Here is a 56,110-nt window from a genome sequence, read left to right on the forward strand (position 1 = left end):
ATCCCGGCTCCGGGCGGTAGCTGGGACATCGCCGACAACGGCGCCTACCAGGTGAGCGTGCTCGCCGGGGCCGTTGGCGACAGTTTCGGGAACAGCACGGCGGCGGCGGTGCTGGGATCGTTTGCGGTCAACCGAACCACCGACGTTTACCTTTCGGACCTGACGCCCACTGCGAGCGTGAACGGTTGGGGTCCTTATGAGCGCGACCGCAGCAACGGGGAAGACGGGGCGACAGACGGGGGCACCCTCACCATCAACGGCACCACCTACGCCAAAGGTCTCGGTGTCCATGCCTCCTCTTCGCTCACCTATGCCCTGGGCGGCACCTACAGCCGGTTCCAGTCCTACATCGGGATCGACGATGAGATTTTAAGCAGCAGGGGATCCGTCGTCTTCATCGTGCTTGCCGATGGCACGGAGATCTTCCGATCCGCCACCTTCACTGGCGCCACCGACGCGGAGTTTGTCGATCTTGATGTGGCAGGACGCCAGACTCTGCAGCTGATCGTCGACACCGCGGACGGCTCCGACGCCTGGGACCACGCCAACTGGGCCGACGCCAAGCTGATCAGCACCCCGACGGTGCCGCCGGTGGATGACGGCACGGGCCCGACAGCCGTACTGACCGCCAGCGGCATCACCGCGGCACCAAGCGGTCTGTACACGTTCACGGTCCGCTACGACGATCCCTCCGGTGTGAGCGTCGCGACGATCGACAACGCGGACATTCAGGTGACGGGTCCGAACGGCTATTCCCAGAGTGCCCTGCGGATGGCCACGACGCCGGCCAGTAACGCGACCTCCGTCATCGCCACCTACAGCATCCCGGCTCCGGGCGGTAGCTGGGACATCGCCGACAACGGCGCCTACCAGGTGAGCGTGCTCGCCGGGGCCGTTGGCGACAGTTTCGGGAACAGCACGGCGGCGGCGGTGCTGGGATCGTTTGCGGCCAACATCACCACGGCACCCCCACCACTTCCGTCTGGCCCAGCGATCTTTGCTCCCCTGGTTGAACTGAATACAGGTGAATCCTCACATGGCGTCAGCTCAGGTGATGTCAATGGTGACGGCATTCTTGATCTGGTTGTGGCCAATTCTGGTTTCGATAGTGTATCGGTGCTGTTGGGCCTGGGTGATGGTACGTTTGCGAGTACTGTCAACTTTGGGGTGGTCGGAGACCAGCCGAAGTCAGTGGTGCTAGCTGACCTCAATGGCGATGGCTTGCTTGATCTGCTGACGGCTAACCAGGGATCGGGGTCAGCTGCGACTGGAACGGTAAGCATCCTGTACAACAATCCCATCCTTGCTGGTACATTCTTGCCGGCCGTCGTCGTCGAAGGGGTGTCTGGCAGCCATGAGATCGCATCTGCCGATGTCGACCTCGACGGCGATCCGGATATTGCTGTATCAGGATGGGGCGGCAGCATCATTCGGGTGCTTCTGAACAACGGCAGCGGAGTATTCAGCACCAGCAACTCTTCCATCTACAACGTTGCAAGCAATCCACATTCGCTGCAGTTCGGTGACTTCAACAACGACGGCCGCCCTGATCTGGCAGTTGCCAACACGAACAGCAACAGTGTCACCGTCCTGTTGAATGGTGTTGGAAGCGCCATCGGAACTTATACCACAGGTGCCACCTACTTTGTGGGGTCAGGTCCGCACTCGATCCGGGTGGGTGATCTGAACGGCGACGGTCAGCTCGACTTGGCCACCGCCAACGAGAACGCCAACACCATCAGCCTGTTGCTTGGCCGAGGCGATGGCACATTCACGTCGACAGCATCACTAGCCACCGGCTTGGTGCCAAAGGGTATCGCGATCGCCGATGTGAACGGCGACGGTTTGATCGATTTGCTGACGGCCAATTCGGCCGGAAACTATCCCAACAACAGCAATAATCCCGGTGGCAACACGATCAGCATTCTCTATGGTGAGGGCCAGGGCCTTTTCAGCGCGCCAGTGAGTCTGACTACTGGCAATACCCCCTTCGCCATCAATGTTGCTGACTTCAACGAGGATGGGCTTCTGGATCTGGCGACGGCCAACTGGTTCGGCAACGGCGGTGTCGGCAGCGTGGGAGTTTTGCTGAACACCCCAAGCCAGCCGCCGATCGACGACGGCACTGGCCCGACAGCCACACTCACCGCCAGCGGCATCACCGCTGTTCCGGGTGGTCTGTACACGTTCACGGTCCGTTACGACGATCCCTCGGGTGTCAGCGTCGCGTCGATCGACAACGCGGACATTCAGGTGACAGGCCCGAACAGCTATTCCCAGAGTGCCCTACGCGTTTCCTCCACCAACAGCGCCACCTCAATCACCGTCACCTACAGCATCCCCTCTCCGGGAGGTTCCTGGGACATCGCGGACAATGGCTCCTACCAGGTGAGCCTTCTCCCCGCCGCTGTCACCGACAGGTTCGGGAACGCCACGGCAGCGGAGGCGCTGGGATCCTTCACGGTCAACATCGGCACCACACCGCCGCCCCAGCCAAGCAGCATTTACCTCTCCGACCTGACACCCACGGCGAGCGTCAATGGCTGGGGCCCCTATGAGCGGGATCGCAGCAACGGCGAAAACGGCGCCACCGACGGGGGTACCCTCACCATCAACGGCACCACTTATGCCAAGGGTCTGGGTGTTCACGCCTCCTCCTCGCTCACCTATGCCCTCGGCGGCCTCTACAGCCGCTTCCAGTCCTACATCGGGATCGACGATGAAATTCTGAGCAGCAGGGGATCCGTCGTTTTCCGCGTTCTCGCCGATGGCACGGAAATCTTCCGATCCGCGACGCTCACCGGCGCCTCAGACCCTCAGTTCGTCGATCTCGATGTTGCAGGACGTCAGACGTTGCAGTTGTTCGTCGACAACGCTGACGGCTCCGACGCTTACGACCACGCCAACTGGGCTGATGCCAAATTGATCAGCGGTGACGTGTTCCGTCTCAGCTCCAATGACTTGGTTTATGTCAGCGAGGGCCAGGGAGAGGCAATGCTTGTAGTGGTACGCAGCGGCTCGAACGCATCGGCGGCCACGTTGCAGTTCACCACCAACGAAATCGTGGGTTCAGCCACATCTGGTGTGGATTTTATCCCACCAGTCATGCTGGGTTTCAATACAGGTCAGATCAGCTTCCTTCCTGGTCAGGCAGAGCAGACGATCAGGGTTACCGTGACAAATGACAACCTGCAGGAAGAAAACGAACTGTTCGCGGTTGGTATCCAGAATCCAAGTGCAGGGTCCTTGGGTGCTCCAAGAACGTCGCGGATATTGATTGTAGATGATGACGGAGCATCACGCATCTCCCTGGCAGAGACCAACGTGACTGTCTCGGAAAGCGAAGACTTCGCTACCATCACCCTTCTGCGCAGCGGCGATCGTTCGCAATCAGCCACAGTGCAATTGACGATAATCAGTGGTACCGCCACAGCTGGAAGTGACTTTGGCAGTATTGGCACCATGGTGACCTTCGCTGCTGGGAGCTTCTTGCAGACGCTGAAGATTCCGATCATTGATGATCTGAACGTTGAGTCTGGAGAATCCTTCCAGATTCAGATTGAAAACCCTGTGGGTGCCAGTTTGGAAGGCCACACCACGGCCACAGTTAACATCCTTGACAACGATCGTGAACTTGGCAACTTGCAGCGCCAAAGTTACGTAAGCGGGTTGAACCGGCCAACCTCGTTCGAATGGTTGCCCGATGGCAACACAATGCTTGTGGCCGAGAAGGCTGGGGTCGTCAGGGTGGTGGTTAATGGGGCGGTTCGTGACACACCCCTGATTGATCTCTCGACGATCGTCAACGACACGGGTGACCGCGGCCTGCTGAGCCTGGCAGTGCATCCCAGTTTTGGGCCTGCTTCCCCCTACGTGTATGTGGCCTACACCTACGATCCGCCGCAAACCGCAGGCCTCACGGGGAACGCGGGCCCCGATGGCGATGGAAATCGCCCCGCAAGAGTGGAGAAGTTGACAGTTGATCCAACCACCCTGACGGTCACAGGGCGTGAGGTTCTTCTCGGCAAGAATAGCCTCTGGCAGTATACCAGTAGCCCCGATGTTGATAGTACAGGAACGCCGTTTGTGCTGCCCTCTGGAATTGTGAATGGCACCTCGATCACGGCAGACAACGCTCTAATTGATGTGGGCTACCAAGATAATATTCCTAGCCTCGACGGCATTCAGAATTTGAACATTCGTGATTACCTTGCCGGTGACAGCACATCCCATACTATCGGTGATATGGAATTTGGATCCGATGGGTATCTCTATGTGACCAATGGAGATGGAACGTCATACAACTTCCAGGATCCTCGCACGGTCAGGGTTCAGGATATTGCGAACCTATCCGGTAAGCTGCTTCGTATTGATCCGATCACCGGTCAAGGCGTAGCCAGCAACCCATTCTTCAACGGTGATGCGGACAGCAATCAATCGAAGGTATTCTATTCCGGATTGCGAAATTCGTTCCGTTTCTCCGTCGATCCAGTGACTGGGTACCCTGTGATCGGCGATGTGGGCTGGAATTCCTGGGAGGAGATCAACACAGCCGCACCCGGAGCTAACTTTGGCTGGCCCTATCTTGAAGGACCAGATAGAGCCGGGGGATATAGCACGCTAGATTCAGCTCAATCTTTTTACGCCAATTCCAACGTCAACCCGAATAGCCCCAGTACCCAGCCGGCGGTGTTGCCTATTCTGCAGCTCAGCCATAGTTCCCCAGATAACTTCTCGGCCGTTATGGTGGGTGACTTTTACAATAGCAACACATTAATCTATGGTGATCTCGTTAGCGGCCGTCTCTATGCCGCCTCACTCGATGCCAACCGTCAGGTTATTGGCATCACGCAGTTCGACAGTAGTGCCTCCTATGTCGTTGACGTTAAGTTGGGCCCGGATGGCTACCTATACGGTTCCAGTCTTTACAGCGTCGGCTTCGGACTAGGCGAGATCGTGCGCTGGCAGCCAGCCTGAGATCTCATCTTAACCTTGGGCGTAGCTTTAAGGCTTTTCGGCCTAAAGCATGCGCGATTACTAGGATTGTGAGTTTGAGAGAAACTACCACAACGGCAGGAGTCTATTTCACCGATTCGCCACCAGGCTTATCCCCGGGACTTTCATCACCAAGATAGCTATAGTCCATCTGGAACTTTCTTTGCAAAAGGTCGGCCTTCTCCAGCTCGAGCATGGCGTGCAGAACTGTTCCGTGACACTCCAGCTCTAGGGGGCCTTCTCGGATGCCGGCACCACCTCCCCTTGCAGTCGCCAGGCCTTCAATTATATCTATAGGGTGATCACATGGAGCCTAGCTTCTGGGCAATCTCCGCCACGGTCTGACGGTGGGGGGTGCTCATCCATCTGCTCACATTAGCCTTGACGGCCAGCTGTAAGGACGGATTGATCGGTTCCATCAGGCCCTTTGGGGGTGAGAATGGTCGGGATGGAGAGGCGTGATCTTTCCTGGCAGAGGGGGCATGGGGATCGAAAAGCCAATTTGGTTTCCCAGAAGCGTTATGCGCAACTCGCTGTTCTCGGTGTAGGTGGTGATACCTTAGTCTCGGATTGCTAATCTTCAAGCCGTCTCGACTCGCGCTTTTGCTACTGTAATCAAGTTCAGGTGAAAACCAAGGAAGGAGTATGAGGATTGCCAGCCAGACTAAGATCTATGTCATATCCGGTGTTCATTCCCATGAGCGACGCAGATTCATTAAGGCCCAGATGGATCTCTTTTGCTTAGAATTTGAATTCATTGACGCATGCTTTCCTGAAACATTTTGCGTATCAAATCAAGTATGTTCATCAGCTTTCGCTATCCCAGTGAGTGGTAAGGCTGAGTATGGATGCGCACAGAGTCATCAGATGGCGTATCAGCGCCTAGTCGACAGTGCTCTGGATATGGCCATTGTGCTTGAAGACGATGCAGAACTTTCTTCGGACTTTCCGAATGTAGCGTATGCTTTGCAACAGACTGACTATGATCTATGCATGCTTGGGCAAAGTAAGTTGACACGAGATCAATATAAACATGCTAAGTATTACTATCCAATCTATGACGCGAGAAGGGTTGGGGATCGGTGGATGGGAAGGTCGATTTCCCCTCGTTATGGGAATGTTGGCTATGCCATTTCGAACCGTGGAGCCCAAAAGCTATTGCGTGCAAACTCTGGTTGTAACTTTGTTGCTGATAATTGGGCAAACTTTGAACTCACACATGGCCTAGTTCTCGAAGAGATTCGACCTCTAGTCGTATTTGAAGATTGTCTTAGATTTGGAAGCCACATTGACGATGAGAGAGGTCACTGTCACGTTGAGCAGCTTTCTAAGGAGAATGCAGTATTCCGGTCTAGATTGTATTGGTTAGCAAAAAGCCTGAAGGGACATTTTGACTTGGCTGTCTTTCTGCTGAGGGGAAGAGCGGATCGGACGCGACGCTCTTGGAAGAGATGAACCTTCATCATTATTCTACGTCTCGGATTCATGGAATGGACACCGATGCGAGGCAGTAAAGCATCATTGAATGATGTATCTTCTTGTCGCTGTTGCTTGAATTGTTGCCTGACCGAATGATGTTGAAATGGCCTTTCAGCCTGGTCATTCCATCTGGTTTTGCAGCTATTCTCCTAGCACTCGTATCCTTCTGGATAAAGCACTGCCTACAGACGGTCTTCGGCCTGGATGCCCTGGAGAACCCTATGAGCAGAGATCGAAAGTTCCGCGTGCCCTATTCCATGGGGGCTGCTTGTTTGCCATGCTGGTCGTTGTTGCATGGCCTGAGGTTATTGGAATCAAGATCAGCAAGTTAGCATGATGGCGCTGCATTGTCATCTCTCGCTGGATAGACTGTGGTGGACGTTATAGTACGTAGAGATGTCTATCTAGTACTTCTGAAGACTTCCACTTCTGTAACGATGGCCTGGAAGTAAAGATTAGACTGGCTGACTCTGGTGAACTCTGCTACTCCAGTTGTCGGGAGTTGATGGCGAATTGTGCTGAACTCTTGACCTTCGGCGCCAGTTCACTCTTAAGCAGCTGACTATGGTTTGTTGAAGATATAGCTTCCCTAGGGCTTCGGGCTGATATGAAGATATTTCCGAATCCCTGGTAAGCGGTCCTCAGTTCCGGTCAGAGTCACCATCGTCCGAGTACAGAACCACAAGCTAGCCAAGGTGAGGCAAGTTCCGAAGGCGAGTGCCGGCCATTGTGGAAGTGCACGCTGGGCCAGGAATGTAGAAATGCAAGCCAGTAGGAAGTAGGTCCCTGCCCGCAGGTTTCCCGCAGACCATTGGAAGCCGGTCATGCTTCTGGCTTGGTTGTAGATGATGAGGCCGTGGAAGATGTTCGTTACCAAGAAGGCGATTCCGGCACCTTCGAGTCCAAAATTCTTCAGGCCCCACCAAGTAAAAACGATATTCATAGTAGCCCAGGCGGCCTCTACTGCAAAGTAGATAAATTGATGGTTGCTGGCTATAATGATATAAGCTACTGGATAGAATATAATGCGTATGGCCATTCCAATGCATATCCACTGCAGTAACACGACGGCGCCAACAAACTTCGCGCTGTAAAAGAGATAGATGATCAGCGGTGCAAGGGTGATTGTTGCGAGAATGCCCGGAGCAGCCATGATGAAGCTCATGATTGTCTGCTCATTGACCGTGGCATTGCATGCGCGATGATCATTGATGATGCCAACGAGGCGTGGATAGAAGTCCATACACAACGCATTGAGCACAAACCCGACGTAGAGTCCTCCTAATGTCCAAGCAGCTTGATAGATGCCAGCTGCGTCGAGGCCCAGCGTCCGAATGATGAATGTGCGAACCACAAACGCCGCGCCTGTAGTAAGTAGGCCGCTCGCTAGGAAGGCCAGGCCCAACTGCAGGAGAAGTGCTGACTCACGTGCTGCCTCGCCCGCTTTGATGACAACCTTGACGGTACGTACTTTGCGACTAAGCCACCAGGAGAGCACGATCGAAGCAATTGCGGCCGCCACCATTGAGGGCACGATGCCCCGCACCCCTGCGAAGTAGATGATTGAAACGACGAAAATGGTCCCCAGCAGCCCTGCATAGATGTGTAGCTTCGCCACGTCCTTCGTTCTGCGTGTTGCTTGAAGAAGAGCGCCTTGGGCATGGGAGACAACGGTCAGGAACAGGGCGACAGATAGAAGCGCAATCGAATCGGCATGATCCTTGGTTCCGAAAGTCAGCTTCGACACCGCACCTGAAGAGGCCCAAAGGATGATTGCTCCGACGATCGCGCTCAACAGGGTCGTCCGGCGCAGGACATATGCCGCAACGGCCAGACGTCTCTCTTCTCCTGATCCAGCCGCTTCGGCGATTTGGCGAACACCACTCTGGTTCAGGCCCAGCTGAGAGATGCTGATGGCAAGGTCCAGGATCACGGTGAACCCACCCATCAGACCGATTCCTGCAGGGCCAATCAGTACCGCCAGGGTCTTCGCGCGGAATGCCCCCAGGACTGCGCCGATCAGAGCAGAGGAACCGATCAACGCCGATGCCTTAAAGATGCCCCGAAAGCTTCCGCGCGTATCGGCCACTGGAGACCCCGTCTCTAAGGCGTTGGTTTCCGTGCTAGGCATGGATGGCTGCGTCATGGCCAAGGCAGCAGATGCCTGCCGTGTAAATCGTACATTGCCTAAAGAGAGTTATAAAGAGGATACATTATCTTTTCAGTTCAGTACATTGATTGTTTGCTCTGGTTGGCAGTGTCTGACACAAATAGAAGTGCTTTGCGGGAATGATGCTTGCCGTCTTATGCTCAAAGAATCAGCTAAAGCCTCACGAAAGACCGCAAGTGAGTATTCAGTCATCCCAACCACTTTTCTTCTGGCCCCGTTTGCCGGCTCTTGTGAATTCATCTTCCGGTTGATCTCGTAGCTCTGGCAGACATTGTCACACGTTCTTTGGAGAAAATCCACTCGATAGAATCTTACTGCTTCGGTGGTAAAGTGGTGGAATTCTTCGTTGCACTCGCATAAGCATTGCAATTGTTTGCGCTTTCGCCGATACGACCTCATTGCTCACTATGCCCAATGTGGGGGTTCCTGTGGACTGGATACGGATCAAAGCCTGTGCTGGTAGTTCACGATGCACCAGGCCCAAGCTCACAATAAACAGAAACCCATCAATATTTTCAGTGATTAACAAGGGATCGCTGAGATCCAACGATGGAGATACATCAAAGAGAACGTAATCGTAGCATTCTAAAGCACGTATCGTCTCAATAACCTCGGCGCAACGTTCGGAAACCAACAGGTTTGCGGGGTCGGATGGAGTCGGTCCTGCAGTCAGAAGATGCAACCTATCTCCGGCCATCTGGATGAAGTCCTCGGGGGTACTGGAGACCTCAGAAAGGAGGGTAGACAGTCCATTGACGTTCTCGAATCCAAAGTGTGTGTGCAGTATAGGTTGACGCAGATCAGCATCTACCACTAAGACCCGCTTACCTAAATCACTCAATGTCTGGGCAAAAAGCGCCGTAAGTGTGCTCTTGCCTTCACCTTGTATTGTTGATGTGACGCCGATTAAGCGATGACCCTTATCGGTTTTTAACAGTCTAAGGCTGGCATATAAGTTTCTCAACGACTCTCGAAGGACCTTTGTTTCTTTGGCTTCATCCCTGGTAGCAATATGCATGCCTTTGGATGCCAGTCCTTTGGGCTGAAAGGTTATGCTTCCAAGCAGAGACAGTCTCAATGACTGTTCAACTTCTTTTGGCGTGTGGTAAACATTCTGTATCTTTTCGCGTAAGAATGCGGCCACTCCTCCTAGGCTTAGGCCTAGAAGAATCGACAAAGCTAGATTTCGAGCAATGTTTGGGCTTACCAGTTTGCTCTGAAATAGAGGCGGAGAGATTACCTTCCATGGAATCGTCCGCTGAGCCACCAGTAACCTAATATCTTCTCTTGCTTTGATGAAGGCAGTTAGATTTGCTTTAGCCACTTCAAGACGCTGCTGAATCGCATCATTCTGTTTAATAAGTGTTGGGTTGAGTCTGAATTTCTTTTCGAGCTCCGAGCGCTGCCGTTTTATTTCTGCTTGCTCACCGCTGATCTGTTGTAATGTCGCATCAATCGCATCTAGCTGGCGTCGCTGCAGCAACGCCTTGACTCGACTGATTCTTGCTTTCAGGCTTTGCACAAGTGGAGTAGAGGATTTAAAAGTGGCATCTGCTATCGCCAATTCCTTTTCAAGTTGACTCAAGTCGATTTGCAATTGGTCCAGACCAGTTCCGGCTCGAGTTTGGACGCTTCCGTTCGCGCTCGGCGCAGTGCTGAGACGCTGTTCCACCTCAGGAATTTGCTGACTGCTGACGTTTCCTGCCCGTATTGCGGAACCGAGTGCTTTCAGTTCAGCTTCTTTTCTTAGAAGTTCATCCTGTCTCTCCTTAAGGCTGTCTAACTGTTTGACAATTGCATCACCTTCAGTTGTTGGCTCAAGGAACTTGTTGCGGATGCGAAAGTCTGATAGCTGCCCTTGAATGACGGATAGTTTGTTTTGCAGGGCAGGCGCCTGCTCATTGAGATAGCTAATGCTTTCTGCGAGTTTTTCCCTTCGTTGGTTGGTGGAAAAGCTCAGATAGTCATTCATTAGAGTCTTTAGGATCTTCTCTCCCTCTTTTGGATTGTTCCACTTTAGGGTGATATCTAAGACGCTGGATGCATCACCTGAACGCCTTTCTATGATCAAGCTCTCCGTTAGATCTTCTTCGCTGATTCCTAACTGCTTGGAGACCGGCTGCAACAGAAGCGGGCTTGCCAGTACGTCAATGAGATCCTGCGAGATCTGAATATTAGGCACTCTGGATGACTGCAGAGCAAGCCCCTTTAGGTCTGCCCCTGAATCAGACGACGAACTCTCTTCTACTGAGTTGACCGGATCCCCAACCAGCAAACTGAAACTCCCCTCGAAAACTGGCAGAAATAGCCTTTGGTAGAGGGTAACTGCAGCACCTACTCCTACAGTGGTGATCAAGACTCCGAGCGCCAGTGGAAGCTGACGCTTTAGGATTGATATCAAACTACCGACATCAAATGTGGCAGACTGCGGTTCTGGAGCTTGTGGCTCTACGGCCTTTGGAATCAGAATGAATTCATCGGCAGTGCCCTCGATTCGCACCGGTCGAGCTGCTGATTCTTCTTCATTGTAATTGGATTTGGCCATTAGACTTGTTGACCCACTTCATAGTAGCCACATCCACCGCTGGGGCCTTGAAGGCGCATCATCACATTCTGCTAAATCCTTCCTTGTAGGGGAGCGTAATTGTCATTTCCATTACAAAACTCGGATCTTTAGGTCATCGAGCCAGCTGACTTTAACCCCTATCGGTTGTTTCTGCGCCTTGCGGATCCTTCGCTACTACGAAGACGTTATGACGTGATGCTGCGCTGCTACTCATTGCTGATGGTATTCTTCGACTGTCCCCTGCCACGCTGGGTGTTGAGCTGACAGGCGTGGACGACCGTTTTGTGATCATTGCTGACCCTCATCGCTTGACCTTTCTCTGATCCATTCGTTCACAGGCCTAGGACTACGCTTATTCTGCCAAGTCCTGTTTACGTTCTGATGTAGCGTTGTTATTCTAATCGGCACCATTCCTTTACACTTGTGGCCTTTAGCCGATTTCTTGGTAGCGGCTTGCTCCTACAACATTAGCAAGGAAGGACTTCCCCACGCTGGATGCGATTCACTACGTCAGCCTCCTCATCAGGTTCTTGTTCATTTCAATTCTATAATCGTTGATCCCACCCTGGTGTGCTGATCGTTATCCCGTGCTTTCCGATGCGCTATGTCCAACATCGGTTTCCACCCATCGGCGCCGGCTCAACCCTCTCGGATCGGACCAGACAACTCTGAACAATGAACTGGTCCTTGCTCTTCTCTTTCCGGCCTCTGTTTCATCGTGTATCTCTGCTATCGCCATATGCACCTAGCGTCTTTGCATTAATAGCTACCAATGGCCTATGTGGCGATGCAGCCTCTTGAGTAGGTGCACGGAGTCGTCGATGACCGCTTCACGAAAGTTCATACCCATTCTGGGATCTAGGTTTCCAGGCTTTTTTCGCCCTGGCCTGGTGTCGACTGATGCTTGAACGCAGCGGATCTGCTGCATCTTTGGTCTTTTTCCATAAACCCTAATGAAAACCTAATAAAGCTCAGGTAAATCTCGCACTAGCTTTACCCAGAGTTTAGTGGAGGTGAAAGAACCGTGAGTTCTGTGGACGGATTGGCCAGCGCTTCCTCAAGGAATACCCATCCCAGGCCAACCCTGCTTCAAGCCTTGGCCATCAGAGGTTTGACTCCGACCCATAGGTCCAAGCGCATCCATGCCCCAGGGTCTATGAGCTGTGGGGGCCCCTCCAGTCTGATTACTGAAGAGACATATCATTTTAGGGCCTACGGTTTCTTGCGCGCTTGTTGGAGGCCATTTTCCCTTCCGCAGCGCAGCAAGCTTGCCATGTTAAGACGCATTCCTGTCAACGGGAAAGATATTGTCGGGTTGCAAAAGGTCGTTGATCCACTCTTAGCTGGTTCGTTGTTCTGGCTGTTTAACACGCGGCCTGGCAGTGTTGTCAGTGGGCATCTTCTGTACTCTTCGGTGTTGACTGTCGTCCTGCTTTCACTGCTGATTCTTTCTGACTCCAAGGTCTATGAAGGGTATCGGAACAGTCGGCTATGGACCCTGTTGGGGAGAGCCACGCAAGGATGGCTCAAAATTGTTGCCACCCTCATAGCTATTGGTTTTTTTGCCAGTGTTAGTTCGTCTTTCTCGCGGGTTGGGTTTGTTGCTTGGTCTTTAGTCGGTTGGCTCGTTCTGATCAGTGTTCATGTAGGAAGCCAGAAGTTCCTTCGTTATCTCCGCATTAATGGTGTGAATATTCAGAACATCGTCTTCTTGGGGAGCTGCGAGACCGCTGTCCAATTCTATCGTCAAATCAGGGATCTTCCCTACTTGGGCCTCAGCTTGAAGGCTTGGTTTTCAACCACCATTGACGCCCCTACCACTTCTCTTCCGCCGGGTATGCCACTGCCGGTAGGGGGCGTCTCTTCTCTCCAGACTTGGCTCCAAGACAATAACGCTGATCAAATCCATTTCTGCAGCTCTGACTTCAGCGACCAAGGCATACCAATGAGGAATCTTATTGCTATTCTTGGCAATACCTCCCTACCTGTCTATTACGTTCCCCAGTGGATCCATGCTGGTATGCGATGCAACGTTGAGCAGTTGGGGCGCACCTATATGATTGAACTCTGGGGTCATCAGGACCTAAGATTTGGGCTTTGGCTTAAGCGTGTTTTTGATATTATCGTTTCAATCCTCCTCATATTCTTTCTTTCTCCTCTTCTTCTGATTCTTTCCTTTCTTGTTAGACTTAGTTCGCCAGGGCCTGTCATCTTCTGTCAGGATCGCTATGGTTTTAAAGGTGAACGCTTCAAAATCTATAAATTCCGTACGATGACAGTGATGGAAAGTGGTGACCAGGCAGGTCTTCAGCAGGCCAGACGCAACGATCCAAGGATTACTCCCATTGGGAAGTTTCTGCGTCGCTGGTCGTTGGACGAACTGCCCCAGCTCTTTAATGTCCTGAATGGGTCAATGAGCCTAGTGGGCCCCCGTCCCCATGCGGTTGCTCACAACGAGGAGTAAAGGTCTCTCATTACGGGTTACATGCAGAGACATCAGCTGCGCCCTGGTATCACAGGGCTTGCTCAGGTCAAAGGTTTTCGTGGTGAGACAGCCAATCTCTCCAGCATGAAGAATCGAGTTGAGGCTGACTTGTTTTACCTCAAGGAGTGGTCTTTTCTTCTTGATCTTGAAATTCTTTGCAAGACTCTTTTTAAACTCCGCTCCTCCAACGCCTACTAGTATTGATTGTTTAGCTAATTCTCGGCGACAGCTGCATGGTTCCCGTTTCGCTCGTTTCCATGCACTGTTGTTGTTGGATCCCACGCCCATCTCACGCTCTCGTCGGCTCCGCCAGCAGGCCGGTGAGATCCTCGCTGCCGAACACCTGGCGGTAGGCGGCCGTGCTGGTGCACAGGACCACGGGCACCGCCACCAGCAGCCCCACGAAGCAGGCCAGCAGGCCCACCAGCACGATGGCGAATTCCACCAGGGCCAGCAGCAGCACCGAGCCCCACTGGGGATCGAGCAGGGTGCGGCCCCGGGTGATGGAGTCGATCGGCCCGCGGCCCTCCAGCAGGGCGATCTGGGCCAGGAACTTCTGGTTCACCGCAAGGTAGATCAGCACCGTGAAGGCCGCCAGGAACGGCAGCACGGCCAGGATCTGGTTGAGCTGGGCGGCGGCGACCCCCACCAGGGCCGCCACCATCAGGATCGCGATCATCAGGATCCCCAGCGCCAGGCCGTTGCGGAACAGCCGCCAGCTGGCCGCCCCATCCCAGCGGGTGAAGGTGCCCAGGGCCGGCTTGCCGCCGGAGAGGGCGCTCCAGGCGCCGCGCACCAGGCCCGTGGTGCTCCACAGACTCACCAGCACGCTCAGGATCGAGCCCACCACTAGGCGGACCACGTCCACCGCCGTCACCGCGGCGGCCTCGTCGGGGTCCACCTGGCCCTGGATCAGCGAGCAGACGCTGCTCAGCACCCCCGCCAGCAGGGTGAAGCCGATGAACACCCAGGGGGCCCGGGCGAAGGCCCCCCAGCCTTCCTTCACGGCCTCGATCACCTTCAGGGAGGATCCGCCGCTGGGATCCTGCATCAGAGACACGGCCATGGCTCGGGGGGGAGTTGCCGGGACATTAGGCAGCGCCTGACGGGCGGCCACCCCATCGGTGCGAAGCGTTGCATCCGGTGCGGGTGGGGTGGAACCGGCGATCACTCCGGATCCAGGACCTTCAGCACCGCCTGGGTGCGGTTGCTCACCTGCAGCTTCTGAAAGATGGTGTGCAGGTACACCCTCACCGTCCCGGTGCCCAGGCCGAGACTGTCGGCGATCTGGCGGTTGGTGAGACCGCCGGCCATGGCCGCCAGCACCTCCCGCTCCCGTGGCGTCAGCAGCGCCAGGGAGGCCTCCGGCGGGCCGGCGGCGGCAGCGGTGTCCCGGCTGCGCAGGGCCCGGGTGGCGGAGCGGTCCCACCAGCTGGCCCCCTGTCCGACGCTGGTCAGGGCCGTTTCCAGCTGTCCGAGGGCCTCCGCCTTGTGGAGATAGCCGCTGGCGCCGGCGTCCCACAGCCGCTGCACCCAGCGACCGTCGTCCTGGCTGGTGAGGACCAGCACGGGCAGGGCATGGTCGGCGCTGATGCGCCGGCAGGTCTCCAGCCCCCCCAGCCCGGGCAGGCCGATGTCGAGCACCACCACATCGGCCGGGGCCGCCAAGAGGGCCTCCAGGCCCTGCTCGCCGTCGCTGACCGAGCGGACGGCGGTGACCGCCGGCAGGCGCAGCAGGAAGGCCTCGATCCCCACCCGGAACGCCTCGTCGTCCTCGATCAGCAGCACCCGCATCAGCCTGGCGAAGCCTCCAGCGGCAGTCGCACCTCGATGCTGGCCCCGCCGGCGGGCAGGTTGCTGGCTCGGATGCTGCCGCCATGGGCTTCCGCGATCTGGCGCGACAGGTAGAGCCCCAGTCCGCTGCCCCGCTGCTCCGGATCGCTCTGGTAGAAGCGCTCGAACAGGTGCGGCAGGCTGGCGTCAGGGAAGCCCCGGCCCCGGTCACTGACGGTGACCACCGCCTGGCCCTGTTGCCGCTGCAGGTCGAGCCAGACCCGCTCGCCCCGCAGGCTGTGGTTGATGGCATTGAGCAGCAGATTCTCCAGCAGCCGCCGCAGCCGGCCGGGATCCCCCGGCAGGGTGAGGGGGCGCGACCCGGAGGGCTGGCGCTGGATCAGGGCCACGGACCGCTCACGGGCGATCGGACCCACGGCCGCGATCGCCTCGGCGGCGAGGCGCCCCAGGTCGCAGGTCTCCGGCTGCAGCCACAGGCCCTCCTGGTCGGCGCGGAACAGCCGCAGCAGGTCCTCGATCAGCCGCAGGCTGCGCTCCTGGCTGGCGAGGATGGCGCCGATGCCGCGCTCCAGCAGGCCCCCCGCCGTCGGCCCGGCCTCCAGCCCCATCATCCGGACGGTGGCGATCGTGCCCAGCACAGGGGTCTTGAGGTCGTGGGCAAGGGTGGCGATCATGTCCCGGCGCAGATCCGCCTGGGCCAGCCTCACCTCCAGATCCACCTGCTGGCGCAGCAGGTGGCGGTTATGCAGACACAGGAAGGTGGTCACGGTCAGGGCCAGGCAGACCAGCAGGCGATCCACCAGCACCGCCCTCCAGTCGGGATCCGGCTCCGGCACCACCAGATTCACCAGGGTCAGGCCGCAGCAGAGCGCCAGGAAGGCAAGGGCATCGCGGCGGTCGCGATGGGGGGCGCCGATCAGCAGCGGGATCACGTACAGATAACCGAAGACGATGTGGGGCGGCGTGGCCAGCTCCAGCAGCAGGATCAGGCCGGTGAGCGCCCAGAGTGCCCCCGGGAATCGGACCACCCGGCTCACGGCTCCGTGTCGGCGCCCGGCGCCGTGGTGTCCGAGATCAGGTGCAGATCGATGCTGAGTCCCCGCAGCTGCTGCTGCAGCCGTTCCGAGATCGGCCGGCGCAGCAGCACCTGCCAGCGGGAGCGCAGCGTCTGGCCCAGCACGATCTGGGTGATGCGCCGCTCGCGGGCGACCCGGGCGATGGTGCCGAGCACGTCGCTGCTGTCGACGCGCAGAAAGGTGCCGCCCACGTCCTGGCACAGGGTGGCGCAGGCTTCGAGCCGCAGGCTCTCCTCCTTGCTGAGGAAGCGGCCGGGATCCTGGATGGTGAGGGCCAGCAGCGGCGCATCCATGGTGCTGGCCAGGCGGGCGGCACGGCGCAGGAGCCGCGTCGCACTCGGATAGGCCGACACGCACACCATCACCCGCTCCCGCAGACCCGCCGCCGTGGGCTCCTCCTCCTCCACCCGGTCGGCCACCTCCCGCAGCGACAGCTCCCGCAGGGCCACCAGGTGGCGGCGCTGGAAGAAGTTGGCCAGGGCCTGGGGGACCTTCTCCGGGGCGTAGACCTTGCCCTCCTTCAGCCGCTCCTGGAGGGTCTCGGGGGTGACGTCCACCAGGACCACTTCGTCGGCCTGCTCCAGCACCCGGTTGGGGATCCGCTCGCGCACCACCACCCCGGTCAGTTCGGCCACCAGATCGTTGAGGCTCTCCAGGTGCTGGATGTTGAGGGTGGAGTACACATCCAGACCGGACAGCAGCAGGGCCTCCACGTCCTGCCAGCGCTTCTTGCGTTCGCTGCCCGGGATGTTGGTGTGGGCCAGCTCATCGACCAGCACCAGCTGGGGCCGGCGCTCCAGCACGGCGGCCACGTCCAGCTCCTCCAGGGTCACCCCCTGGTAGAGCAGGCGCTTGCGCGGCACCTGCTCGATCCCTTCGGCCTGGCGGATCGTTTCCTGGCGGCCGTGGGTCTCCAGCAGGCCGATCACCACGTCGGTGCCCTCCTTGAGCAGCTCGCGCCCCTCCTGGAGCATGCGGCAGGTCTTGCCCACCCCCGGGGCCATGCCGATGAACACCTTGTGGCGGCCCCGGCCGCGGCTGGAGCGGATCAAGGCACCAGCTCGTCCAGGGCGAGGTTGAAGGCCAGCACGTTCACCAGCGGCGGCCGCGCCAGCCCGAGCAGCGGCCGGTGGCTCTGGCGCTCCAGCAGGGCCTCCAGCCGGTCGATCGGCAGGCGGCGCGCGGCGGCGATCCGCGGCAGCTGCTGGCGGGCCGCCTCCAGGCTGATGTCGGGGTCGAGCCCCGATCCGGAGCTGGTGAGCAGATCGGCGGCCGGACGGCCCACGCCGCGCTCGGCCCAGGCGACGACCTCCGCCGCGACCCGCATGGCCAGGGCGGGGTTGCCGGGGGCCAGGTTGCTGGGGCCGGAGGCGGGGGAATCGCCGCCGCCGTAGGCCACGGCGCTGGGCCGGCCCTGCAGGTAGCGATCGCCCGCGAAGGCCTGGCCGATCAGGGCCGAGCCCACCACGCGCCCATCGACGCGCACCAGGCTCCCCTCGGCCTGCCGGGGGGCGGCGATGCGGGCCAGGCCCAGCATCGGCACGGTGATCACCACCACGGTGAGCAGCCAGAGCACCAGGGTGAGGCGCAGGCCCTGGCCGAGACGGGAAAGGGCGTTCATCAGAATTTCTCCGGGCGGACCATGGCGGTGAACAGATAGGCCGACAGGGCCAGGGTGACGCTGATCAGCAGGGCCAGGGCATGGCTCTGGAGGCTGTCGAGGCGGCCCCGCTGCAGCGGGGCGAGCAGCACGGTGCCGGCGGCGAGCAGCAGGGGCAGCCAGAAGAGCGGTCGCTTGAGCAGAACCATCGGGAAGGGAGCGCAGCGGTGCAGGGGAGGGAGGGAAGCGGCGGGCGGAAGGCAGCGGCACGGGTGGCGGGAGGGTGCGGGCCCGGCCGGCTCAGACCAGGCGCAGGGCGCCGATCGCCAGATCGATCGCCTTGATGCCCACGAACGGGGTGATGACGCCCCCGAGGCCGTAGAGCAGCAGGTTGCGCCGCAGCAGCTGGTCGGCAGTGAGGGGCCGGAACTCCACCCCCTTCAGGGCCAGGGGCACCAGGGCCGGGATGATCAGGGCGTTGAACACCATCGCCGAGAGGATCGCCGACTGGGGACTGGCCAGACCCATCAGGTTGAGCGGCCCCAGCCCCACCCCGGCGAACAGGGCCGGCAGGATCGCGAAATACTTGGCCACGTCGTTGGCCAGGGAGAAGGTGGTCAGGGCGCCGCGGGTGATCAGCAGCTGCTTGCCGATCGTCACGATGTCGATGAGCTTGGTGGGATCGCTGTCGAGATCCACCATGTTCGCCGCCTCCTTGGCGGCCTGGGTGCCTGAGTTCATCGCCACGCCCACGTTCGCCTGGGCCAGGGCCGGGGCGTCGTTGGAGCCGTCGCCGGTCATCGCCACGAGCTTGCCGAGCTTCTGCTCCCGGTCGATCACGGCGATCTTGTCCTCGGGGGTGGCCTCGGCGATGAAGTCGTCGACGCCGGCCTCCCGGGCGATGACCCCCGCAGTGATCGGGTTGTCGCCGGTAAGCATCACGGTGCGGATCCCCATGCGGCGCAGCTGGTCGAAGCGCTCCCGGATGCCCGGCTTGATGATGTCCTTGAGGTAGATCACCCCCAGGATGTCGTTGCCCCGGCAGGCCGCCAGGGGGGTGCCGCCGAGCCTGGACACCTGCTCGTAGGCCCCGTCAAGGTCGTCGGGCACGGTGCCGCCCCGGGAGCGCACGAATCCCTTGATGGCGTCGACGGCCCCCTTGCGGAATTCGATCCCGCCGGGGTCGTCGCTGCCGCTCATGCGGGTGCGGGCCGAGAACTCGAGACCCGTGGCCTGCTCGGCGGCGAAGGGCAGCACGGCGCCGCGCTGTTCCGCCAGCCGCACGATCGATCGCCCCTCGGGGGTCTGGTCGAAGCAGCTGGCCGCCAGGGCCACCTCCGCCAGCTCCACCTCCCGGTGACCGCCCACCGGCAGGAACTCCTCCGCCAGCCGGTTGCCGAGGGTGATGGTGCCGGTCTTGTCGAGCACCAGGGTGTTGATGTCGCCGCAGGCCTCCACGGCCCGGCCCGAGGTGGCGATGACGTTGAACTGGGCCACCCGGTCCATGCCGGCGATGCCGATGGCCGACAGCAGGCCGCCGATGGTGGTGGGGATGAGGGCCACCAGCAGCGCCACCAGGGTCACCACCGGGGTGGGTTCCTTGAGGTAGGCGGCCAGGGGCGGCAGGGTGGCCACGGCAATCAGGAACACCTGGGTGAGCACCGCCAGCAGCACCGTCAGGGCGATCTCGTTGGGTGTCTTGGTGCGCTCGGCTCCCTCCACCAGGGCGATCATCCGGTCGATGAAGCCCTTGCCCGGATCGGCGCTGATGCGGATCGTCAGCTGGTCGGAGAGGATCCGGGTGCCGCCCGTCACCGAGCTGGCCACGTCGGAGCCGGCCTCCTTGAGCACCGCCGCCGATTCGCCGGTGATCGCCGACTCATCCACCGAGGCGACCCCCTCGATCACCTCGCCGTCCGCCGGAATTGTGTCGCCGGCCGAGACCAGCACCACGTCGCCCTTGCGCAGGCTGGAGGAATCCACGGGCCGTTCGCCGCCGGCGGGATCGAGCAGCCGGGCCTGGGTGCGGGCCTGGGTGCGGCGCAGGGCATCGGCCTGGGCCTTGCCGCGGCCCTCCGCCAGGGCCTCGGCGAAGTTGGCGAACAGCAGCGTGGCCAGCAGGGTGAGGCTCACCAGGCCGTTGAACAGCCTGCCGCTGTCTTCGGCACCGTCGCCGAACAGATCGGGGCTCACGGTGGCCAGCAGGCAGACGACCGTGCCGCACCAGACCACGAACATCACCGGGTTGGCCGCGGCGGTGCGGGGATCGAGCTTCACGAACGCCTCCAGGACGGCGCGGCGCACCAGGCCCTTCCGGCGGGGCCGGGGCGTGTAGCGCCGCTGGTCGCGGCGGCCCCGCGGCATGCGGGGAAACAGGGTGCGGGCCGGCAGGGAGGTCATCGGGGGGTGGAGCGGCGATGGGGATGGGCGGGGACGGACGGGAGCGCGGGCCTGGCGGAGCGGGGCCTGGGGATTCAGGACACCAGCAGCAGTCCGTCGGCGATCGGCCCGAGGGCGAGCACGGGGAAGAAGGTCAGGGCGCCGAGGATCACCAGCACCACCGCCAGCACCACCGTGAACAGGCTGGTGTCGGTGGCGAGGGTGCCGGGACCCGGCGGCAGCGCCGGCTTGCGGGCGTAGCCGTCGGCCAGCAGCACCAGGGCGGCGATCGGCAGGTAGCGTCCGCCCAGCAGGCTGAGGCTGGTGCTGAGGTTCCACCAGAGGCTGCCGTCCCCGAGACCCTCCAAGCCGCTGCCGTTGTTGGCCGCTGCGGAGGCGTACTCGTAGACCACCTGGCTGATGCCGTGGGGCCCGGGGTTGCTGATCCCCGTCAGGTCCGTGGCTCCGGCCATGGTGAACGCCGCGGGCAGCAGCACGAACACCGGGTGGATCAGCAGGATCAGGCTGCTCCACACCACCTCCGCCTTCTCCACCTTGCGGCCCAGGAATTCAGGTGTCCGGCCCACCATCAGACCGGTGAGGAACACCGCCAGCACCATGAACACCAGCAGGTAGGCGATGCCGGTGCCCTGGCCGCCGAACAGCACCTGCAGGAACAGGTTGAACAGGGCCACCAGGTTGGAGAGCGGCAGCAGCGAATCCATGGCGCCGTTGACGGCCCCCGTCATCGAGCCGGTGGTGAGGACGGCCCAGAACGCCGTCAGCCCGGCTCCGAAGCGCAGCTCCTTGCCCTCCAGGTTGGGACCGCTGATCCAGGCCGCCAGGGCCGGGTTGCCCCCCTGCTCCGCCGCCATCGCCAGGGCGGAGCCGGTGGCGATGAGTGCCGTGACCAGCAGCAGCAGCAGGGTGCTCTGGCGGCGGTTGCCGAGGAAACGCCCGAAGGCGTCGATGCTGGCGGCCGGGATGGCCACCATCGCCCAGGTGCTCACCAGGTTGGTGAACCCGTCCGGGTTCTCGAAGGGGTGGGCGGAATTGGCCCCGTAGAAGCCGCCGCCGTTCTCACCCAGCTGCTTGATCGCCTCGAACAGGGCCACCGGGCCGCGGATCAGCAGCTGGCTGCCCCCCTCCAGGGTGGTGATCCGCAGCGGATCGGCCAGGGTCATCGGCACCCCGCAGAACAGCAGCGGCACGGCGAGCAGCAGGCTGCCGGGGATCAGCACCCGGGTGAGGGCACGGAGCAGCTGGCGGTGGAAGTTCCCCAGGGGCAGGCCGCACAGGCCGCGGATCACCGCGAAGCCCACCGCCAGGCCGCTGGCCGCCGAGACGAACATCAGGAACTGGATCACCCCCAGCTGGGCGAAGGTGCCCAGGGTCTGCTCCGGCACGTAGTGCTGCTGGTCGGTGTTGGTGAGAAACGAGAGGGTGGTGTGCAGGGCCAGGTCCCAGCGCAGGCCGGGCCAGCCGAGGGGGTTGAGCCAGGCGGGCTGGAAGGCCAGCGGCAGGAAGGCCAGGCCGCCGAAGCAGGCATTGGCCACCAGGAAGGGCTGCAGGTAGGCCCAGGCCGTGGCCGCCGGCTGGCCCCGGTCACCGATCCAGCGCAGCAGCGCCGTCTCCAGCGGCAGCAGCCAGGGGTCCCAGCCGGGCTGGGGGCGGTCATCGAAGACCTGCCAGAGGTGGCGGCCCAGGGGAAAGGCCGTGAGCACCGCCACCGCCAGGGTGATGGCGGCGAGGAACCAGGGGAGCATGGGCAGCGTGTCCTGCGGTGGCGCCCACCCTCCCGCCAACGGGGCGGCCGCCGCAACTGACGAATGGCAGGGTTGGAGCCAGCACAGTGACGGCCGCTTCAGGCGCCGCCGCAGCTGTGCTGGCTGTCCGGCAAGGTCCAGGTGCCGCCGGTGCGCAGGTTGCGGGCCCGGTAGACGCGGCCGCGCCCGTCGCCGCGGGGAGCCCCGCTGCAATCCGGCACGAAGCTCAGACAGAGCTCCACCGGATCCCCTTCCCGGCTGCTGTGGATCGCCGGCACCATGTCGTAGGAAACCTGGTAGCCCCCGTTGGTGTAGCTGACGGCGGAGCCGGAGCCGGCGATGGGGATCTGGACGCCGTTGGCGTCAGCGGCACTCAGCCGGTAGAGGATCTCCCGGATGAACGTCGGGCTGCACGCGCCGAGGCGGCGGGGCAGGGGCGCGGCGGCGGCGGGGGCGACCGGCAGCAGCAGGGCGGCCGCCAGCAGGGCCGGCCAGCGGCGGCGGTTTCTGGCCATCAGCGCAACGGTCCCGGCGGTCCCCCGTTGGTAGGGCGCCCGCCGCGGCTTGTCAGCGGAGGCCACCGGCGGCCTGGCCCGCTGGCGGGGCGGAAGCCAGCAGGGCTTCGGCGGCTCGGCGGGCATCGGTGGCGGCCAGGGGAGTGCGCTGCAGGAAGGCCACCACCAGGCCGCCTTCGAACAGCAACTGCAACTGGCGGGCCAGACCCTCCGGGTCGGCGACGGCGAGATCGCGGCAGAGACCCTCCAGGAGGTCGCGGCAACCCCCCTTGAAGGCCTCGGCCGCCTGCCGGGGCAGATCCTCAGCCTCGGGGTACTCGCTGGCGGCCTTGATGAACAGGCAGCCATGGAACTGCGGCGAGCGCACCGCCTGCTCCAGCCAGTCGAACACCGCCAGCAGGCGCGCCCCGGGGTCCTCCGGCGCCGCGGCGATCCGCTTGGCCAGCCCCGCGGCGATGGCGTTGCTGCGGCGTTCCAGCACGGCGGCGATCAGTTCCTCCTTGGATCGGAAGTGCTTGTAGAGGGTCATCTTGGCCACCCCGGCCTCGGCCAGCACCGTGTCGATGCCCACGGCCCGGTAGCCGTGGCGGGCGAAGAGCCCCTCAGCCGTGTCCAGCAGCGCGTCCCGCTTGGCGGAGGTCCTGGTGGTGGCGCCGCTCGCTGGCATGGAGTTCGCTGCTGTCCTCCCAATCTAGTGAGTAGACAGAAAGGTCTGCTACCTTTGGATGCGCAGACCGGTCTGTCTACTCAGGCTGTCCGCATCCCCTGGCCCCCCATCCCCTCGACCTGATGCTCAAGCTCCACGGCCACGAACTCTCCGGCAACAGCTACAAGGTGCGCCTGTTCCTGGAACTGCTCGGGCTCGATTACGAGTGGGTCCGCGTCGATCTGATGGCCGGCGAGCACAAGGGGGAGGCGTTCCTCGCCCTCAATCCCTTCGGCCAGGTGCCCGTGCTCCAGGAGGACGGCATCACCCTCGCCGACGCCCAGGCGATCCTCTTCTACCTGGCGGCCCGCCAGGGGGATGGCCTCTGGCTCCCCGCCGATCCCCTCGGCCAGGCCCGGGTGGTGCGCTGGCTTTCCACTGCGGCCGGCGAGGTGCGCCAGGGGCCGGAGAGCGCCCGGCTGCATCACCTGTTCGGCGTCCAGGCGATCCCGATCGAGCGGGCCACCGAGAAGGCCGCCTTCCTGCTCGACCGGCTCGAGCGGCACCTGGCCCACCGGCAGTGGCTGGAGCTGGAGCGTCCCACCATCGCCGACATCGCCGTGTTCCCCTACGTGGCCCTGGCCCCGGACGGCGGCATCGATCTGGCCCCCTATCCCAACGTTTGCGCCTGGATCGGGCGGATCAAGGCGCTGCCGGGCTACGTGCCCATGAAGGGCCTGGAGGCCTGAGAGGAACTTCCCCCATGAGCCAGCACTACCTGCATCGCCATCTCACCCCCGCCGTGGGCGAGGCCCAGCTCCAGGCCTATGGCCAGAGCCAGGGCGTACCCCCGGCCCCGGCGTCCGATCGCCTCAGTGCCAGGGAGATCGCCTTCATCAGCGCCCGCGACAGCTTCTATCTGGCCAGCCTCACCGAAGCGGGTGCCCCCTACCTGCAGCACCGGGGCGGGCCGGTGGGCTTCCTGACGGTGCTCGATGAGCGCACCCTGGGGTTCGCCGATTACGGCGGCAATCGCCAGCTGCTCACCGCCGGCCATCTGCGCCGGGATCCGCGGGTGGCCCTGTTCCTGATGGATTACCCCGCCCGTCGCCGGCTCAAGATCGACGGGGAAGCGCAGGTGGTGCCGCCCGCTGATGACCCCCAGTTGGCGGAGCAGCTGGGACCGCAGGCTGCCGGGGAGGTGGAGCGCCTCTTCCGCATCCGGGTGGAGGCCTTCGACTGGAACTGCCCCCAGTTCATCACTCCCCGGTTCACAGCCGCGGAGCTGGAAGCCCAGCTGCGACCGTTGCAGGAGCGGATCGCTGCGCTGGAGGATGAGCTCCAGGGTCTGCGCCGGCACCCCTCATGACGACCCTTTCATGACGCTCCTTCGCCGCCCCGCTGGGGAAAGGACACATCCAGCACCAGGCAGCCTTCCTCGCTGCGAAAAGGTCCATGCAGCTCCCCCGGCGGCCGGCTGGCGTAGTGCCCGCTCTCCAGCCACAGGCCGAAGGCCGCATCGAACAGGCGCCCGCTGACGATGAAGATCTCCTCGGGGAAGGGGTGGGCCTTGCCCCCGAAGGCGGTGGTGTCGGCCCCGGGCAAGAAGTGGGTGAGGCGGGTGATCTCCCCGGTGGCCGGATCCTCACTGAGCACCAGCTCCTGCACCTGGCCCTCCAGCCCCTCCAGCCAGCGCCAGCGATGGGCCTGCTCCGGCGCCAGCGGATTCCAGTACGTGCTGGTGGTCTTGCTCATGGTGGGGTGAGGTGGGCGTCGACCAGTGGTGCCAGCCGCCCGGCGTGATGCAGGCCGAGATCATGGTCGCCGCCGTTGATCACGTGCAGACGGGCATCGGGCAACAGCATGGCCAGGCGCTCCCCCGCGGCCACCGGGCTGAACGGGTCGGCATCGCCCCAGAGCAGCAGGGTGGGTGCGGCGACCTCCGCCAAGTGCCCGGAGAGGTCGGTCGTTTCCGTGGCGAACCAGTCGGGGAGGTGGGACAGGCTGGTGCGGAAGCCGGCCCGCCAGTCGGCGGCCCCCAGCTCGGCCATCGGAAGGCCGCCGGAGGTGGCGGCCAGCACCAGATGTGTCACCCAGCGGGGCCGGGCCAGGGCGGCCCGCAGGGCCAGCACCCCGCCCATCGACTGGGCGATCACGGCGCAGGGGCGATCCAGCGGCTCCAGCACCAGGGTCAGCAGGTCGTCGAAGCCTTCCACCCCCGGCCGGGACGGCGTGTCGCCGAAGCCCGGCCAGCCCAGGTGCAGCCGCTCGGCGTGGCAGGCCAGCCGCTGCTCCAGGGGGCGCCAGAAGGCCGTGTCGCCCGAGGCGCCGGGGAGGAACAGCAGCCGCTCGGGCCGGCCGCTCACGGCCAATCCGCCCCCACCCCCACCAGGGCCGCACTCGCCTCCCAGAGCCGCCGGGCCAGATCGGCGTCCTGGCCTTCGGCGCTGGTGGCGGTGGCCTCGAACACGTGCCGGCCCGGAGCCGTGACGCGGTTGCGGTGGTAGGTGAAGCCGCTGGCGGCGTAGGCGTCATCGCTGGCCAGGGCGGCCAGCAGGGCCCCGGCGTTCTCGACGCTTTCGGTGAGGCGCAGCAGCGAGCGGGCCGCCAGGGCGAACAGCCTTTGGCCCAGCTCGTTGGACTGGCGGCTGTAGCGCCAGAAGCCGCCTGTGCTGGTGGGCGGGATCACCAGCCCGGGGCTCCAGGCCAGGACGGGCCAGGGTGTGCCCTGCGCCTCCAGCCGCTGGGCGAACTCGCGGGCGAACAGCACGTTGCAGAGCTTGCTGTCCTTGTAGGCCTTGTCGGCACTGAACGGAGCCGAGCCGTCCACCATCGTGGTGCCCTGGCCCGGCACCAGGCCCGCCAGCGCGCCCAGGCCCGCCGGCGCCCCCACCTTGCCCCCCGCCGTGGTGGGGTCGTGCACCTCGCTGGCGGTGACCACCAGCCGCGGCGATCGGCCCGCCGCCAGCAGGGGCCGCAGCTGTTGCGCCAGCAGAAAATGGCCCAGATGGTTCACCCCGAAGCTGAGCTCATGGCCCTGGGCAGTGCGGCGCGGTTCGCTGGCGCCGGCGTACTGCAGGCCGGCATTGAGCACGAGGGTGTCGATGGGGGTCCCCTGGGCCCGCAGGGCGGCGGCACAGGCCCGCACGCTCTCCAGATCCGCCAGGTCGCAGACCGAGGCGGCGGGGGGTGTGCCGGTGCCGGCCCGCTCCAGCACCCGGCGTGCGGCCGCCTCGGCGCTGGCCCGGTCCCGGCAGGGCAGGGTGAGCCGGTGGCCGGCCCGGCAGAGGATCACCGCCGCCTCGAAGCCGATGCCGGAATTGCTGCCGGTCAGGAGGATGTGGCGCGCTGCAGCCAAGGGCGGACTCCTGCGGGTGCCGGAAGGGTGCCGAGCGGGCCAAGCCTATGGAGGCCGGGCCCCGGGCCGCCGGCTCCGGGCTTGCCAGAGTGATCTCGATGTCCCGACTCCCGCGACGCTCGTTCCTGGCGCTGGCGGTGGCCGCGGGCCTGGCGGCGGCCATCGGCACCGGGGTGGCGTTCCGGGAGCACACCCGCAACGTCCTCACGGTCGTCAACAGGAGCGGTCGCACGATCAGGTCCCTGCAGGTGTCCCTGCCCTGGGAGACGCTGAGGTTCGGGCCGATCGCTCCTGGGGAGACGGTCAGCCGCTCCTTCCGCATCGTCTCCGATGCGAGTTTCGTGATCGAGGGCGAGCTGGCGGACGGCACCGGCCTGCGGGCCGAGGAGGGTTATGTCACCAACAGCCAGTACGGGGAAGGGGTCCGGATCGAGGTGGGTCCCGGCGGCACGCTCAGCTTCAGCCAGGGGCGCCGGGGCCGGTGACGGCGATGCCCTGGCCGTTCCATCGGGGAACGGGCGCGGCAGCGATCAGAACAGCTTGAACAGGTTGAAGCCACCACCTTGGGGAGCCGGCGCCTCCTGGCCCGCGCCGAAGCCCGGATCGAGGCGCTCCATGCCGTCCCCCAGCAGCCGGGTGGCGGTGGAGCGGCGCTCCAGGCTGAGCCGCCAGGCGGGGCTGCCCTGGGGGCTGCTCAGCAGCAGGGTGTCGCCGTAGGCGGTGAAGCTCACCATCGCCGCCCCCATGGCCGCCATGGCCTGGGCGCTCACCGTGCAGGTGGTGCGCTCCGGGGCCAGCAGCACGCCGCGCTGCACCAGCCGGGCCGCTTCCGGGGCCCGCAGGTCATCCGGCACGGCACTGTCGGCCATCGGCAGCTCGCTGGAGGTCCACATGACGATGTCGCCCTCCTGGCGACCCATGCCCGTGGCCGTCGCCTGGTAGCCGAGGGCGGTGGGGATGGTCGGCCAGCTCAGCCGTTGGGCGCCCCCGGCCGGGGTGCTCGTCAGCTTCACCGGGGCCAGGAAGTCGTGGCCGCTGCCCACCTGGAAGCGGATCTCCGGGGCGTAGTTGCTGGCCACCAGATGGGTCCCCACCAGGGAGGCCTGCGGCGGCACCGCGGGGGCCGCCTCGCCCGACGGCCAGCGGCCCGAGGTGCCCGTGGGGCCGGTGGCGGTTCCCAGCCGCTTCAGCCCCGACAGCACCTGGCGTCGCTGCTCCGTGGTCAGTCCCTGCAGGGTGATGATCTCGGGCTGGCCGGCGCCGGCGCTCTCGCCGCAACCGCGGAAGAGCAGCAGCCGGCCCTTGGCCTCGGGGATGTCCTCCTCCTTCCACTCCCGGCCGAGCTGCCCGGGGCTGGCGGCTCCGCTCGTCAGCGGCAGGGCGGTTCCCATGGCCATGGCGGCCGGGATGCGGTGCTCGGCGTTGGGGTTGGCGGCGGTCTGCGGTGATTGCAGCCGCAGCTCCAGCTGGCGGCTGCTGGCGCCCATGGCCGGCCGACCCCCCAGCATCATCTGCAGCATGCCGGCGCCCCCCATCGCCCCCATCCCCGTCGTGGTGGTGGCCTCGATCGTGTAGATGACGACCGGTGCCGCCGGCCTGGGTCCCGGTTTTGCCGCCGCCGGCAGAACCTGGCCGGTGCCCAGCAGAAGAAGGAGCGGGGCCGTCGCCTGCCACCGAGCCCGTCGACCTGCGCCCATGTCCGTCCCCATCACCCAGGCAGGCCAATCTATGGGCCGCCGCCGTGCCCATGGGCGGTCGCCGCCGCGGGCGGTAGACCACGGTCTGCCTGCCGACCCTGCGATGGACTCCGCCGCCCCGTCCCCGCTCCAGCGCATCGACCAGGACCTCTTCGATGCGGTGGCCGCCGCCGCCGCCGGCTCCCCCCGCCGGCGCCGCAACCACAACTTCCACGCCCCCACCGACCGGGTGCAGCGCTTCCTGAACGTGCTGCAGCCCGGCACCTACGTGCGGCCCCACCGCCATCGGCGCGCGCAGCCCGGCGACGGTTTCGAGTGCTTCCTCGTGCTGCAGGGGGCGGTGGGGCTGCTGCTGCTCGATGCCAAGGGACGGGTGCTGCAGCGGGAGCGGATCAGCGCCGCCGGCCCCCTGCGCGGCATCGAGCTGGCCGAGGGGGTCATCCACACCCTGGTGGCCCTCTCGCCCGATGCCGTGATGATGGAGATCAAGCAGGGGCCCTACGAGCCCGCCGCCGACAAGGACTTCCTGGCCGGATTCCCCCTCGAGGGAAGCGAGGCCGCCGCGGCGCAGGAGGCGGCCTGGCGGGCGCTGTTCGGGCCCGGGGACGACCACCTCTCCCCTGCCCACCCCCTCCCCTGAGCGCCCGGCCCCGGGCCAGGCCGTTCAGGCCAGATCGGCGCGGCGGCAGAAGCTGCAGTGGCCCCAGCGGGCCATCTCCCCGGCCGGCGCCGGCCGGCCGCAGGCGGGGCAGTCGGCCAGGCCGTGCACGTCGCAGCGGCTGGGATGGACGGCCCATACCTCCGCCTCGCTGAGGCTGCCGGGCGTTGCGGAGGCGCCGGGGTGGTGCTGCTGCACCCGCACGTCTCGGACGCTGAAGCCGGCGCCCCGCAGCGACCCCAGCAACTGGTGGCGGTTGTACTGCAGGGCCTGCAGCCAGGGCCCGGGTGCGGCGCCCACGGTCAGCAGGCCCCCCTGCAGCTGCAGGGGACGGCAGTGGGGGGCCAGCTGGGGCCCGGCGATCCGTGGCCACTCCCGCCACAGGGCGGCCAGATGGCCGTCGCGGCGCCACTCCTGCTGGAGGTTGTCCAGGCAGCTGGCCAGGGCACTGGCCGGGGGCCGGGCGGGCGGCATCAGCAGGGCGACGTTGCCCACCTGCCGGGTCTGCACCGCCTCGACGCGCTGGCGACGGGAGCCGCTGCGGGAGCTGCTTGGCTCGGAGGCGCGGCGCTGGCGGGACCGGGAAGGCTCCATCAACACACGCTAAGGCGTGCTTCGGCCGGTGATGGAAACCCGTTCCCGGGTTGACGGGGCAGGCCGCTGGGCAAGGCTGGGACCCGGAGAACCTCCATCCCCGGGGCATCGCCATGGCCGGCTACTTCGACGATCCCACCCTGATCCGCCAGGTCCCGGTCCTCCGCGCCGCCTATTCCGACCGCACCGCCTGGCTGCTGGCGGAGATCGCCCGGCTGGTCTACGAGAAGCTGCCCGCCGAGATCCGGATCGACGAGCTCGTGCTCCGCATCCTCGAGTCGGCCCGCAGCCAGCGGGGGGAGTCGGTGGTGCGGGCCCTGGTGGCGGCCGCCATCGAGAACGGCCAGACGGTGGACGGGGTGGTGGTCTCGGCCCTGGAGACGGCCGGCTTCGAACTGCTCGAGGGCATCGCCGTGCAGGGCAGCGAGGCGATCCTGGTCCGCCTGAACCTCCCCTCCGGCCGGGGGCCCGACGCCATGCTTGTGCTGGCCTTCCGGGGCACCCAGGTCACCAGCATCCACGACATCAGCGCCGATCTGCGGGCCCACCTGGTGGCGGCCCCCGGCGGCGGCCGGGCCCATGCCGGGTTCCTCGCCGCCTTCGACAAGGTGCGCGCCCCCCTGCAGGCCGCCCTGGCGCGCCATCCAGGTGCCCCCCTCTACATCACCGGCCATTCCCTCGGCGGCGCCCTGGCCCTGGTGGCCACCCGCTACCTCGGCTCGGACAGCACCGGCGCCACCTACACCTTCGGCTGCCCCCGGGCCGGCGATGACGCTTTCTTCGCCCCGATCCGGACGCCCATCTACCGGATCGTCAATGCCGCCGACGGGGTGACCCGCATCCCCTTCGGCTACAGCCTGCTGATCCTGCTGAGTCTGATCCGGCTGATTCCCATCAACGGCACCTTCCGGATCGCCGAGTTCCTGCGGCGGAACCTCTTCGGCTACACCCATGCCGGCAGCGTGGTGTTCCTCTCCGACGCCGCCAACCTCCCGGATGACCAGCAGATCCCCTTCCGGGACCTGAAGGTGGTGATGAGCCCGGACGCGTTCTGGCGTTTCTGCGTCGTGGTCCGCCGCTTCCTGCTCACCAGGGGCAAGGCGGTGGTCGCCGACCATTCCATGGGCGACTACGCCCTCAAGCTGCAGGCCCACGCCCGGCGCCGCAACAGCTGAGGGCCCCAGGCCCGGGTGTGGGTGCGGCAATCCGCTGATCGCCGGGGAAGACCGGGTGGCCGGTTCTGGCTACGCTCGATTTCTGCACTGGCCCCGCCTCCATGGGTTTCTTCGATCGGCTGAGCCGTCTTCTGCGCGCCAACCTCAACGATCTGGTGAGCAAGGCGGAGGATCCGGCCAAGATCCTCGACCAGTCCGTGGCCGACATGCAGGCCGACCTGGTCAAGCTGCGCCAGGCCGTGGCCACCGCCATCGCCAGCCAGAAGCGGCTGCAGAACCAGGCCGAGCAGGCCGAAGCCCAGGCCCGCACCTGGTATGAGCGGGCCGAGCTGGCCCTCAAGAAGGGGGAGGAGGACCTGGCCCGCGAGTCCCTCTCCCGCCGCAAGACCTACCAGGACACCGCCACCGCCCTCAACGCCCAGCTCAACGGCCAGGCCTCCCAGGTCGACACCCTCAAGCGCAGCCTCACCGCCCTCGAGGGCAAGATCGCCGAGGCCAAGACCAAGAAGGACATGCTCAAGGCCCGTGCCCAGGCGGCCCAGGCCCAGGAGCAGCTCCAGAACGCCGTGGGCAGCCTGAGCACCAACAGCTCGATGGCCGCCTTCGACCAGATGGAGGAGAAGGTGCTCAACATGGAGGCCCGCAGCCAGGCCGCCGCCGAGCTGGCCGGTGCCGATCTCGAAAGCCAGTTCGCCGCCCTCGAGGGCAGCGACGTCGATGACGAACTGGCGGCCCTCAAGACCCGCCTCGAAGGCGGCAAGACCCCCATCTCCCTGCCCATGGAGGGCGGCCCGGCCCCCCAGCTGGAGCCGGTCAAGGTGGCCGAGGTGAACGCCGAGCTCGAGGAACTGCGCCAGTCCATCGACAAGCTCTGAATTCATACAATCGGGCCACCGCTGTCCCGACCGCCGTGCCCGCCGACGTCGACTCCCCCGTCCTCGACCTCACCGATGCCACCTTCCAGGCCTCGGTCCTGGAGGTGCCGGGCCCGGTGCTGGTCGACGTCTGGGCCCCCTGGTGCGGCCCCTGCCGGCTGATGGCCCCCCTGATGACCTGGGCCGCCACGGCCTATGCCGACGCCCCCGGCGGCGCTCTCACCGTCGGCAAGCTGGAGGCCGACCCCAATCCCGTCAGCCGCGACAGCCTCAAGGTGCAGGGCCTCCCCACCCTGATCCTGTTCCGCGGCGGCCAGGAACTGGCCCGCCACGAAGGTGCCATGGCCCAGTCCCAGCTGAAGGCTTTCCTGGATGCCCATCTCTGAGCGCCTGTCGCGGCTCGGCAGCGGCGTCTTCGCCCGCAACGACCAGCGCAAGGCCGCCTACAGCGCCCGGGCCGCCGCCGGCCACGGCCCGGATGGGGCGCCCCTGCCGCCGCTGCTGGATCTCTCCCTCGGCTCCACCGACCTCCAGCCGCCCGCTGTGGCCCTCGAGGCCATCGCCGCCGGCCTGAGCCGGCCCGAGAGCGCCTCCTACTGCCTGCATGCCGCCACCCTGCCCTTCCGGGAAGCGGTGGCGGCCTGGGCGCGGCGACGGTTCGACGTGGCCGTGGACCCGGAAACGGAGGTGCTGCTGCTGGTGGGCTCCCAGGAGGGCACCGCCCACCTGCCGCTGGCGGTGCTCAACCCCGGCGATCGGGCCCTGCTGCTCGACCCCTACTACCCCTCCCATCGGGGGGGGCTGCATCTGGCCAGTGCCGAACCGGTGCTGCTGCCCCTCGACGCCGACGCCGGCTGGCGGCCCGACTTCGACCGGCTGTCCCCCAGCCAGTGGCAGTCGCTGAAGCTGATGGTGCTGGGCTTCCCCCACAACCCCACCGCCACCACCGGAGAGCAGGCCTGGCTGGATGGGGCGGTGGAGCGGGCCCTGCGTCATGACGTGGTACTCGCCCACGACAACCCCTACGTGGATCTGGCCCTGGAGGGGGAGGCCCCCGCCCTGCTGCGCCATCCCGACTGGCGCCGCTGCGGCATCGAGTTCTTCTCCTTCTCCAAGAGCTGGTGCCTCGGGGGTTACCGGCTGGCGTTTGCCATCGGCGCCGAGGAGCTGATCACCGCCCTGCGCCAGCTCAAGGGGGTGGTGGATTTCAACCAGTCCCTGGCGTTGCAGGCCGGGGCGATCGCCGCCCTGGAGCAGGCCCCCCATTGGCCCGGGCAGCTGCGCGGCGTCTACCGCGAGCGCCGTGACCGCATGGCCGCCGCCCTCGAGGCCCAGGGCTGGCCGGTGCGCCTGCCGTCGATGGCCCTCTACCTGTGGCTGCAGATCCCCGCCGTGGCACGGGAGCGGGGTCTGGACTCGGAACGCTTCTGCGCCACCCTGCTGGAGGGCACCGGCGTCTGCCTCACCCCCGGCAACGGCTTCGGCCCCGGCGGTGAGGGGTGGCAGCGGCTGGCCCTGGTGCACCCGGCCGGCGAGCTGGAGGCCGGTGCGGCCCGCATCGGCGACTGGCTGCGGCGGTTTTGATCGGCGCGATCGGTGCCCGGCGGCGGCGCCCCACGGCGGGCACGGGGGCCCCGCCGGAGCTGGCCCCCTGGCGGCTGCGGTGGCTGCCGGTGTGCGCCAGCACCGAAACGGAACTGGACCGCTGGCTGGCCCGGGATCCGCGGCTGGCCGGCGACAGGCCGCTGTTGGCCCCCCGGGCCGTGATCGCCCGCCGGCAGCGCTTCGGCCGCGGCCAGCAGGGCCGGCCCTGGTGTTCCCCGGCCGGGGGGGTCTGGCTCAGTGCGGCCCTGCCCTGGCCGGCGCAAGCGGCGACGGCCGCGGCCCCCGGCCTGGCGGTGGCGGTGGGACTCTGCCTGCGGCTGGAGGCCCGGGGCCTGCCGGTGCGGCTCAAGTGGCCCAACGACCTGCTGCTGCCCGGCGCGGGTGGCCCCCGGAAGCTGGCGGGCCTGCTGCCGCGCCTGCGGCTGCGGGGGGGCTCCTGCCGCTGGGCCCGGGTGGGGGTGGGGCTCAACGCCAGCAACCGGGCGCCTCAGGGTGGTGTGGCCCTGGCGGAGCTGCTGGGAGCCGGCTGTGCCGATCCCCGGCACTGGGTCGGGGAGGTGCTGGCGGCCCTGGAGTGGGCCATGGCCTGGGCCGGGCGGCCCCAGGAGGTCTGCCGGCAGGCGGAGCGGCGCCTGCATCTTCCCAATGGTCCGATCCACCTCGATGGCATCGACTGGTGGCCCGCCGGGCTGGCGGCCGACGGTGGCCTGCGCCTGGTGGCCGGCAGCGCCGAGCGGGTGCTGCACCGCGGCTTCGGCGCCGGATGAAGACCCCCCGTACACTGGTCTCCGGCAATTCCGGCGCCGGGTCGTCCCCCTGCACGCCCCCCGGTGTCCCTCCCTGACATGGCTTCCCAGCCCCTCACCGTCCTGACGGCGCTCGGCGCCAGCGCTGCCGCCTCCTGGCTGGCCATGCCGCTGGTGCTCGCCCAGGCGGTTCCCGCCCTCGAGCCGGCGGATCAGGCGGCCCCGGCCCCGGCCCCGGCGCCGACGCCGGTGCAGCGTCCCTCGGTGCGGATCGCGGCGCCGGTGACCCGCCCCGAGTTCCAGACCCCGGTGCAGCCCCTGGCCCCCCCGCCCCCGGTCACCGGGGAAGCCCCCCCGGCCACCCTGCGGCCCGGAACGGCGGAGCGCCGGCCGGAGCCGCCCCGCCGCTTCGACGCCTCCCTCGATGCCCTGGTGCGGGAGGGGGTCGTCACCCCCGCGGAGCGCGTGCGGGTGCGCGGCTCGCTGCTGTCACCCCAGGAGGCCGCCACCCGCAGCCGGGCCTGCAAGGCCGGCGCCCTCTCGGCCCAGGAGTGCAGCACCGGCGTGATCATCATCGGCCGCGGCCGCAAGGATGGCCTCAGCGACGGCCTGGGCGAGGGGGATCTGGTGGCCGGGGGCCGCGGGGCCGGTTTCGGCGGCTTCGGCTTCGACGCCTCCCCCCTGCCGCCGATCACCGTGCCGGTCAGCGCCCTGCTCACCGGTGCCGGCGGCAGCTTCCGCCTCACCGACGTGTTCCGCGTCACCCCCCGGCCCGCCCCGATCATCGGCAACGGCAACCAGCGGCTGCTCTTCCCCTTGATCGGCTCGGCCGTCACCACCAGCGGCTTCGGCTATCGCCTGCATCCGGTCCTGGGCAGCTGGCTGATGCACGCCGGCCGTGATCTGGCCGCGCCCGAGGGCACCCCGGTGGTGGCCGCCCTCTCCGGGCGCGTCGTCAGCAGCGGCCTGGCCGGCGGCTATGGCCTGGCGGTGGAGATCGAGCACGACCGGCCCCGGCGTCGCACCCTCTACGGCCACCTCTCCGAGCTCTACGTCAAGGACGGCGAGATGGTGCGCCAGGGCGAGGTGATCGGCCGGGTCGGCAGCACGGGCCTGAGCACCGGCCCCCACCTGCATTTCGAGCTGCGCCTGCCCCAGGACGGCGGCTGGGTGGCCACCGACCCCGGCGACCTCGATCCGGGCGGCGGCCTGTTCGCCGGCCTGGCCAGTGCCGACGGCAGCGGCCCCACAGACGCGGTGGCCCTGCTGATGGGTCAGCTGATCGCCACTCTGGAGCGTCCCCGCTCCCCGCTGCCCCTGCCCGGGGAGCGGCTGAGCGTGCCCCCCACCGCCCGCCCGACGCCGGGCTGAGGGCGCCTCAGGCGCTGATGCGGCCGTCGCGGAAGTGCACCACCCGGTCGGCCCTGGCGCCCACCTCGGTTTCGTGGGTCACCAGCAGGATGGTGATCCCCTGGGCATTGAGATCGCCGAACAGGCTCAGCACCTCCTCGGTGGTGTGGGAGTCGAGGGCGCCGGTGGGCTCGTCGGCCAGCAGCATGGCCGGGTCGTTGATGATCGCCCGGGCCAGGGCCACCCGCTGCTGCTGGCCCCCGGAGAGCTGGTTGGGCTTGTTCTCCAGCCGGTGGGAGAGGCCCACCCGATCGAGGGCCGCCAGGGCCCGCCGTCGCCGCTCCTCCTTGGGGACACGGGCGTAGATCATCGGCAGCATCACGTTGTCGATCGCGCTCAGCTGGGGCAGCAGGTGGAACTGCTGGAAGACGAAGCCCAGCTGCTGGTTGCGCAGGTCGGCCAGTTCGTCGTCGTCGAGGCTGTCGACATCGGTGCCGTTGAGCCGGTAGCTGCCGGAGCTGGGACGGTCGAGGCAGCCGAGGATGTTCATCGCGGTGCTCTTGCCGGAGCCGCTGGCCCCCATCACCGCCAGGTAGTCGCCCTTCTGGACGATCAGGGAGAGGTCGTCGAGGGCGCGCACCTCGGTGTCGCCGCTGCCGTAGACCTTCGAGACGTGGACCAGTTCGGCCACCGGTGGGGGGAGGGACTCCATGGCCGCCAGGCTAGGGAAATCTGCCCCCGACTCAGCCCAGTGGGGCGATGGCGCTGGCGGCGATGGCCTGCTGCAGGATCGGGGTGCCGGCCACGGTGGAGCTGGCCCAGTCGAACAGGGGGCTGGAGAGCACCCCGCCGACGGCGGTGATCACGACACAGCCCACAAGCGCAGCCCGCAGGGGCTGCATGCCGGCCAGGTTCCAGGTGATGGCGGGATAGGCCTTGACCACATCGGAAGCCTCCTGGGGTTCCTTCACCACCATCATCTTGATCACCGAGATGTAGTAGTAGATCGACACCACGGAGGTGACCAGGCCCACCACGACAAGCAGGTACTGGTGGTCGGCCCAACCGGCGAAAAAGAGGTAGATCTTGCCGAAGAAGCCCAGCATCGGCGGGATGCCGCCGAGGGAGAGCAGGCAGAGACTCAGGCCCAGGGTGATCAGGGGATCCTTCTGATAGAGGCCGGCGTAGTCGGCGATGCGGTCGCTTCCGGTGCGGAGGGAGAAGAGGATGATGCAGGCGAACGCGCCCAGGTTCATGAACAGATAGGCGGCCATGTACAGCACCATCGCCGAGAAGCCGTCCTCGGTGCCGCAGACCAGGCCGATCATCACAAACCCCGCCTGGCCGATGGAGCTGTAGGCCAGCATCCGCTTCATCGAGGTCTGGGCCAGGGCGACCACGTTGCCCAGCACCATGCTCAACACCGCGAGCACGGTGAACAGGAATTTCCACTGGGCATCGAAGCTCTCGAAGCAGCCCACCAGCAGCCGCACCGCCAGGGCGAAACCGGCCGCTTTCGAGCCCACCGACAGGAAGGCCACCACCGGGGTGGGGGACCCCTCATAAACGTCGGGCGTCCACTGGTGGAAGGGCACGGCGGCGATCTTGAAGGCCACGGTGGCCAGCACGAACACCAGAGCCAGCGCCGTGATCGGCGAGGCGCTGGTCTGCAGGGCCAGGCCGATGGTGGCCAGGCTGGTGGCACCGCCGCTGAGGCCGTAGAGGAGCGAGGCGCCGTAGAGGAACACCGCGGCGGCGGCCGATCCCACCAGCAGATACTTCAGGGCCGCCTCGGAGCTGCGGGCATCCCGCTTCATGTAGCCCGCCAGCAGATAGCTGGCGACCGAGAGGGTTTCCAGGGAAATGAAGATGCTGACCAGATCGGTGGAGCCGCACAGGAACATGGCCCCGAGGGTGGCGGCCAGCAGGATGGCGGCGTATTCGCCCATGGGCGTGCCGCTGCGCTCCACGTAGCGCCAGCTCAGCAGCAGGGAGATCAGGGTGGAGGCGGCCACCACCGCCCGGAAGGCGATGGCCAGGTTGTCGGCCAGGAAGGAGCCCAGGAAGGAGGGCTCCAGCGGACTGTTCCACTGCAGGGCCAGCAGCACCAGGGAGGCGCCCAGACCGCCGTAGCAGATGGGCGGCACCCAGCGGCTGGCGGCCTTCTCGCCGGCCAGGTCGACCACCAGACAGACCACCAGGGTCAGCAGCACGGCCGCCTCCGGCGCGATCGCCCCGGCGTTCAGCTGCAGGGCCAGAGCGCCGGTGCCCAGACCCGAGGCGATCGCATCGGCGGCGGAAGCGGCGGTGGTGGCGGCAGGGGTGACGGAGCTCGCTGCTGCCAGAAACAGGTCGGCCACAGGGTTCGGGTAGGCGCGCGATGTGGCGGACTGTAGCCGCCATCTGGAGGGGCGGTCTGGTGCCCGGATACCCGCCGGGCCCGTCGATGCGATAAAGAAGGAAGCGGTATCGCGCCTTCCCGTGGCCCACACCCTGGTCATCGTCGAGAGCCCCACCAAGGCACGCACCATCCGGGCGTTCCTGCCCAAGACCTTCCGGGTGGAGGCGTCGATGGGCCACGTGCGCGATCTCCCCAACAACGCCAGCGAGATTCCGGCCGCCCACAAGGGCGAGAAGTGGGCCAACCTCGGTGTCAACACCGCCAACGGCTTCGAACCCCTCTACGTGGTGCCGAAGGACAAGAAAAAGGTGGTGAAGGAGCTCAAGGACGCCCTCAAGGATGCCGACCAGCTGCTGCTGGCCACGGACGAGGACCGGGAAGGCGAGAGCATCAGCTGGCACCTGCTCCAGCTGCTCGGGCCGAAGGTGCCGGTGAAGCGGATGGTGTTCCACGAGATCACCAAGGAGGCGATCGGCCGCGCCCTCGACCAGACCCGTGACCTGGACATGGAGCTGGTCCATGCCCAGGAGACCCGGCGCATCCTCGATCGCCTGGTGGGTTACACCCTCTCGCCCCTGCTGTGGAAGAAGGTCGCCTGGGGCCTCTCCGCCGGCCGCGTCCAGTCGGTGGCGGTGCGGCTGCTGGTGCAGCGCGAGCGGGCCCGTCGCGCCTTCCGCAGCGGCAGTTACTGGGATCTCAAGGCCCGTCTGGAGCAGACGGCCTCGCCTTTCGAGGCCAAGCTCACCCACGTGGGGGCCGAGCGCATCGCCGGCGGCTCCGATTTCGACGAGACCACCGGCGGCCTGAAGAGCGGCAGCAAGGTGAAGCTGCTCAGCGAGGCCGAGGCGGCCGCCCTCAAGGCCGCCGTGGAGACCTCCCCCTGGCGGGTGGCGGCGGTGGAGGAGAAGCCCACGGTGCGCAAGCCCGTGCCCCCCTTCACCACCAGCACCCTGCAGCAGGAGGCCAACCGGAAGCTGCGGCTCTCGGCCCGCGACACCATGCGCACGGCCCAGGCCCTCTACGAGCGGGGCTTCATCACTTACATGCGCACCGACTCGGTGCACCTCTCCGACCAGGCCCTGACGGCGGCCCGCAACTGCGTCGGTGCCATGTATGGCAAGGAGTTCCTCAGCCCGGCGCCGCGCCAGTTCAGCACCAAGGCCCGCAACGCCCAGGAGGCCCACGAGGCGATCCGGCCCGCCGGCGAGAGCTTCCGCACGCCGAAGGACACCGGCCTCGACGGCCGCGACCTGGCGCTCTACGAACTGATCTGGAAGCGCACCGTGGCCAGCCAGATGGCCGATGCCCGCCTCACCCTGCTGGCCGTCGACATCGAGGCGGCGGGCGCCACCTTCCGGGCCAGCGGCAAGCGCATCGACTTCGCCGGCTTCTTCCGTGCCTATGTGGAGGGAAGCGATGACCCCGATGCCGCGCTGGAGGGCCAGGAGGTGCTGCTGCCGTCGCTCGCCGTCGGTGACGCGCCCGTCTGCCGCGGCGTCGAGGCCCTCGGCCACCAGACCCAGCCCCCCGCCCGCTACAGCGAAGCGGCCCTGGTCAAGACCCTGGAGAAGGAGGGCATCGGCCGGCCCTCCACCTACGCCAGCATCATCGGCACCATCGTCGACCGGGGTTACGCCACCCTGCAGAACAACTCCCTCACCCCCAGCTTCACGGCCTTCGCCGTGACGGCCCTGCTGGAGGAGCACTTCCCCGACCTGGTGGACACGGCCTTCACCTCGAAGATGGAGCACACCCTCGACGAGATCTCCACCGGCAAGGTGTCCTGGCTGCCCTACCTGGAGAACTTCTACAAGGGGGAGAAGGGCCTGGAGACCCAGGTGCAGCAGCGGGAGGGCGACATCGACCCCGGCATCTCCCGCACGGTGGTGCTGGAGGGCCTGCCCTGCGTGGTGCGCATCGGCCGCTTCGGCGCCTACCTGGAGACCAAGCGGGTGGCGGATGACGGCAGCGAGGAGCTGCTCAAGGCCACCCTGCCCCAGGAGATCACCCCGGCCGACCTCGACGCCGAGAAGGCGGAGCTGCTGCTGCGCCAGAAGGCCGAAGGGCCCGAGTCCCTCGGGGAGGACCCCGAGACCGGCGAGCAGGTGTACCTGCTGTTCGGCCAGTACGGCCCCTATGTCCAGCGCGGCCAGGTGAGCGAGGAGGTGCCCAAGCCCAAACGGGCCTCCCTGCCCAAGGGCGTCAAGCCCGAGGACCTCAGCCTCGAGGATGCCCTGGGGCTGCTGCGGCTGCCCCGCCACCTGGGGGAGCATCCCGACGGCGGCAAGGTGCAGGCCGGGCTGGGGCGCTTCGGTCCCTACGTGGTCCACGACAAGGGCAAGGGCGAGAAGGACTACCGCTCCCTCAAGGCCGAGGACGACGTGCTGGCCGTGGGGCTGAGCCGGGCCCTGGAGCTGCTGGCCATGCCCAAGAAGGGCCGCGGCGGCCGCACCGCCCTCAAGGATCTCGGCGTGCCCGAAGGCTCCGAGGAGGCCATCCAGCTGTTCGACGGTCCCTACGGGCTCTACGTCAAGCAGGGCAAGGTGAACGCCTCCCTGCCGGAGGGCACCACCGCCGACACCCTCACCCTGGAGCAGGCGGTGGAGCTGCTGGCCGCCAAGGCCGCCAGCGGCAAGGGGGCGTCCCGCTCCCGGGCCGGCACCAAGGCCGCCGCCAAGCCCGCCGCCCGGAAGACCGCCGCCAAGACGGGAACCACCAAGGCTGGGACCGCCAAGACGGGAGCCGCCAAGGCCCCCTCCACCAGGGGCGCAGCCGCCAAGGCCGCAAGCACCACCACCGCCGCCAAGAAGCCCCCCGCCACCACCAAGTCCGGTCGCCTGCGGGCCAGCGCCGTGCGGGTGATCAAGCCCGCGGCCAGCTGATGGCCCATCCCCGCCCCCCCCTCTCGCTGGCGGGACCCCTGCTGACCCTGTCCCTGCTGCTCTCCGCCTGCGGCGGCACCTCCTTCGGCGACGCCCTGTCCCGCAGTTTCTCCCGTGCCCCGGCGACCCCCGCCGCCCCGGCCGCCCCCGCCCGCACCACCGCCCCGGCCCCGCCGGCCTCCTCCCCGGCCGCCCCCACCCCTGCGGCTGCCAGGCAGCCCCCGGCGAGTGGAGCGACCCCGCCGCCCCGCCCGGCGGCCGGCGGCGCCGGGGCCACCGGGGCCACCCCGGCGCCGCCCCTGGCCCCGGCCGTCCGGCCGGCCCCCTACCGCGTCACCATCCGGCTGCCCCAGGCGGATCCCTCCGCCCCCGCCGAGGTGGTCACCAAGGCCCTGCGGGCCGCCGGCGTGCCCTTCGAGGTGGAGACGATCGAGCGCATGCCCCCGGCCGGCTCCGGGGCCGCCGAGACCCCCGCGGGCGCCGCCAACGGCACCGCCCCCGCCACCTCCCGACCGGCGCCGGCGCCGCGCTGACCCGATGACCCCTCCCCTCCGGCGCCAGCTGAGCCACCGCCAGGCGCGCCAGCTGATGGACACCGCCTACCTGGCGGCCGCCACCGCCCTGCTCTGGGTGGCGCTCTATTACCTGCCGGTGGGCAGTCCCCTGTTCCGCCTCGCCCTGCCTTTGCCCCTGGCCCTGCTGCAGCTGCGCCATGGCTGGCGCTGCGCCGTGGAGGGCGTGGTGGTGACGACCCTGCTGCTGGTGGCCCTGATGGGGCCGATCCGCGGGCCCCTGGTGCTGTTCCCCTACGGCCTGCTCTCCCTCTGGCTGGGCTGGGGCTGGCGCCGCCGCAGCAGCTGGTGGCTCACCCTGGGGGTGGGGGGCCTGATCGGCGCCGCCGGCTTCCTGGTGCGGGTGGCCGTGCTCTCGGTGCTGGTGGGGGAAAACCTCTGGGTGGTGATCACCACCGCTGCGGCCAACCTGCTCGACCGCCTGGCGGGGGTGGTGGGTCTGGCGGGCGGCTTCGACCTCGACCAGGTGCAGGTCGCGGCCCTGCTGCTGGTGCTGCTTCAGAACCTGATCGTGGTGCTGGCGCTGCATGCCGTCGCCTACTGGATCTTCCCCCGGCTCGACCAGCCGATCAGTGAGCCGCCGCCGGCCCTGCGTGGCCTGGTGGCCCTCGACCCCCTTTGAGCCAGCCGGGGCGGATCACCGGCTCCGCCGCCGCCGCCGAGGCCTGGGTCCGGCCCTGGCGCCAGGGGTGGCGTGACGCGGAGGTGCTGGTCCTGCTGGCGGGCACCGCCACGGCCGCCGTGCCCGGCATCTCCGCCGCCGGCGCCACCCCCGCCTCCCGCCGCCGCACGGCGGCGGCCGACGCCGAACTGCTGGTGCTGGGACCCGCCGGGGAGCGCCCCCATGCCCTGCCGCCCCTGCCCGCCGGGGTGTCCCCCGCCCTGATCAGCCACGTGGTGCTGCGGGAGCTGGGCCTGGTTTCCCTCGTGGTCGACCTGGGCTGCCCGGTGGCCCCGGCGGTGGCTCACCTGCGGCTGCCGGGGCCGGCGGGGGCCGGACCGGCCCGGTGCCTGAGCGGGGGCGCGGCCCTCGACCCGGGGCGGCTGGAGGCCCTGCTGGCCCTGGGCCGGCGCTGGGGCGAGCGCCTGGCGCCTGGGGGGCGCCCCCTGCTGCTGGCGGAATGCGTGCCCGGGGGCACCAGCACGGCCCTGGCGGTGCTGAGCGGGCTGGGGGTGGCGGCCGACGGGCTGGTGAGCGGCAGCCTGCGCCACCCTGACCACGGCCGCAAGGCGGCCCTGGTGGCCCGGGGGCTGGCGGCGGCCGGCCTGGAGGGCGGCGACGGCGGTGCCGCCCGGGTGGCCGCCGCCGTGGGGGATCCGATGCAGCCCCTGGCGGCCGCCATGGTGCTGGCGGCCGCCGCCGCCGGCCGGCCGGTGCTGCTGGCGGGCGGCAGCCAGATGGCGGCGGTGCTGGCCCTGGCCCTGGCCCTGGCGCCCCCCTCCCTGCGCCCGGCGGTCGCCGCCGCCGCGGCCGTGGGCACGACCGCCTGGGTGGCCCAGGAGGCCGGCAGCGACCTGGCCCTGCTGCTGCAGCGCATCGGCGAGCGCTGGGGGGTGGAGCCCCTGGCCTTCGCGGCCGACCTGCGCTTCCCCGATCCCTGCCACCCGGCCCTGGCCGCCTACGAGCGCGGCTATGTGAAGGAGGGCGTGGGGGCGGGGGGCCTGGCCCTGCTCTGGCAGCTCAGCGGCCGCTCCGCCCCGGCCCTTGCCCGCCTCTGCGACCAGGCCTGCGCCACCCTGCTGGGGCCGCCGCCGCCTACGGTCCGCTAGATGGGTGCCCCCTTCCCCCCACCGTCGACCCCAGGCCTCAGCCGCCGCACCCTGCTGCGTCTCGGCGCCGCCTCCGCCCTCACCCTGCTGGCCGGCTGCGACCGCCAGGAGACGCTGCTGCTGGCCAGCCGCGGCGACCTGCCCACCGCCTGGGCCCGGCGCCTGCCGAACCCCTGGCGCAGCCAGCTCCTGGAGGATCCCGCCCAGGTGCTGGCCCGGGCGTCCGCCGCCCGGACGGGCCTGCTGCAGCTCAGTGACGGCTGGGCCGCCGAACTCAGGCCCGCCGACCTGCAGCCCATCGGCACCCAGGCCCTGATCGAGCGGCTGACGCCGCTGGCGGCCCCGCTGGCCCGGCTCCATGGCCCCGCCGGCGCCGCTCCGGTGGCCTTCCCCTGGTCCTACGGCCCCTGGGTCCTGGTGCTGCGCAGCCGCCCCGACCTGGCCCGGCGCCGGGCCGAGGGCTGGGATCTGCTGCTCGACCCCAGCCTGGCCGGTCGGCTGGTGCTGCCCTCCTCCCCCCGGGTGACGATCGCCCTGGTCGGGGAGGACCCGGAGCGCCTGCGGCGGCTGCGGCGGGCCGCTCTGGCCTATGACGAGAGGGACGGGCTCAGCCTGCTGCTCACCGGTGAGGCCGAGGCCGCCGTGCTGCCCCGCCAGCGGGTGGTGGGCCTGCTGCGCCGGGATCCCCGGCTGCAGGTGCTGCTGCCCGAGAGCGGCTCCCCCCTCACCTGGAACCTGCTGCTGCGGCCGGCCGGCCCCCATCCGGAGCCCCCCCTGGAGTGGCTGGGGGAGGCCCTGGAGCCCCCCCTGCTGCCGGCCCTGCTGGCGGGGGGCTGGGTGCCCCCCCTGCCCAGGGACCAGCTGCAGCGGGCCCTGGCCGACTTCCCGGCGGCCATCGCCGCCCTGCTGCTGCCCCCCCAGCCTGTGCTGGAGCGCTGCTTCAGCCTGGCGCCCCTCACCGCCGTCGAGCGGGCGGCGCTGCAGCGGCTCTGGGATGGGGCCGCCCCGGCGCCCGCCGCCTGATCCGCCCGGGCACCCATCCGAGCCGGCTCAGCCCCACAGGCGCCGCCGCGGGGCGGCCGCCAGCCGGCGATGGGTGTCCGCCAGCAGGTCCGGGATGGGCAGCTGCAGCGGGCAGCGCGGCAGACAGTCGCCGCAGCGGCCGCAGGCGGCGGCATCCACGGCCTCCCACCAGTGGCCGGCCCGGCCGATCAGGTTGTAGCGCTCCGTGGCGAAGGGCTCCATGCCATGGCCCACCGCCAGGTTGCGCAGCCGCAGCAGGGCCGGGATCGGCACGGCGTTGGGGCAGGGGAGGCACTGGCGGCACTGACCGCAGCGGTCGGCCCCGAGCCGTTGCCGGCCGGCCGCCTCCAGGCGGGCCAGGGCCGCCGCCAGCTCCCGCCCTGCGGCGCCCGTGGCCTGAGCCGTCGCGGTGGCACCGGCGTCGGCCAGGCGCACTGCCCAGGCCAGATCCTCCGGCACGGCGGCCCCCAGGGTGAGGGTGCTGATCCCCTCGGCCAGCAGAAAGCGGTAGGCCAGCTCCAGCGGCGCGAAGGGGGTGCAGTCGGCGACCAGTTCGGGGGGAGGGTCATGGAGGCGGCCGCCCTTGTCGGCCGGGGAGATGGCCATCACGCCGATGCCCGCCGCCAGGGCGGCCCGGGCCAGGGGCAGCCGCTCCCGGTCGAACAGATGCACGTGCAGGCTGCAGAAGCCGAAGCGGCCGCTGGCCAGGGCCGCCTCGATCAGGGCGGTGTCGCCATGGCTGCTGAAGCCCACCTGACCCACCAGCCCCTCCTCCGTGGCCCAGGCCAGCAGGTCGGCCCCCGGCCCCGAGAGGGCCCAGGCCAGATGCTCCGGCCGGTTGAGGCCGTGCACCGCCAGGTTGTCGAGCCGCTCGACCCCCAGTCGCCGCAGGCAGGCCCGCAGCTGGGCCCGGCCGTCGTCCGGCTCCGGCCCCGGCAGCAGCTTGGTGGTCAGCACCAGGGAGGCACGGGCGGCGGGGTCCCGCTCCCCCAGCCGCGCCAGGGCCCGGCCGAGGAAGGCCTCGGCCGGGCCGTAGGCGGGGGCCGTCTCGATGTGGTTGATGCCCGCCGCCAGGGCCGCATCCAGCACCGCCTCCATCAGCGCCGGGGACTCCAGGGCCCGCATCGTGCCGAGGGTGAAGGCCGAGACCGGCCGGCCCTGTCCGAAGGGGCGGCGTGCCGCCGCCAGCGGCGCCGCCGGCAGCTCAGAGGCCAGGGCTGCCCCCCTCGGGGCCGTCCTCCGGGCCCGGATCGGCCTCGGCGACGGTGCGGCCGATGTGGCGGATCAGGTCGGCCGGGGTGGTGCGGTCCAGGAAGCGGCGGAAATCCTCCTGGTCCTCGGCATCGGCCTCCGCATCCACGGGAATCGAGGCATCGGCGACCACCTCCTCCAGCATCCAGATGCCGCTGTCGGTGCGCAGGGCCAGGGCGATGGCGTCGCTGGGCCGGGCGTCCAGTTCGAGGGGCCGGTCGCTGCCATTGCTGAGCTTGAGCACGGCCCGGAAGGTGTTGTCCTCGATGGTGTGGATGATCACCCGCTCCAGCCGCAGGCCGCCGGCCTCCAGCAGGCTGGCCATCAGGTCGTGGCTGAGGGGCCGGGGTGGCCGCTCCCGGTTGAGGCCCGAGAGGATGTTCTGGGCCTGAGCCTGGTCGATCCAGATCGGCACCTGCCGGCGGCCGGATGGGTCCCGCAGCAGCACGATCGGACTGCGGCTGGCCGCATCCAGGGCGATCCCGGCGACACGCATTTCAACCATGGTCGGGCCCGTTCCTCGCGCGTGTTGGTCCCCGTGAAACGATTATGGCCAGTGCCGCCGCCTCAGGGGATGTTCACCGGACTGGTGCAGGCCATCGGCAGGCTGGAGCGGAGTCCGGCCGGGGTGCGGGTGCGCACCGACCTCGGCACCCTGGCCCTGGGGGACAGCGTCGCCGTTGACGGGGTCTGTCTGACGGTGGCCGAGCGCCTGGCCGATGGCTTCCGGGCCGACGTCAGCGCGGAGACCCTGGGCCGCAGCACCCTGGCCGAGCGGGCCGCCAGCGGCGGCCGGGTCAACCTGGAACCGGCCCTGCGCCTGGCCGACCGGCTCGGGGGCCACCTGGTCAGCGGTCACGTCGATGGCCTGGGCGAGATCACCGCCATCAAGCGACAGCCTGGTTCCTGGCGCCTGGAGGTGGCCTGGCTGGATCCGGCCTATGGGCGCTACGTGTGCGAGAAGGCGAGCGTGGCCCTCGACGGCATCAGCCTCACGGTGGCGGGCTGCGAGCCCGACGGCAGCCGCTTCTGGATCGCGGTGATTCCCACCACCTGGACCGGCACCACCCTGGCGGAGCGCCGGGTGGGGGACCGGGTCAATCTGGAGGCCGACCTGCTGGCCAAGTACACCGAGCGGCTGCTGCGGCCGGCGGCGGCGGCGCCCCAGGCCACCCTCTCCTCCACCTGGCTGGCGGAGCACGGCTGGGGCTAGGCCGCCGGCGCTTGCCGGCCGGGGCCCATCCGCTGCGGCCCTCCCTCAGGGGTGCTGCAACACATCAAGCGCCGTTGTCAGTGGCGGGCTGTCTTGTCACGCTGGCGACAGCGCGAATGGCGATGATGCTCTCTCCAGATGCCCCCTCCTCCCGTCAGGCCATGGGGACGGCCCTGCGCGCCTTCACCCTGGCCGAAGGGGTGATGCTGATCGTGCTGGGGGTGCTGGCTCTGGTCTTTCCCGTGCTGGCCTCCAAGTGGGTCACCGCCGTGGTGGCCATCGCCTTCCTGGTGGGGGGGCTGGTGGGCTGGATCAGTTCCCTGCTGCGCTCCCCGGGCCTGAGCCGGGCGATCACCTTCTGGCGCCTGGTGACCTCCACCCTGTTCCTGGTGCTGGGGGTGTGGATGATCCAGCAGATGGCGGCCGGTCCGGCGGCGGCGGCCATCCCGATGGCGGGCCTGGCCCTGGCCATCGGCGTGGTGTTCGTGGTGGAGGGGATGGTGGAGGTCCTGGTGGCGACCTCCCACCGTCACATCCCCGGCTGGCGCTGGGGACTGCTGAACGGCCTGGTCACCCTCGCCCTGGGGCTGCTGATCCTCACCATGAAGTTCTGGAGTCTGCTCTGGGTGGTGGGCACCCTGGTGGGCATCAGCTTTCTGTTCAGCGGCATCGATCTGCTGCGCTTCAGCGCCAGCTTCCACCCCGAGCAGGACTGAGGGCCGGAACAGGACCCGTGGCGCTGGGGGCCAGCGGCGGTGCTCAGGACGGGCCGTCGGTGCTGGCGCCATCAAGGGGCAGCAGCCAGATCGAACCGGTCTCCTTGTGGATCTCGATGCGGAACTCCTGGCCGGGCTCCAGCCCCATGCGCCGGGTGTAGGCCTGGCCGATCAGCAGGTTGCCGTTGCCGTGGACCCGGGTGCGGAACTCGGCCTGGCGCCCCTTGCCCACCCCGGCCGAGCCGCCGCCGCCGCTGCTCGACGGGGTGGCGTAGCCCTTGGCGGCCACCAGGGCGCGATAGAAGTTCTTCCGCAGCACCCGACCGCTCGGACCCACGTAGCCGCAGGCTCGGGCGATCTGCTCCTCGGGCCGGTTGCTGAGGGAACGGGCCCGCTCCAGCAGGGCCTGGCCCTCCAGCATGACGGTGCCGGCCGAACGGTCCTCGTTGACTGGTCCTTTCTGGGCACCCATCAGCCGGTCCGACGGAGACGTCTTGATTGATTGTGCCGATGATTGTGCTGATCGGGCAACAGTCAGCGAATCAGAGCAGGTAAAGAATCCCGTAAAGCACCACCCAGATGCCGTCGACGAAATGCCAGTAGAGCTCGGCGGCCTCCAGGCCGAAGGGGGTGGTGCTGGTGACGCGGCCGCCGTTGCGGGTCTGCACCCAGACCAGCAGGATGCAGATCACCCCCAGGGTGACGTGCAGGCCGTGGAAGCCCGTCAGGGCATAGAAGGTGCTGGCGAAGAGGTTGTCGGTGAGGCCGAAGGGAAGGGTGAAGTACTCCACCATCTGGCCGGCCAGAAACGCCGCCCCCAGGGCTGCGGTGAGCAGCAGCCAGTTCCGGCAGGGCCCCATCCGCCCCAGCAGCAGATTGCGGCCGGAGCGATGGAAGGTGTAGCTGCTCACCAGCAGCAGCATGGTGTTGATCGATGGCAGCAGCAGTTCCAGCTCGTAGGTGGAGCCCGCCGGCAGGGGATTGACCGCCCGGAAGGTGAGATAGGCGGCGAAGAAGCCGGCGAAGGTCATGCCGTCGGCCACCAGGAAGGTGGCCAGGCCGAAGAGCCGCAGGTCGGCATGGCCGCCGTGGGCCTCGGCGGCGGCCGCTTCGGCGGCGGTGGCGCTGCTGCTGGTGGCGAGGCTGGTCATGGGCGGGCCGACGGGGGAAGGGGAGGTGGGGACGGCAGGGGGGAGACGGTCAGCGGCGGCCGGCGCCCGTCCAGAGGTCGCGGCCGGTGGCGGCCTCGAGGCTCAGGGTGTCCTCGTCGACGCCGTAACCGTAGGGGTGCTGCACCAGAGGCGCCTCACCGACCCAGTTCTCCACCGGCGGCGGTGAAGAGGTGAGCCATTCCGGGGTGAGGGCATTCCAGGGGTTGTCGCCGGCTTCGCGGCCGCGGAAGGCGCTCACGATCACGTTGTAGAGGAACGGCAGGCTGCTGACCGCCATCAGCAGGGCGCCCACACTGCTGATCTGGTTGAGGGTGGTGAAGCTGGGGTCGTACTCCGCCACCCGCCGCGGCATGCCGTTGAGGCCCAGCCAGTGCTGGGGGGCGAAACAGAGGTTGAAGCCCACGAAGGTGAGCAGGAAATGCAGCCGGCCCAGATCCTCATCCAGCATCCTTCCGGTGAACTTCGGATACCAGTGGTAGACCGAGGCGAAGATCACGAACACCGTGCCGCCGTAGACGATGTAGTGGAAGTGGCCGACGACGAAATAGGTGTCGTGGACGTGAATGTCGAAGGGAACCTGGGCCAGGGCGACACCGGTGATGCCGCCGAAGACGAAATTGACGATGAAGGCGCAGGAAAACAGCATGGCGCTGTTGAGGGCCAGCTTGCCGCCCCAGAGGGTGGCCAGCCAGTTGAAGAACTTGATGCCGGTGGGAACGGCGATGAAGGAGGTGGCGATCGTGAAGAACAGGCGCATCCAGGGGGGGGTGCCGCTGGTGAACATGTGGTGGGCCCAGACCACCAGGCCCAGCACCACGATCGCCAGGATCGAATACACCATGGTGGTGTAGCCGAAGAGGGGCTTGCGGGAGTGGATCGGCAGGATCTCACTCACCAGGCCGAAGGCCGGCAGCACCATGATGTACACGGCCGGGTGGGAATAGAACCAGAAGAGGTGCTGGTAGACCACCACGTTCCCGCCCATGGCGGGGTTGAAGAAGCCCGTGTGGGCGACGATGTCGAAGCTCAGCAGCAGCAGGGTGCCGGCCAGGACGGGGGTGGAGAGCACCACCAGGATGCTGGTGCCGAGCATCGCCCAGCAGTACATGGGCAGCTGCATCAGCTTCAGGCCGGGGCGGCGCAGCTTCAGCACGGTGGCGATGAAGTTGATGCCGCCGAAGATCGAGCTGCCCCCCAGAAGCAGCACACTGACGATCCAGACGACCTGGCCCAGGGCCGGCGTGGTGATGCTCAGGGGTGGGTAGGCCGTCCAGCCGGACTGGGCCGCCCCGGTGATGAAGTAGCTGCCGATCAGCAGGATCCCCGCCGGCGGAATCATCCAGAAGGCCACGGCATTGAGCCTGGGGAAGGCCATGTCCCTGGCGCCCACATAAAAGGGAATCAGGTAGTTGCCGAAGGCACCGTTCACCACCGGCACGATCCACAGGAAGATCATCACCGTGCCGTGGAGGGTGAGCACTTCGTTGTAGGTTTCGCGGCTGACGAAATCCGAGATCGGGCTGGCCAGCTCGGCGCGGATCACGCCGGCCAGGGCGCCGCCGATGAAATAGAAGAGGAAGCCGGTCACCAGGTACTGCAGCCCGATCACCTTGTGATCCAGGCTGAAACTGAAGTAGCGCAGCCAGCCCTGGGGCTGGAGGCTCTCCTGGAAGTCGTTGGGGGAGGCGACGGTCATCGGGCGATGGGTGCGGGCAGTGTCGGGTTCAGGGTCGGGATGTCAGGCGGTGGGGTGGCCCGCGGCGCTGGCCACCGTGGCGGCGACGGGACTGTTCTTCTGCAGCCAGGCGTCGTAGGCATCCGGCTCGTGTACCACCACGGTGGAGCGCATGCCGCCGTGGTAAGGCCCGCAGAGCTCGGCGCAGATGATCGGGTAGCTGCCCGCCTTGGTGGGGGTGAAGGTGAGCACGGTGGGCTGGCCCGGGATCACGTCCTGCTTGAGCCGGAACTGGGGCACCCAGAAGGCGTGGATCACGTCGTTGGCCTTCATGCGCAGCTCCACCGGCCGGCCGTTGGGCACATGCAGCTCACCGCTGATGATGTCGCCTTCCGGGTAATGGAAGATGAAGGCGAACTGCATCGCCGTCACCTCCACCGGCAGGACATTGGTTTCCCCGGCCGCCGTGCCGATGCCGCCCCAGACCCGTGGGGCCTTCAGGGGATCCGTGGCAGCGAGGGAGGGGTCCGCCGCGGTGACGGACGCCTCCATCGTTTCCATCGCCGGCATCCGGTGCATGGCGGAGTGGTCGTTGAGGCTGCTCATGCCCCCCATGCGCTCGTAGATGTCGTAGCTGTAGATGCCGACGAACAGCACCACGACCGCGGGGATCGCCGTCCAGACGATCTCAAGGAGGAGATTTCCCTCGATCGCCAGGCCATCGGTGTGGTCGCCGCTGCGGCGGCGGAAGCGCACCAGGCTGAACACCACGAGGCCGACGATGCCCAGGAACAGGATCGTGCCGATGCTGAACAGCACCCGGAACAGGGAGTCGTAGACAGGCGCGTTGGCGCTGGCGTCCAGAGGCAGAAGGTTGACGTTGGTCCCCACCCACAGGCCGGTGAGCACGAGTGCCATGCCCACCAGCAGGGTGACCAGGGAAGAGGGAATGGGCACAGCGACGGCGGGGGACGGCGTTTCGGGAGGGTGGAAGCCCTGGGGCCAGCACTCCTAGGGCCAACAGCTTATGGACGGCCGTTCGCGCGCCGCGCGTTCGTTGTAACCAGAGAAGCAATTTCGTAGAAATTTCACATTCACAGCGGACGATGTGCTGATTCGCACATCTTTCAACGCCGCCAACTTCCCTGGCTTTCAGGCCGCCCGCCCGGGCCCGGGCCGGCGGCCACTGCGACCATGGAGCGCACCCACGCCCGGCTGCGGTGCGAGCGGCCGCCGGAAGGCCGACATTCCGGGGGCCCCACGCCCCTGGCCGTCCTTGAGCGGAGCTGCGATGCCTTTCACCCACGAGCAGATCCAGAGACTCCGCCACCGCCATAGGGGATACATCCTCACCCTCGCCAGCGAGGTGCTGCTGATCCTGCTGCTGCCGTTCTGCCAGTCGCACGCCTGGCTGCTTTCGCTGCTGCTGATCGGCCTGGCGGTGGTGCTCATCACCACGGTGACGCGCTACTCGCCCCTGATCAGCACCCGGCCACTGCTGTACGGGCTCGGGGGCCTGGCGCTCGCCCTGGAGGGGGTGTGGCATCTGGCCCTGGCCTTCGATCCACCGCTGGGGCGCCTGGTCACGGTGCCCCATGTGATCGCCTGGCTCCTGTTCTTCCTGGTGGCGCTGGTCCGCAAGGTGAAGACCCTGGTCCGCGAGCCCTTCGTGACGCTGGCCGTGGTGATGGGGGCCACCTCCGGCTATCTGCTGGTGGGCATCGCCGGCGGCGTGATGCTGGTGGCCCTGTGGGTGCTGCACCCGGGCGCCTACGACCTCTCCGCCCTGCCGGTGCTTCAGGACCCCAACGCTGACGCCGTGGCGATGGCGCCGGCGCTGATGGCCGCGTCCTTCATGATCCTGACCTCCGTGGGATCGGCGGTGCTCCGCAGCAGCGACGTGACCGGGCAGGTGATCACCGTGGTGATCACCATCTCGGGGCAGCTGTACATCGCCATCCTCATTGCCCTGATCCTGGGCCGCTTCCATCGCAGGCCCGGCAGCGGACGGGCCTGGCCGCCGTCCCGGTCCCATCGGGAGGGCCATCCGCCTTCTAGCCGCTGAGCCGGGATCGGTGGAGGCCCCTCCTCCCCGTGCGTCGGGACGGATCCGGTGTCTGCCCCCTGCCGTAGCGGGTATCACCACGGCAGGGGGCAGGCCCGTTCGGGCACCGTGGGTTCGTTGTAGCCAGAGAAGCAATTTCGGAGAAATTTCACATTCACTTCGGACGATGTGCTGATTCGCACATCTTTCAAGTCCCGCTAACTTGGGCAACCGGAAGAGCATTCATTCATGGCCGTGGCGCCGTCCGCGCAACCCCTGTCCCCGCTCCGGTCCGCCGCCGGGGAGAGCTGGCCCGTGCGCCTGGTGCCCGTGCTCACCGCCCACCTCGTCGTCGCCCTGGTGGCCCTGGTGGCCATCGGCGGCGCCACCCGGGTGATGCAGGCCGGTCTGGCCTGTCCAGACTGGCCCCTCTGCTACGGCGTGCTCTGGCCGGGCCGCCAGTGGAACCTGCAGGTGTTTCTGGAGTGGTTCCACCGCCTCGACGCCTTCCTGGTGGGCGTGGCCCTGCTGCTCCTGTTCGCCCTCAGCCTGCGGTTCCGCTCGCGCTTCCCGCTCTGGCTGCCCTGGAGCGCCGGTCTGGCGCTCGGCCTGGTGGCCGTCCAGGGCGGCCTCGGGGCCCTCACCGTGCTCAGCCAGCTGGCCGCCCCCACCGTCACCCTGCATCTGGCCACGGCCCTCAGCCTGGTGTTGCTGCTGAGCGCCATGCACCAGGGGCTGGAGCGCCTTGCCGCCGCCTCGGCCGCTCCGGCGGCCGGCGAGCTGCCGCCCTGGTGGTTCCCCCTCCCCGTGCTGGCCGCCCTGCTGGTGGGCGGCCAGTGCCTGCTGGGGGCTGCCATGGCCAGCCGCTGGGCCGCCCCGCTGTGCCTGCAGGCCGGCGAGGGCTGCCGCTGGCTGCTGCTGCATCGGCAGGGGGCCTATCCGGCGGCTGTCGCCGTGCTGTCGGTGGCCGCCGCTTCCCTGGCCCTCCCCGCCGGCCGGGGCCGGATCAGGGGGCTGGCCTTCGCCGCCGCAGGCCTGGTGGTGGTCCAGGTGGTGCTCGGGGTGCTCACCCTGCGGCTCCAGCTGGCTGTCCCCGCCGTCACGATCGCCCACCAGCTCACCGCCGCTCTGCTCGTCGGGGTGCTGGGTGGGCTCTGGGGAGTCTCGTTCCCGTCCCCTTCTGTTTCTGCCCGTCCCGAGGTGGCCCATGGTTAGTGTCAGCGCCGTGGCGTCCATCGCCGTTCCCTCCGCGCCGGCGGCGATCCGGCCCTCGGTGAAGCTCCCGGCCTGGCTGGAGGTGGCCAAGCCCCGGCTGATTCCCCTGCTGCTCGCCACCACGGTGGGCGGCATGGCCCTCACCGCCGCCTGGCCGCTCGACCCGGTGCGCCTGCTCTGCACCCTGGTGGGCGGTTCAATGGCCTCGGCCGCCGCCGGGGTCCTCAACTGCCTCTGGGAGCAGGAACTCGACGGCCGCATGCAGCGCACCAGCCGCCGTGCCCTGCCCTCGGGCCGCCTGGCCCAGCGCCAGGCCTTCGGCCTCGCGGTGGCCCTCACCGTTGGCTCGGTGCTGGTGCTCGTCCTGGGGGTCAACGCCCTGGCCGCCTCCCTGGCCCTGCTGGGGCTGTGCAGCTACGTGCTGCTCTACACGGCCCTGCTCAAGCCCCGCACCACCCAGAACATCGTCATCGGCGGCATGGCCGGGGCGATCCCGCCCCTGGTGGGCGCGGCGGCCGCCACCGGCCACCTGGGCTGGAGCAGCTGGTGGCTGTTCAGCCTGGTGATGGTCTGGACCCCGGCCCATTTCTGGGCCCTGGCCCTGCTGCTGCACGAGGACTACCGCTCCGTGGGCATTCCGATGCTGCCGGTGGTGAAGGGGCTGACGGCCACGGCCCGGGCCATCGGCCGCTACAGCTGGGCCACGGTGGCCCTGAGCCTGGCCGGGGTGGTCGCCCTCCCCAGCGGCGGCTGGCTCTACGGCCTGCTGGTGCTTCCCTTCAACGCCCGGCTCCTGCAGCTCAGCACCAGCCTGTCGGAGGACCCCGGCGATCCCCGCCGGGCCCGCAGCCTGTTCCGCTGGTCGATCTTCTACCTGTTCGGCATCTGTCTGCTGCTGGTGCTGGCGCGCACGCCCCTCGCCAGCGCCGTCCACCCGGCCGCCCTGCTGGCCGCCGCCCTCCATCTGGCACCGGCTGCGGCTGCCTAGATTGGCCTGGCTTCCAGCCCTTCGCGATTGATCCCGGCTTGATCGAGCTCGAGCACCTCAGCAAGCGTTTCGGTGGCCGCAAGGTTGCCCCCGTGCAGGCCCTCGACGACCTCTCCCTCAGCGTGCCGGCGGGTTCCCTTTACGGTCTGCTGGGGCCCAACGGCGCCGGCAAGACGACCGCCCTGCGCATCCTCTGCACCCTGCTGGCGCCCGATGCCGGCCAGGTCCGGGTGGCGGGGGTGGACGCCCTGGCCGAGCCCCGCGCCGTCCGGCGCCTGCTCGGCTACGTGGCCCAGGAGGTGGCCATCGACAAGATCCTCACGGGTCGGGAGCTGCTCCATCTCCAGGCCGCCCTTCATCACATGGGGGCCGCCGACCGTCTGGAGCGCACCGCCGAACTGATCGAGCTGCTCGCCATGGGGGAGTGGATCGACCGCCGCTGCGGCGGCTACTCCGGCGGCATGCGCCGGCGTCTGGATCTGGCCGCCGGCCTGCTGCACCGCCCCAGGGTGCTGGTGCTCGATGAACCCACCGTCGGCCTCGACATCGAGAGCCGCGCCACCATCTGGCAGGTGCTGCGTCAGCTGCGGGACCAGGGCACCACGGTGCTGCTCAGCAGCCACTACCTCGAGGAGGTGGATGCTCTCGCCGACCGCCTGGCCATCATCGACGGCGGCCGGGTGATCGCCGAAGGCACCCCCGCCGCCCTCAAGGGCGCCCTCGGCGGCGACCGGGTGACGCTGCGGGTGCGGGAGTTCAGCGACGAGCAGGAGGCGAGCCGGGTGCGCGACCTGCTCCAGGCCTGCCGCGGTGTCCGCCAGGTGGTGGTCAACCGGGCCCAGGGCTATTCCCTCAACCTGGTGGTGGAGGACAGCGGTGTGGTGGAGACCCTGCGGCAGCAGCTGGCCGAGGCCCAGCTGCCGGTGTTCGCCCTGGCCCAGAGCCGTCCCAGCCTCGATGACGTCTACCTTCAGGCCACCGGCCGCACCCTGAGTGACGCGGAACTCTCCGTGGCCGGTCGCCGCGACCTCAAGGAGGAACGCAAGCAGTCGATGCGATGACCCGCACCCCCCCATCCCCATGACCAGCGCCAGCCCCTCCCTGACCCCCCTGCCCGCCGCCAGCGGTGAACCGTCGGCCCTGGCCGAGATCACCCAGGAGACGCTCGCCCTCACCCGCCGGTTGTTCGTCCAGCTGGCCCGGCGTCCCTCCACCCTGGTGGCGGGCGTGCTGCAGCCGCTGATCTGGCTGGTGCTGTTCGGGGCCCTGTTCGCCAACGCTCCGGAGGGTCTGCTCCCCGGCGGCCTCAGCTACGGCCGCTTCCTGGGGGCCGGGGTGATCGTGTTCACGGCCTTCAGCGCCGCCCTCAATGCCGGTCTGCCGGTGATGTTCGACCGGGAGTTCGGCTTTCTCAACCGGCTGCTGGTGGCGCCGTTGCGCTCCCGCAGCTCGATCGTCTTCGCCTCGGTGCTCTACATCACCAGCCTGAGCCTGGTGCAGAGTCTGGCGATCATGGGCACCGCAGCCCTGCTGGGCTACGGCTGGCCCGGTGGGGCGGGGTTGCTGCTGGTGCTGGTCACCCTGCTGCTGCTCGTCTTCGCCGTCACCGCCCTCAGCCTCGGCCTGGCCTTCGCCCTGCCGGGTCACATCGAGCTGATC

General features: G+C 67.3%; 49 protein-coding genes and 1 pseudogene (1 of these 50 cut by a window edge). 25 read left to right on the forward strand and 25 right to left on the reverse strand.

What is annotated here, in order from left to right; all coding sequences use genetic code 11:
• Positions 1-51 precede the first annotated feature (51 nt).
• A complete protein-coding gene (locus KBZ08_RS00005; protein WP_254970394.1) occupies positions 52-4,977 on the forward strand; it encodes an NPCBM/NEW2 domain-containing protein in 4,926 nt (1,641 codons plus the stop codon).
• Between the two features lie 663 nt (positions 4,978-5,640).
• The gene (locus tag KBZ08_RS16570) at positions 5,641-6,450 is read left to right on the forward strand and encodes a glycosyltransferase family 25 protein (protein WP_396122347.1); all 810 of its coding nucleotides are present in this window, start codon (positions 5,641-5,643) and stop codon (positions 6,448-6,450) included.
• A 613-nt stretch (positions 6,451-7,063) separates the two neighbouring features.
• Here the strand turns inward: KBZ08_RS16570 and KBZ08_RS00010 are convergent.
• Both KBZ08_RS00010 and KBZ08_RS00015 read right to left on the reverse strand, forming a co-directional pair.
• Positions 7,064-8,620: an O-antigen translocase gene (locus tag KBZ08_RS00010; protein ID WP_254970396.1), complete on the reverse strand. Its 1,557-nt coding sequence runs from the start codon at positions 8,618-8,620 to the stop codon at positions 7,064-7,066.
• A gap of 298 nt (positions 8,621-8,918) precedes the next feature.
• Complete coding sequence (locus KBZ08_RS00015) at positions 8,919-11,189, reverse strand: polysaccharide biosynthesis tyrosine autokinase (RefSeq protein ID WP_254970398.1); 2,271 nt, start codon at positions 11,187-11,189, stop codon at positions 8,919-8,921.
• A gap of 1,294 nt (positions 11,190-12,483) precedes the next feature.
• On the opposite strand from KBZ08_RS00015, the pseudogene KBZ08_RS00020 reads away from it, so the two are divergent.
• Positions 12,484-13,893, forward strand: a pseudogene (locus tag KBZ08_RS00020) (undecaprenyl-phosphate glucose phosphotransferase).
• A gap of 91 nt (positions 13,894-13,984) precedes the next feature.
• Here the strand turns inward: KBZ08_RS00020 and KBZ08_RS00025 are convergent.
• From KBZ08_RS00025 to KBZ08_RS00070, 10 genes are all read right to left on the reverse strand, one after another.
• Complete coding sequence (locus KBZ08_RS00025; RefSeq protein WP_254970400.1) at positions 13,985-14,761, reverse strand: hypothetical protein; 777 nt, start codon at positions 14,759-14,761, stop codon at positions 13,985-13,987.
• 101 nt (positions 14,762-14,862) lie between these two features.
• The gene (locus KBZ08_RS00030; protein WP_254970402.1) at positions 14,863-15,489 is read right to left on the reverse strand and encodes a response regulator; all 627 of its coding nucleotides are present in this window, start codon (positions 15,487-15,489) and stop codon (positions 14,863-14,865) included.
• A complete protein-coding gene (locus KBZ08_RS00035) occupies positions 15,489-16,517 on the reverse strand; it encodes a sensor histidine kinase KdpD (RefSeq protein ID WP_254970403.1) in 1,029 nt (342 codons plus the stop codon). Before KBZ08_RS00035 ends, KBZ08_RS00030 begins: the two co-directional genes overlap by 1 nt.
• 5 nt (positions 16,518-16,522) lie before the next feature.
• Positions 16,523-17,617 carry a histidine kinase gene (locus KBZ08_RS00040; protein WP_106220380.1) on the reverse strand — a complete coding sequence of 365 codons (1,095 nt, stop codon included), beginning with the start codon at positions 17,615-17,617 and terminating at the stop codon, positions 16,523-16,525.
• Positions 17,614-18,186, reverse strand: coding sequence for a K(+)-transporting ATPase subunit C (gene kdpC, locus KBZ08_RS00045; RefSeq protein ID WP_106220381.1), 573 nt, complete (start codon positions 18,184-18,186; stop codon positions 17,614-17,616). Before kdpC ends, KBZ08_RS00040 begins: the two co-directional genes overlap by 4 nt.
• Positions 18,186-18,374: a potassium-transporting ATPase subunit F gene (locus KBZ08_RS00050; protein ID WP_106220382.1), complete on the reverse strand. Its 189-nt coding sequence runs from the start codon at positions 18,372-18,374 to the stop codon at positions 18,186-18,188. The genes kdpC and KBZ08_RS00050 overlap by 1 nt, the downstream gene beginning before the upstream one ends.
• 91 nt (positions 18,375-18,465) lie before the next feature.
• On the reverse strand, positions 18,466-20,565 hold the full coding sequence (gene kdpB / locus KBZ08_RS00055; protein ID WP_254970404.1) for a potassium-transporting ATPase subunit KdpB: 2,100 nt from the start codon (positions 20,563-20,565) through the stop codon (positions 18,466-18,468).
• A 74-nt stretch (positions 20,566-20,639) separates the two neighbouring features.
• A complete protein-coding gene (gene kdpA / locus KBZ08_RS00060) occupies positions 20,640-22,310 on the reverse strand; it encodes a potassium-transporting ATPase subunit KdpA (RefSeq protein ID WP_254970405.1) in 1,671 nt (556 codons plus the stop codon).
• A gap of 98 nt (positions 22,311-22,408) precedes the next feature.
• The gene (locus KBZ08_RS00065; protein WP_254970406.1) at positions 22,409-22,825 is read right to left on the reverse strand and encodes a hypothetical protein; all 417 of its coding nucleotides are present in this window, start codon (positions 22,823-22,825) and stop codon (positions 22,409-22,411) included.
• Positions 22,826-22,877: 52 nt separating this feature from the next.
• Positions 22,878-23,492 carry a TetR/AcrR family transcriptional regulator gene (locus KBZ08_RS00070; RefSeq protein ID WP_254970408.1) on the reverse strand — a complete coding sequence of 205 codons (615 nt, stop codon included), beginning with the start codon at positions 23,490-23,492 and terminating at the stop codon, positions 22,878-22,880.
• A 122-nt stretch (positions 23,493-23,614) separates the two neighbouring features.
• On the opposite strand from KBZ08_RS00070, the gene KBZ08_RS00075 reads away from it, so the two are divergent.
• Complete coding sequence (locus KBZ08_RS00075) at positions 23,615-24,220, forward strand: glutathione S-transferase family protein (protein ID WP_254970410.1); 606 nt, start codon at positions 23,615-23,617, stop codon at positions 24,218-24,220.
• Between the two features lie 14 nt (positions 24,221-24,234).
• A complete protein-coding gene (locus KBZ08_RS00080; protein ID WP_254970412.1) occupies positions 24,235-24,840 on the forward strand; it encodes a pyridoxamine 5'-phosphate oxidase family protein in 606 nt (201 codons plus the stop codon).
• Positions 24,841-24,848: 8 nt separating this feature from the next.
• Here the strand turns inward: KBZ08_RS00080 and KBZ08_RS00085 are convergent, their stop codons facing one another.
• From KBZ08_RS00085 to KBZ08_RS00095, 3 genes are read right to left on the reverse strand one after another with little or no spacing between them, the layout of a single operon-like run.
• Positions 24,849-25,226 carry a cupin domain-containing protein gene (locus KBZ08_RS00085; RefSeq protein WP_254970413.1) on the reverse strand — a complete coding sequence of 126 codons (378 nt, stop codon included), beginning with the start codon at positions 25,224-25,226 and terminating at the stop codon, positions 24,849-24,851.
• Positions 25,223-25,837, reverse strand: coding sequence for an alpha/beta fold hydrolase (locus KBZ08_RS00090; protein WP_254970415.1), 615 nt, complete (start codon positions 25,835-25,837; stop codon positions 25,223-25,225). Before KBZ08_RS00090 ends, KBZ08_RS00085 begins: the two co-directional genes overlap by 4 nt.
• Positions 25,834-26,829 (reverse strand): SDR family NAD(P)-dependent oxidoreductase, encoded by a 996-nt coding sequence (locus KBZ08_RS00095; protein ID WP_254970417.1) that lies wholly within the window; start codon positions 26,827-26,829, stop codon positions 25,834-25,836. Before KBZ08_RS00095 ends, KBZ08_RS00090 begins: the two co-directional genes overlap by 4 nt.
• A 98-nt stretch (positions 26,830-26,927) precedes the next feature.
• On the opposite strand from KBZ08_RS00095, the gene KBZ08_RS00100 reads away from it, so the two are divergent.
• Positions 26,928-27,314, forward strand: a complete 387-nt coding sequence (locus KBZ08_RS00100) for a hypothetical protein (protein WP_146134559.1) — start codon at positions 26,928-26,930, stop codon at positions 27,312-27,314.
• A 45-nt stretch (positions 27,315-27,359) separates the two neighbouring features.
• Here KBZ08_RS00100 and KBZ08_RS00105 read toward each other — a convergent pair whose 3' ends face one another.
• A complete protein-coding gene (locus tag KBZ08_RS00105; RefSeq protein ID WP_254970422.1) occupies positions 27,360-28,526 on the reverse strand; it encodes a hypothetical protein in 1,167 nt (388 codons plus the stop codon).
• A gap of 103 nt (positions 28,527-28,629) precedes the next feature.
• Here KBZ08_RS00105 and KBZ08_RS00110 point away from each other — a divergent pair, with 103 nt between their 5' ends.
• Positions 28,630-29,166 (forward strand): WbuC family cupin fold metalloprotein, encoded by a 537-nt coding sequence (locus tag KBZ08_RS00110; protein WP_254970423.1) that lies wholly within the window; start codon positions 28,630-28,632, stop codon positions 29,164-29,166.
• A 24-nt stretch (positions 29,167-29,190) separates the two neighbouring features.
• Here KBZ08_RS00110 and KBZ08_RS00115 read toward each other — a convergent pair whose 3' ends face one another.
• On the reverse strand, positions 29,191-29,778 hold the full coding sequence (locus tag KBZ08_RS00115) for a DUF721 domain-containing protein (protein ID WP_254970425.1): 588 nt from the start codon (positions 29,776-29,778) through the stop codon (positions 29,191-29,193).
• A gap of 113 nt (positions 29,779-29,891) precedes the next feature.
• On the opposite strand from KBZ08_RS00115, the gene KBZ08_RS00120 reads away from it, so the two are divergent.
• The 6 genes from KBZ08_RS00120 (at position 29,892) to KBZ08_RS00145 (ending at position 35,550) form a co-directional block, all read left to right on the forward strand.
• Positions 29,892-30,953, forward strand: a complete 1,062-nt coding sequence (locus KBZ08_RS00120) for a lipase family protein (RefSeq protein ID WP_254970426.1) — start codon at positions 29,892-29,894, stop codon at positions 30,951-30,953.
• A 101-nt stretch (positions 30,954-31,054) separates the two neighbouring features.
• Positions 31,055-31,828: a PspA/IM30 family protein gene (locus KBZ08_RS00125; RefSeq protein ID WP_106220396.1), complete on the forward strand. Its 774-nt coding sequence runs from the start codon at positions 31,055-31,057 to the stop codon at positions 31,826-31,828.
• 35 nt (positions 31,829-31,863) lie between these two features.
• Positions 31,864-32,214: a co-chaperone YbbN gene (locus KBZ08_RS00130; RefSeq protein ID WP_106220397.1), complete on the forward strand. Its 351-nt coding sequence runs from the start codon at positions 31,864-31,866 to the stop codon at positions 32,212-32,214.
• Positions 32,201-33,412, forward strand: coding sequence for an aminotransferase class I/II-fold pyridoxal phosphate-dependent enzyme (locus tag KBZ08_RS00135; RefSeq protein WP_254970428.1), 1,212 nt, complete (start codon positions 32,201-32,203; stop codon positions 33,410-33,412). The genes KBZ08_RS00130 and KBZ08_RS00135 overlap by 14 nt, the downstream gene beginning before the upstream one ends.
• Positions 33,409-34,200, forward strand: coding sequence for a biotin--[acetyl-CoA-carboxylase] ligase (locus KBZ08_RS00140; protein ID WP_254970430.1), 792 nt, complete (start codon positions 33,409-33,411; stop codon positions 34,198-34,200). The genes KBZ08_RS00135 and KBZ08_RS00140 overlap by 4 nt, the downstream gene beginning before the upstream one ends.
• Before the next feature lie 78 nt (positions 34,201-34,278).
• The gene (locus KBZ08_RS00145) at positions 34,279-35,550 is read left to right on the forward strand and encodes a M23 family metallopeptidase (protein WP_254970432.1); all 1,272 of its coding nucleotides are present in this window, start codon (positions 34,279-34,281) and stop codon (positions 35,548-35,550) included.
• A 7-nt stretch (positions 35,551-35,557) separates the two neighbouring features.
• Here KBZ08_RS00145 and KBZ08_RS00150 read toward each other — a convergent pair whose 3' ends face one another.
• On the reverse strand, positions 35,558-36,241 hold the full coding sequence (locus KBZ08_RS00150) for an ABC transporter ATP-binding protein (RefSeq protein WP_106220401.1): 684 nt from the start codon (positions 36,239-36,241) through the stop codon (positions 35,558-35,560).
• Between the two features lie 31 nt (positions 36,242-36,272).
• Complete coding sequence (locus KBZ08_RS00155) at positions 36,273-37,814, reverse strand: NAD(P)H-quinone oxidoreductase subunit N (protein WP_106220506.1); 1,542 nt, start codon at positions 37,812-37,814, stop codon at positions 36,273-36,275.
• A gap of 196 nt (positions 37,815-38,010) precedes the next feature.
• Between KBZ08_RS00155 and topA the strand changes: the two genes are divergently transcribed.
• The 5 genes from topA to KBZ08_RS00180 are packed head-to-tail and all read left to right on the forward strand — an operon-like array spanning position 38,011 to position 44,177.
• Positions 38,011-40,812: a type I DNA topoisomerase gene (gene topA, locus KBZ08_RS00160; RefSeq protein WP_106220402.1), complete on the forward strand. Its 2,802-nt coding sequence runs from the start codon at positions 38,011-38,013 to the stop codon at positions 40,810-40,812.
• Positions 40,812-41,345, forward strand: coding sequence for a hypothetical protein (locus tag KBZ08_RS00165; protein ID WP_254970438.1), 534 nt, complete (start codon positions 40,812-40,814; stop codon positions 41,343-41,345). Before topA ends, KBZ08_RS00165 begins: the two co-directional genes overlap by 1 nt.
• Before the next feature lie 4 nt (positions 41,346-41,349).
• A complete protein-coding gene (locus KBZ08_RS00170) occupies positions 41,350-42,006 on the forward strand; it encodes a DUF2232 domain-containing protein (RefSeq protein WP_106220404.1) in 657 nt (218 codons plus the stop codon).
• Complete coding sequence (locus KBZ08_RS16435; RefSeq protein ID WP_106220405.1) at positions 42,003-43,154, forward strand: NaMN--DMB phosphoribosyltransferase; 1,152 nt, start codon at positions 42,003-42,005, stop codon at positions 43,152-43,154. Before KBZ08_RS00170 ends, KBZ08_RS16435 begins: the two co-directional genes overlap by 4 nt.
• The gene (locus tag KBZ08_RS00180; protein ID WP_254970440.1) at positions 43,155-44,177 is read left to right on the forward strand and encodes a twin-arginine translocation pathway signal; all 1,023 of its coding nucleotides are present in this window, start codon (positions 43,155-43,157) and stop codon (positions 44,175-44,177) included. It abuts the gene before it with no gap.
• A gap of 27 nt (positions 44,178-44,204) precedes the next feature.
• Here KBZ08_RS00180 and KBZ08_RS00185 read toward each other — a convergent pair whose 3' ends face one another.
• Positions 44,205-45,302, reverse strand: coding sequence for an aldo/keto reductase (locus KBZ08_RS00185; RefSeq protein ID WP_254970442.1), 1,098 nt, complete (start codon positions 45,300-45,302; stop codon positions 44,205-44,207).
• A 79-nt stretch (positions 45,303-45,381) separates the two neighbouring features.
• Positions 45,382-45,933 carry a bifunctional nuclease family protein gene (locus tag KBZ08_RS00190; RefSeq protein ID WP_106220408.1) on the reverse strand — a complete coding sequence of 184 codons (552 nt, stop codon included), beginning with the start codon at positions 45,931-45,933 and terminating at the stop codon, positions 45,382-45,384.
• A 69-nt stretch (positions 45,934-46,002) separates the two neighbouring features.
• Here KBZ08_RS00190 and KBZ08_RS00195 point away from each other — a divergent pair, with 69 nt between their 5' ends.
• Complete coding sequence (locus KBZ08_RS00195) at positions 46,003-46,641, forward strand: riboflavin synthase (protein WP_254970445.1); 639 nt, start codon at positions 46,003-46,005, stop codon at positions 46,639-46,641.
• 161 nt (positions 46,642-46,802) lie between these two features.
• Positions 46,803-47,357 carry an HdeD family acid-resistance protein gene (locus KBZ08_RS00200; protein WP_254970446.1) on the forward strand — a complete coding sequence of 185 codons (555 nt, stop codon included), beginning with the start codon at positions 46,803-46,805 and terminating at the stop codon, positions 47,355-47,357.
• 43 nt (positions 47,358-47,400) lie between these two features.
• On the opposite strand, the gene KBZ08_RS00205 is transcribed toward KBZ08_RS00200, so the two are convergent.
• From KBZ08_RS00205 to KBZ08_RS00220, 4 genes are all read right to left on the reverse strand, one after another.
• Complete coding sequence (locus KBZ08_RS00205; protein WP_106220508.1) at positions 47,401-47,778, reverse strand: AbrB family transcriptional regulator; 378 nt, start codon at positions 47,776-47,778, stop codon at positions 47,401-47,403.
• A 121-nt stretch (positions 47,779-47,899) separates the two neighbouring features.
• The gene (locus KBZ08_RS00210) at positions 47,900-48,508 is read right to left on the reverse strand and encodes a heme-copper oxidase subunit III (protein WP_106220410.1); all 609 of its coding nucleotides are present in this window, start codon (positions 48,506-48,508) and stop codon (positions 47,900-47,902) included.
• A gap of 49 nt (positions 48,509-48,557) precedes the next feature.
• Entirely contained in the window at positions 48,558-50,225 is a 1,668-nt protein-coding gene (gene ctaD / locus KBZ08_RS00215; protein ID WP_106220411.1) for a cytochrome c oxidase subunit I, read from the reverse strand.
• Positions 50,226-50,267: 42 nt separating this feature from the next.
• On the reverse strand, positions 50,268-51,161 hold the full coding sequence (locus tag KBZ08_RS00220; protein ID WP_106220412.1) for a cytochrome c oxidase subunit II: 894 nt from the start codon (positions 51,159-51,161) through the stop codon (positions 50,268-50,270).
• Between the two features lie 334 nt (positions 51,162-51,495).
• Here KBZ08_RS00220 and KBZ08_RS00225 point away from each other — a divergent pair, with 334 nt between their 5' ends.
• The 5 genes from KBZ08_RS00225 to KBZ08_RS00245 all read left to right on the forward strand — a co-directional run.
• Positions 51,496-52,269, forward strand: coding sequence for a hypothetical protein (locus KBZ08_RS00225; RefSeq protein WP_254970449.1), 774 nt, complete (start codon positions 51,496-51,498; stop codon positions 52,267-52,269).
• 228 nt (positions 52,270-52,497) lie between these two features.
• Positions 52,498-53,463: a heme A synthase gene (locus KBZ08_RS00230; protein ID WP_254970450.1), complete on the forward strand. Its 966-nt coding sequence runs from the start codon at positions 52,498-52,500 to the stop codon at positions 53,461-53,463.
• Positions 53,456-54,451: a heme o synthase gene (locus KBZ08_RS00235; protein WP_254970452.1), complete on the forward strand. Its 996-nt coding sequence runs from the start codon at positions 53,456-53,458 to the stop codon at positions 54,449-54,451. The genes KBZ08_RS00230 and KBZ08_RS00235 overlap by 8 nt, the downstream gene beginning before the upstream one ends.
• A 38-nt stretch (positions 54,452-54,489) precedes the next feature.
• Complete coding sequence (locus KBZ08_RS00240) at positions 54,490-55,512, forward strand: ABC transporter ATP-binding protein (protein WP_106220416.1); 1,023 nt, start codon at positions 54,490-54,492, stop codon at positions 55,510-55,512.
• Positions 55,513-55,531: 19 nt separating this feature from the next.
• On the forward strand, positions 55,532-56,110 hold the 5' portion of the coding sequence (locus KBZ08_RS00245) for an ABC transporter permease (RefSeq protein ID WP_106220417.1). The gene runs 285 nt beyond the window's last position; the window shows 579 of its 864 coding nt (coding positions 1-579); the start codon lies at positions 55,532-55,534; its stop codon lies off the right edge, out of view.

The organism is Cyanobium sp. Candia 9D4, from assembly GCF_024346155.1.
Classification (GTDB): Bacteria; Cyanobacteriota; Cyanobacteriia; order PCC-6307; family Cyanobiaceae; genus Cyanobium; species Cyanobium minutissimum.

What these genes read in the sequence shown, in the direction of transcription:
- KBZ08_RS00030 (WP_254970402.1), bottom strand. Translation starts at nt 15,489, where the DNA reads ATGCGGGTGCTGCTGATCGAGGACGACGAGGCGTTCCGGGTGGGGATC.
- KBZ08_RS00165 (WP_254970438.1), top strand. Translation starts at nt 40,812, where the DNA reads ATGGCCCATCCCCGCCCCCCCCTCTCGCTGGCGGGACCCCTGCTGACC.
- KBZ08_RS00150 (WP_106220401.1), bottom strand. Translation starts at nt 36,241, where the DNA reads ATGGAGTCCCTCCCCCCACCGGTGGCCGAACTGGTCCACGTCTCGAAG.
- KBZ08_RS00080 (WP_254970412.1), top strand. Translation starts at nt 24,235, where the DNA reads ATGAGCCAGCACTACCTGCATCGCCATCTCACCCCCGCCGTGGGCGAG.
- KBZ08_RS00100 (WP_146134559.1), top strand. Translation starts at nt 26,928, where the DNA reads ATGTCCCGACTCCCGCGACGCTCGTTCCTGGCGCTGGCGGTGGCCGCG.
- KBZ08_RS00085 (WP_254970413.1), bottom strand. Translation starts at nt 25,226, where the DNA reads ATGAGCAAGACCACCAGCACGTACTGGAATCCGCTGGCGCCGGAGCAG.
- KBZ08_RS00200 (WP_254970446.1), top strand. Translation starts at nt 46,803, where the DNA reads ATGGGGACGGCCCTGCGCGCCTTCACCCTGGCCGAAGGGGTGATGCTG.
- KBZ08_RS00205 (WP_106220508.1), bottom strand. Translation starts at nt 47,778, where the DNA reads ATGCTGGAGGGCCAGGCCCTGCTGGAGCGGGCCCGTTCCCTCAGCAAC.
- KBZ08_RS00075 (WP_254970410.1), top strand. Translation starts at nt 23,615, where the DNA reads ATGCTCAAGCTCCACGGCCACGAACTCTCCGGCAACAGCTACAAGGTG.
- kdpC (WP_106220381.1), bottom strand. Translation starts at nt 18,186, where the DNA reads ATGAACGCCCTTTCCCGTCTCGGCCAGGGCCTGCGCCTCACCCTGGTG.
- ctaD (WP_106220411.1), bottom strand. Translation starts at nt 50,225, where the DNA reads ATGACCGTCGCCTCCCCCAACGACTTCCAGGAGAGCCTCCAGCCCCAG.
- KBZ08_RS00010 (WP_254970396.1), bottom strand. Translation starts at nt 8,620, where the DNA reads ATGACGCAGCCATCCATGCCTAGCACGGAAACCAACGCCTTAGAGACG.
- KBZ08_RS00125 (WP_106220396.1), top strand. Translation starts at nt 31,055, where the DNA reads ATGGGTTTCTTCGATCGGCTGAGCCGTCTTCTGCGCGCCAACCTCAAC.
- KBZ08_RS00235 (WP_254970452.1), top strand. Translation starts at nt 53,456, where the DNA reads ATGGTTAGTGTCAGCGCCGTGGCGTCCATCGCCGTTCCCTCCGCGCCG.
- KBZ08_RS00135 (WP_254970428.1), top strand. Translation starts at nt 32,201, where the DNA reads ATGCCCATCTCTGAGCGCCTGTCGCGGCTCGGCAGCGGCGTCTTCGCC.
- KBZ08_RS00070 (WP_254970408.1), bottom strand. Translation starts at nt 23,492, where the DNA reads ATGCCAGCGAGCGGCGCCACCACCAGGACCTCCGCCAAGCGGGACGCG.
- kdpB (WP_254970404.1), bottom strand. Translation starts at nt 20,565, where the DNA reads ATGACCTCCCTGCCGGCCCGCACCCTGTTTCCCCGCATGCCGCGGGGC.
- KBZ08_RS16570 (WP_396122347.1), top strand. Translation starts at nt 5,641, where the DNA reads ATGAGGATTGCCAGCCAGACTAAGATCTATGTCATATCCGGTGTTCAT.
- kdpA (WP_254970405.1), bottom strand. Translation starts at nt 22,310, where the DNA reads ATGCTCCCCTGGTTCCTCGCCGCCATCACCCTGGCGGTGGCGGTGCTC.
- KBZ08_RS00105 (WP_254970422.1), bottom strand. Translation starts at nt 28,526, where the DNA reads ATGGGCGCAGGTCGACGGGCTCGGTGGCAGGCGACGGCCCCGCTCCTT.
- KBZ08_RS00180 (WP_254970440.1), top strand. Translation starts at nt 43,155, where the DNA reads ATGGGTGCCCCCTTCCCCCCACCGTCGACCCCAGGCCTCAGCCGCCGC.
- KBZ08_RS00120 (WP_254970426.1), top strand. Translation starts at nt 29,892, where the DNA reads ATGGCCGGCTACTTCGACGATCCCACCCTGATCCGCCAGGTCCCGGTC.
- KBZ08_RS00025 (WP_254970400.1), bottom strand. Translation starts at nt 14,761, where the DNA reads ATGGCCGTGTCTCTGATGCAGGATCCCAGCGGCGGATCCTCCCTGAAG.
- KBZ08_RS00170 (WP_106220404.1), top strand. Translation starts at nt 41,350, where the DNA reads ATGACCCCTCCCCTCCGGCGCCAGCTGAGCCACCGCCAGGCGCGCCAG.
- KBZ08_RS00195 (WP_254970445.1), top strand. Translation starts at nt 46,003, where the DNA reads ATGTTCACCGGACTGGTGCAGGCCATCGGCAGGCTGGAGCGGAGTCCG.
- KBZ08_RS00190 (WP_106220408.1), bottom strand. Translation starts at nt 45,933, where the DNA reads ATGGTTGAAATGCGTGTCGCCGGGATCGCCCTGGATGCGGCCAGCCGC.
- KBZ08_RS00110 (WP_254970423.1), top strand. Translation starts at nt 28,630, where the DNA reads ATGGACTCCGCCGCCCCGTCCCCGCTCCAGCGCATCGACCAGGACCTC.
- KBZ08_RS00230 (WP_254970450.1), top strand. Translation starts at nt 52,498, where the DNA reads ATGGCCGTGGCGCCGTCCGCGCAACCCCTGTCCCCGCTCCGGTCCGCC.
- KBZ08_RS00225 (WP_254970449.1), top strand. Translation starts at nt 51,496, where the DNA reads ATGCCTTTCACCCACGAGCAGATCCAGAGACTCCGCCACCGCCATAGG.
- KBZ08_RS00015 (WP_254970398.1), bottom strand. Translation starts at nt 11,189, where the DNA reads ATGGCCAAATCCAATTACAATGAAGAAGAATCAGCAGCTCGACCGGTG.
- KBZ08_RS00050 (WP_106220382.1), bottom strand. Translation starts at nt 18,374, where the DNA reads ATGGTTCTGCTCAAGCGACCGCTCTTCTGGCTGCCCCTGCTGCTCGCC.
- KBZ08_RS00210 (WP_106220410.1), bottom strand. Translation starts at nt 48,508, where the DNA reads ATGACCAGCCTCGCCACCAGCAGCAGCGCCACCGCCGCCGAAGCGGCC.
- KBZ08_RS00145 (WP_254970432.1), top strand. Translation starts at nt 34,279, where the DNA reads ATGGCTTCCCAGCCCCTCACCGTCCTGACGGCGCTCGGCGCCAGCGCT.
- KBZ08_RS00185 (WP_254970442.1), bottom strand. Translation starts at nt 45,302, where the DNA reads ATGCGGGCCCTGGAGTCCCCGGCGCTGATGGAGGCGGTGCTGGATGCG.
- KBZ08_RS00115 (WP_254970425.1), bottom strand. Translation starts at nt 29,778, where the DNA reads ATGGAGCCTTCCCGGTCCCGCCAGCGCCGCGCCTCCGAGCCAAGCAGC.
- KBZ08_RS00065 (WP_254970406.1), bottom strand. Translation starts at nt 22,825, where the DNA reads ATGGCCAGAAACCGCCGCCGCTGGCCGGCCCTGCTGGCGGCCGCCCTG.